Below are 55,869 nucleotides of genomic sequence, written 5' to 3'. Positions count from 1 at the left end.
GAAGACGCCCCGGGCCGGTTGGGCTACGGTCATCGGGTGGCCAGCACGAAGAAGCTCTTTGCCGCGTTGACTCGCCGTGGACCGCACCGGGTTTTGCGCGGTGACCTGGCCTTTGCCGGCCAACCGGGCGTCGTGTACACCCCGGCGGAGGGCAAGAATCTGCCCGGCGTGGCGTTCGCCCACGATTGGATCACATCGGCCGACCGCTACCACGGAACCTTGGAGCACCTGGCTTCCTGGGGAATCGTGGCCGCGGCCCCCAACACCGAGACCGGCCTGGCGCCGTCGGTGCTCAATCTCGCCTACGACCTCGGCACGACGCTCGACATCATCACCGGCGTGCGCCTCGGTCCGGGTGAGATCAGCGTGCACCCGAACAAGCTGGGCGTCGTCGGGCACGGGTTCGGGGCGTCGGCGGCGGTGTTCGCGGCGGCGGGTCTTCCGGTCAAGCCGCAGGGAGTGGTCGCGGCGTATCCGACGGTGTCCAGCCCTCCGGCCGAAGCGCCGGCCGCGGGGTTGACGGTTCCCGGCCTGATCCTGACCGATCCCGGCGACCCGATGACGCTGCGGTCCAACGCGGTGGAGATGGCCAGGGCGTGGAAGAGCGCGACGCTGCGAGCCACCTCCAACACCAAGTCCGGCGGTCTGGTCGAGGGCCGGCGACTGGCCACCGTGGTGGGACTACCGGGCGCCAACCGGGGCACACAGAAGATCGTGCGTGCGCTGATGACCGGTTTCCTGCTGCACACGCTGGCCGGCGACAAGACCTACCGCGATTTCGCCGACGCGCACGCCGAGCTGCCGAAGGCAACGGTGATGGATCCGTTCGCCGACGACCCGGTCGACTTGGAGAACAAGGTCGTCGCCCTCCTCAAACCCTGACCCCGGGCCGGAATTTCCCAACCAACCGGTTGGGTGCTATACCTGGTCCATGTCTCCTGCGATGCGGACCGGGATCTTCCTCAGCTATGCCGGCGGGTTTCTTGAAGCCGTCGACGAGGTCGTCGAATGCGAGAAGATCGGGGTCGACATCGCGCTGGTGGCCGAGGCGTACTCCTATGACGCGGTCAGCCAGCTGGGCTTCCTGGCCGCCAGGACCTCGCGGATCGAGCTCGGCACCGGCGTCGTGCCGATCTACACCCGTACCCCCGCGCTGATGGCGATGACGGCCGCGGGCATCGACTACGTCTCCGACGGCCGGTTCCGGCTCGGTCTCGGCACGTCGGGCCCGCAGGTGGTCGAGGGCTTCCACGGGGTGCCGTTCGACGCACCGCTGGGCCGCACCCGCGAGGTCGTCGAGATCTGCCGACAGGTGTGGCGGCGCGAGCGGCTGAGTTATGACGGCAAGCACTACCAGCTGCCACTGCCGGCAGACCGCGGCACCGGCCTCGGCAAACCGCTGAAGCTGATCAATCACCCTGTGCGCGAACGCATCCCGATCACCATCGCCGCCCTCGGGCCGAAGAACGTGGAGCTGACCGCCGAGATCGCCGAGGGCTGGCAGCCGGTGTTCTTCTACCCGGAGAAGGCCGACGAGGTGTGGGGCGACGCGCTGCGCGCGGGCGCGGCCCGCCGTGACCAAAAGCTGGGTCCGCTGGATGTGATGGTCAGCGCCAGCCTGGCGATCGGCGACGATGTCGATGACCGATTGGCTTGGGCCAAGCCACAATTGGCGCTCTATATCGGCGGCATGGGCGCCCGGGGTAAGAACTTCTATCACAACCTCGCGACCCGGTACGGCTTCGGCGAGGTAGCCGACCACATCCAGGACCTCTACCTGGCGGGCAAGAAGGCCGAGGCCATCGACGCGGTGCCCGACGAGCTGGTGCGCCAGGTGTCGCTGGTCGGCCCGGCCGGGTTCGTCAAGGAGCGGCTGGCCGCCTACGCCGAAGCCGGTGTCACGACGATGCTGGTCCACCCGCTCTCCGGCGACCGGCGCGAGACCATGAAGTTCGTCGAGGAACTGCAGAACCTGCTGCCCTGACTCACGCCTGGATGCCGCCGGTCAGAATGGCGGCAAGCTCACGGTAGGCGTCGGCGTCGTCGAGTCCGGTGTTGTCCCGCACCACGCGCTGCTGGATGCGCACCATCACCGTGGCCACCAGATCGGCCGCGAACGCCGCATGGACGTCCCGGAACTCCCCGGCGGCGACACCGTCGGCGATCAACTCCTGGACCCGGCGCGCGGCGATGCGAGTGTTCTTCTCGTAGATGGTGCGGGCGGGCGGGAACGCATCCAGATCCGACATGAACTGATCTGATGCCGGGTCGAGGGCTGCCCCCACCGCGCTCAGATAGGCCGCGATGCGATCCCGGGCCCCGGCGACGGCGACCACCGTGGCTTCGACCGATTCGGTCGCCGTCCGGAAGAAATGCACCGTGGCCGCCTGGACGAGCTGTTCCTTGCTGCCGGCCAGCGTGTACAGCGTGGACTTCGAGCACCGCAGGCGCGCGGCGATCTCGTCCAGCGTCAGATGCGCGAAGCCCTCGGCCAGAAACAGCGCAGTGAGCGCGTCGAACAACTCGGTGCGGCGCGGGGTGGCGAACGCGGGCCTGGTCACCGAGCCGATAGTACTAGAAGCTGTCCTGTAGTACTGTCCTGCGTATGGCTGTCGAGCGTCTCCTGCCCACCGACGAAGCGCGAGAGCTCATCGACCTCGCCCGGCAGATCGCCGACAAGGTGCTCGACCCGATCGTCGATCAGCACGAGAAAGACGAGACCTACCCCGAAGGGGTGTTCGCGACGCTGGGTGAAGCGGGGCTACTGAGCTTGCCCTACCCCGAACAGTGGGGCGGTGGCGGCCAGCCCTACGAGGTGTATCTGCAGGTGCTCGAAGAGCTCGCCGCCAGATGGGCGGCGGTGGCCGTCGCGGTCAGCGTGCACAGTCTTTCCTGCCACCCGCTGATGAGCTTCGGCACCGACGAGCAGCGTCAGCGCTGGCTTCCCGAGATGCTGGGCGGATCGACGATCGGCGCCTACAGCCTGTCCGAACCGCAGGCCGGATCCGATGCCGCCGCGCTGGCCTGCAAGGCCGTCGCCGCCGACGGCGGTTACCGCATCAACGGCGCGAAGGCGTGGATCACCCACGGCGGTATCGCCGACTTCTACAATCTGTTCGCCCGCACCGGCGAAGGCCCGCAAGGCATCTCGTGCTTTCTGGTTCCCAGGGACACCGAAGGGCTGACCTTCGGGAGACCGGAGGAGAAGATGGGGTTGCACGCGGTGCCGACAACCGCCGCGCACTACGACAACGCGTTCATCGACGCACAGCGCCGTATCGGGGCCGAGGGCCAGGGTCTGCAGATCGCTTTCAGCGCGCTGGATTCCGGGCGGCTCGGCATCGCCGCGGTCGCGGTCGGGCTGGCCCAGGCCGCGCTCGACGAAGCGGTTGACTACAGCCAGCAGCGAACGACATTCGGCCGCAAGATCATCGATCATCAGGGTTTGGCGTTCCTGCTGGCCGACATGGCCGCCGCGGTCGATGCCGCACGGGCCACCTACTTGGACGCCGCGCGGCGTCGCGACGCGGGGCTGCCGTACTCACGGCACGCGTCGGTCGCCAAGCTCACCGCCACCGACGCGGCGATGAAGGTGACCACCGACGCCGTCCAGGTGCTCGGCGGCGCCGGCTACACCCGTGACTACCGGGTGGAGCGGTTCATGCGCGAAGCGAAGATCACGCAGATCTTCGAGGGCACCAACCAGATTCAGCGGTTGGTGATCAGTCGCCACCTGGCGCGCGGCTGACGGTGTCGCACACCGGCGGGCCCGCCTGTGGCCGCCGAGCGACTGCAAGTTCGCCGATCAGCGCGGCGACCACACCGAAGGCGAAATACAGCGGCACCAGGAAGGGCGCGGCGCCGAACAGACCGTCCGACGCCGGGTGGTAGGCGAACACGTCCAGATGCACGAGCGCGATCTCCACGGCGGGGCCGATCACGGCGATGACGGTCCCGCAGGCCGCGCCCGGTCCGTCACCGAGTACACACCAGATGATGACCGCCGCCGCGCCGATCAGTGCGGTGACCGGGACGGTCGGGGCGGTGTGCACGAGCGCGGTGGTGACGTAGGCGCCCACGACCGCGGCGATGCCGGCGAGCGCCCGGCGGGCGGTGACGTCGGACCGGGGCGCGGGCAGGCGCAGCCGCAACTCGGCCAGCGACACCGTCGCCGCCCCGACCAGAACCGGAAACCACAGGGGACTGCTCCAGATGAACGGCACCGCGTCGGTGTAGTAGACGGTCGTCCCGGTCACGACATGGCTGTGATCGCCGATCAGCGCCGCCGTGGCGCCGAGCAGGAACAGCGCCACGGCCTCCGCGATACGCAATCTCACGCCGGGTGACGCTACCCCGCCGGCTCTCCGACTTGAGGCACTTCGCCGGCGGCGATCTCACACGGTGTCTGCTCCCCGGCGACCGGGGCGGCCGGGGGTAACGGTTCGGCCGGCGGTGGTGGTTCGGCGGGCGGGGGTGCCGGCACCGCGGTGGGCACCGCAGGCTCGCAGGGCTCATCCGGTTCCTCGGCGGGTTCAGGCGCGACGTCCGTGGCGCGCTGGGCGTCCGCCGCGACACCGTCCTGTGCGGCCTCCTCCTCTTTGTCCTCTTTCTCCTCTTTGTCCTCTTTCTCTTCGTCTTCCGCGGCCTGTTCGGGCTCGTCGAGCTCCGGTTCGTCGAGGTCGGGCGCGTCGAGGCCCGGTGGTTCGGGAGGGTCGGGGAGGTCCGGGAGGCCGCTCCCACCCAGCAGACCGCTCAGCGTGTCGGCGAACTGTCGGCCCACCCCGGACAATCCCCCGCCGACGTCGGGGAAGGCTCCAGCCCCCAACCCCGGCCCCGCGCCTGCCGGCGGCGTGACCGGCGGTGCCACGGGAGGAGTGAACGACGTTGCGGGCATTGGGGTTTCGGGCGCGGTCCATGCCGACGGCACGGTGGCCGGGCCGGGAGCCGGGACACCAGCGGGAGACCCGACGGCAGCGGCAGGTGCGGCAGGTGCGGCAGCAGCGGGAGCCGAGGAAGCGGGGACGGCGGCGGCGACCGGTGCGGCGGTCGGCTGCGGGCACCGAGCGTCCTCGTCGCAGCTCTCGGTGACCGACGAGGTCCACACCGGCCCCAGGTCGCCGGGGATGCCGAACACAGGCGGCATCCCAGCGCCGATCTCGGCCACCGAACGCTCGAAGGCGGCCGACACCGCCGCGACGGACTGTCGCATCGCCGACAGCCAGTCGGTCGCGACCGTGCCGGCGACGAAGGGCCTCACCGCCTGATCCACCAGCTCGCTGGCCGCGGCGCGGTCCCCGACACCGGTGGTCACCGTCGCAGCCGCCGCGAGCCACTCGGCGCGCGAGGCGGCGGCGCGTCCTTCGACGCCGGTGGCGGCGTCGGCCTTGTCCCCCACCGCCTGCCAGAGGTTCTCCCCCAACGCGGCCAACGTGTGCGCCGCGCTGCGCAGCGCCGCCACAGCGGCGGTCGACGCCTCGTCGTGGCGGCGCAGAAAATCGCCGGCGGCCTGGGCACCCGGACCGTGCCACGCCGCCGACAACTGTGTGAGCTGCCGTCCCTGGACGTCGGCGGCATCCTGGGCTGCGCGCGCCGAGTCCTCCAGCGCGGCGCAGTCGCGCCGCAGCACCATCAGATCCATTCCGTCTTCAGTGCTGTACCAGTCGGGCACCTGCGCCGGGTGCATCGTCAGGTCGGGGTGTTGATAACCGAGCTGGCGGCATGCCCACACGTAGTGCGCCACGGTGTCCACCGCGGCCCGCCCCTGGTCCAAACGCGTTGCGACATCCGGGTTCCCGGTCATAGCCGCTAGCCCAACCGCTCGGCGGCCCGCAGGTCGGCGGCCTGGTAGCGGTCCGCTGACGCACGCAGTGCCGCGGCGATCTCCTGCGCTGCTCGCGACCACTCGCGTAGCGTGGTCACGACGTCGGACAGCTTGTCGCGCAACGCATCACCGTGGGCGACGTGAGCGCGACCCGCCGTCGCTCCGTCGAACGCAAGACCGCTCAGGTGGTGGCGCACCGTTGAGTCGAGGATCGACGCCGCCGTCTCGTATTCGCGCGCGATCGCACGCACCGCCGCCGTGTCGACACGGGCCGCGCCTGAAGTTCCCATATGAGATTGGACGCCGGCGGGGCCCAGCCGGTTCCCGCGGGTTTCAGCTCTGCGCGCTGACCGACTCCGCCACCCGCGCCGCCATCTGTCGAGCGGTGTCCTCGTCGGCGGCCTCCACCATGACGCGGACCACCTGTTCGGTTCCGGAGGGACGCAACAGGATTCGGCCGGTGTCCCCGAGCTCGGCCTCGACGCTGGCGACCGCGTCGCGCACCGACGGCGCGTCGGCGACGGTCGCCTTGTCGGCGACCGCGACGTTGATGAGCACCTGCGGCAACGTCTGCATCGGTTCGGCGAGGTCGGCGAGGCCGCGGCCGGTCTGAGCCATCCTGGCCATCAGACGCAGACCCGTCACGATGCCGTCTCCGGTGGTCCCGAAGCTCGGCAGCACGATGTGCCCGGACTGTTCGCCGCCGAGGGCGAATCTACCCGCGCGCAGTTCCTCCAGCACGTAGCGATCGCCGACGCCGGTGGTGCGCACCTCGATGCCGGCCGACCGCATCGCCAGGTGCAGCCCCATGTTGCTCATCACGGTCGCGACGAGGGTGTCGGAGGTCAGCTCGCCGGTTTCCTGCATCGCCAGGGCGAGCACCACCATGATCGCGTCACCGTCGATGACGCGTCCGTGCGCGTCGACGGCCAGGCACCGGTCGGCGTCGCCGTCATGGGCCAGGCCGAGGTCGGCGCCGTAGGAGACCACCGCCGAGCGCAGTGCCTGCATATGGGTTGATCCGCAGCCGTCGTTGATGTTCAGGCCGTCCGGTTCGGCGTGGATCGGGATGACGTTGGCGCCCGCGGCGCGGTAGGCGCGGGGGGCCGCATCCGAGGCGGCTCCGTGTGCGCAGTCGACGACCACGGTCAGCGCGTCGAGCCGCGTGGTCGCCGCCTTGCCGACGTGGCGCAGGTAGCGCTCCAGGGCGTCGTCGGCATCGACGACCCGGCCGACGCCCGCGCCGGTCGGGCGCGCGCCGGGGCCCTGCCGCACCAGCTCCTCGATGCGGTCTTCGGTGGCGTCGTCGAGTTTGTGGCCGCCGGGACCGAAAATCTTGATGCCGTTGTCGGGCATGGGGTTGTGCGACGCCGAGATCATGACCCCGAAGTCGGCGTCGTAGGCGCTGGTCAGGTACGCGACCGCCGGTGTCGGCAACACCCCGACCCGCAGGGTGTCCACACCTTCGCTGGCGATCCCGGCGATGACGGCCGCTTCCAGCATCTCACCGCTGGCCCGCGGGTCACGTCCGACGACAGCGACTCGCCTGCGGGTCTCACCGGATCTGCCGAGTCGCCGCGCCGCCGCCGCCCCCAGTGCCATCGCCAGCTCGGCGGTCAGGTCCTGGTTGGCGACGCCGCGCACCCCATCAGTGCCGAACAGTCGAGCCATCGTGACAACCTCTCACAGGTCTGGGCTCCCGAGCCAATTCCGCCTCGGCGTGATTATCCACGCCACAGTTGCGTTTCCGGCCCCAAAACGGCTCACCGCCCGCACCCTGTCGCGGATGCGGGCGGTGAGAAGAGGGTCAATTACCCTTCGTCGTTCTCACTGGGCAGCGGCGAATTGCCGTCCTCGCCGGCCCCGGTGCCCTCGGGGGCGCCCAGGCCCTCGCCGGTACCGGAGGTACCCTCAGGCGCAGTCTCCTCAGCCGGCGCCTCCCCGGCCGGCGCCTGCGGGGCAGGGGACTCTGCCGGAGCCGCCGGGGCGGCCACATTCTGGGTGACCAGGAGGTCACCACCCGGCAGTCCGGAGCACACCGTCTGCTGGACACCATCTGCGTCGACCCGCGTCGCCGTCGTGGTCACATCAGCGGGCACCGCGCCACAGATCGCGGCGGCCGCGGCGGCGGCCCTGTCGACGGTCACGCCTTCAGCCAGCGTGACGTCCCCAATGGTCAGGTTCACCAGGCCGTCGGCGGCCGGGGCGGGCTGTGCGGGGTCGGCCGGCTGGGCATGCGCCAATCCGAGGCCGGCGGAGAAAAGCAGCGATCCACCGAGGACAGCACCCGCTGCGGCGTTCTTGACGAAGTTCATCAATCACTCCTTTGCTTTCGCGGAGCCGGGGACGAGAAGGTCTCGCCGACGCAGTGACGCGCCCTGGCTCCAGATTTCGAGGGTTACGTACCCCGACGACCGAATTCAAACCGCGCCGCTGCGCGAAAGCGGGTACCGGTGCGTGCCTAATTAACTATTTGCGTGACATTCCTGCACATAGGACCGCTGTGCTTTCCTGAAATAGTTATGTGTGACAGGACACATTTCGGCGCACGCACAAAAGACCGACGCCCGGCCGCTCGCATCGCGAGCAGACCGGGCGCCGGGACGTGAAACTGTCAGCGCTTGCTGTACTGAGGCGCCTTGCGGGCCTTCTTCAGTCCGTACTTCTTGCGTTCGGTGGCACGCGGGTCACGGGTGAGGAAGCCGGCCTTCTTCAGCGCCGGACGATCCTCGGGCTGGACCAGGATCAACGCGCGCGCGATGGCCAGGCGCAGCGCGCCGGCCTGGCCGGACGGGCCGCCGCCGTCGAGGTGGGCGTAGATGTCGAACTGATCGACGCGGTCGACCGTCACCAGCGGCGCCTTGATGAGCTGCTGGTGCACCTTGTTCGGGAAGTAGTTCTCCAAGGTGCGGCCGTCGAGGTTGAACTGTCCGGTGCCGGGGACCAGGCGGACCCGGACGACAGCCTCCTTGCGGCGGCCGACGGTCTGGATCGGACGGTCGATCAGCACGGGCTCGCGGGCGGCCACGTCGGCGTCGGCCTCGACGCTGTAGTCAGCGGTCTCGACGGCCTCGGGGGCGTCGGTGTACTCGGTCTCGGTTCCGATTTCGGATGTCACTGAGCCACCTGCTTGATCTCGTACACGGCCGGCTGCTGAGCGGCGTGCGGATGGTCCGGGCCGGCGTACACCTTCAACTTCTTCTGGACCTGACGGCCGAGCTTGTTGTGCGGCAGCATGCCGGTGATCGCGTTCTCGACGACGCGGGTCGGGTGCTTCTGCAGCAGCTCGCCGATGGAGCGCTTGCGCAGACCGCCGGGATACCCCGAGTGCCGGTAGGCGAACTTGTTGTTGAGCTTGTCGCCACTGATGGCGACCTTATCGGCGTTGATCACGATGACGAAGTCACCGCCGTCGACATTGGGCGTGAATGTCGGCTTGTGCTTGCCGCGCAGCAGCTTGGCTGCTTCGACGGCGAGCCGGCCGAGCACCACGTCGGTGGCGTCGATGACGTACCACGAGCGCGTGGTGTCACCCGCCTTCGGCGTGTACGTAGACACAGCGTTACCTACTCTTTTCGCGGATGGATCCCGGGATCGACTCCCAGGTGCCGGTCAGGCGTGTGCATACCATCCGCCTCGGCGACCGGCAGGGACCCGAGGCGACCGACGACCGAAGGCCGGCGCACGCCAACGATGGAGCTTACCTGCGGGCGTCGCCGCAGGTCAAAACGCGCTGGGATACCATCGCCGGCCGTCGACGGTGCCTCCCCCGAAACACACATTCGCACGGACCGAGGGGGGTCCGTGCGAATGTGCGTCCGGTCAGCGGATCAGAAGAACCCGAGGGCCTTGTCGCTGTAGCTCACCAGCAGGTTCTTGGTCTGCTGGTAGTGGTCGAGCATCATCTTGTGGTTCTCGCGGCCGATGCCGGACTGCTTGTAGCCACCGAACGCGGCGTGCGCCGGGTACTGGTGGTAGCAGTTCGTCCACACCCGACCGGCCTTGATGTCGCGGCCCGCGCGGTAGGCCGTGTTGCCGTCACGGCTCCACACGCCGGCGCCCAATCCGTAGAGGGTGTCGTTGGCGATCGAGATCGCGTCGTCGTAGTCGGTGAAGGACGTGACGGCCACGACGGGCCCGAAGATCTCCTCCTGGAAGATGCGCATCTTGTTGTTGCCGGTGAAGATCGTCGGCGCGACGAAGTAGCCCCCGTTGAGGTCACCGCCCAGCTCGGCGCGCTCGCCGCCGGTGATCACCTTGGCGCCCTCGCTCTTGCCGATCTCGATGTAGGACAGGATCTTCTCCAGCTGGTCGTTGGAGGCCTGCGCCCCGATCATCGTCTCGGTGTCGAGCGGATCACCCTGCCGCACCGCCTTGGTGCGGATCGCGGCCAGCGCGAGGAACTCGTCGTAGATGTCGGCCTGGATCAGCGAGCGCGACGGGCAGGTGCACACCTCGCCCTGGTTGAGGGCGAACATCGTGAAACCCTCGAGTGCCTTGTCCTGGTAGTTGTCCGCGGCGTTCATCACGTCGTTGAAGAAGATGTTGGGGCTCTTGCCGCCGAGCTCCAGGGTGACCGGGATCAGGTTCTGCGAGGCGTACTGCATGATCAGCCGGCCGGTGGTGGTCTCACCGGTGAACGCGATCTTGGCGATCCGGTTGCTCGACGCCAGCGGCTTGCCCGCCTCCACGCCGAAGCCGTTGACCACGTTGACCACGCCGGCGGGCAGCAGGTCGCCGATGACTTCCATCAGGTACAGGATCGAGGCCGGGGTCTGCTCGGCGGGCTTGAGCACGATCGCGTTGCCGGCCGCCAGCGCGGGGGCCAACTTCCAGACCGCCATCAGGATCGGGAAGTTCCACGGGATGATCTGGCCGACCACGCCGAGCGGCTCGTGGAAGTGGTAGGCGACGGTGTCGTCGTCGATTTCCGACAGCGAGCCCTCCTGGGCGCGGATCGCGCCGGCGAAGTACCGGAAGTGGTCCACGGCCAGCGGGATGTCGGCGTTGAGGGTTTCCCGGATCGGCTTGCCGTTGTCCCACGACTCGGCCAGCGCGATCGACTCGAGGTTCTCCTCGATGCGGTCGGCGATCTTGTTCAGGATCACGGCTCGTTCGGCGGCCGAGGTCTTGCCCCAGGCCGGCGCCGCGGCATGGGCGGCGTCGAGCGCCTTCTCGATGTCGGACTCGTCGGAGCGGGCCACCTCGGTGAAGGGCTGGCCGGTGATCGGCGTCGGGTTTTCGAAGTAGCGTCCGGCATTCGGCGCCACCCACTGGCCGCCGATGAAGTTGTCGTAGCGGGGCTTGAACGACATCAGGGAGCCGTCGGCCCCGGGGCGGGCGTACACAGTCATGGTGAAGTCTCCTGCTCGTGTGGTCTGCGTCACCGAAGCTACGCCTGCAACCGTTGCAGCACGGTTGCATCGTCGGACAGACTTGGCGACATCGACGCACCTCGCCGCACACCCCGCCAGCACCGTTCCCGCGAGACGGTGAACACGCTGGTGGAGGCCGCCGCGCAGGTGTTCTCCCGCGAGGGGCTGAACGCGACGACGAACCGGATCGCCGAGCGCGCGGGTCTGTCCATCGGCACGCTGTATCAGTACTTCCCGGACAAGTACGCGCTGTTGGAGGCGATCGCCGAGCGGCACGTGCGCGACGCCGACGGGCAGCTGACCGAGGTGTTTGCCCGGCTCCGGGCCGAGGCACCGCCTTTCGAGGCGACGATGCGCGTGGTGCTGGAGGCCGTGGTCGGCGCGCATGACGAGCGGCCACGGTTGCACGCCCTGCTGCACCGGCTGGTGCGGCCGACCGCCGATCAGCTCGCTGCGCTGACCGACCTCGAAGACCGCATCTGCGCCGAGGTGGCGTTCCACCTCAAGCGCTGCGGCCGCGGAGGTGACGACGTCGAGACGACGGCCCGGACCGTGGTCCATGCGATCGACGCACAACTACACCGGGTAATGCCGCGCGGCGAGTTCGACATCGGGGACGCGAGGGACGCGCTGATGATCACTGTGTGCCGGCTCGCTCCGCCACCCGGGTGACCGCGTCACGCAGCTGCGCCAGGCCGGGTTCCTCGATCGGGTAGTGCCCGCAGTTCTCCAGCAGCACCACCTCGGTGGGCGCCGAGATGCGCTGCAGGAAGCGGACACTCAATCCCGGCGGGGTCCAGGTGTCGGCAGCGGGCGCGACGAGCGTGACGGGTGCGGCATCGAACGACTCCGGTGCGGTGTGGCCGAAGTTCATCCAACTCGCCAGGAACCCGAGCGGGACGCTGACGCCGCCGCCGCGCGGGTCCGACGCGCACAGCTGTGACAGCCGCCGGTCGGTGCTCATCGCGGCCATGTCAGCGAGCCATCGGATCGGCACCCGTACCCGGCCCAGAACAGGATCGACCGCGCGCAGCAGCGCCGGCGCGGGCCTGCCCATCCAGGCGAAGCGGGTCGCCGCGGCGCGGGCCGCGGGGTCGGACAGGTCCAGCAGGCAGGTCGCGACGACGGCGGCGACCTGCCGGGTGCGGGCCGCGACCTCATAGGCCACCATGCCGCCCATGCTGGCGCCGAACAGGATCAGCGGGCGTGGGTCGGCGGCCCGTTCCGCGGTCACCAGGTCACACAGCAGGTCGATCCAGTCGTCGTAGCGCACGCCGGCCGGGTCGGGTACGACGGTGTCGCCGTAGATCGGAAGGTCGGGGGCGAGGACGTCGGCCCCGTCTCCGGCCGCGACCGCGGTGGCGGGCCACAGCGCGCCGCTGTATCCGCCGCCTCCGTGAACGAGCATGACGCGCACCGCAGCCTCGGCGACGACCGCGCGCGCGATGTGCACTGTGGCGCCGCGCCACGGCCACCACGTGCTGACCGGCGGGGTCATTGCGGCGGTGTAGGTGTCGGGGACGAACGCGGCGTAGCTGTGGATGTCCATCCCGATATCGTCGAATCACCTTGCCCACGTTGGCAACTCGCATCTGCACCGGCGTTGCGCTGGGCTTTTCGCGCGTTGCTCGGGTTTTCAGCCGAGTTCGAAGTCCAGACCGGCGAGGTGACCCCGGGCCCGGGCGCGGGCCACCGCGGTGAGTCCGGCGCTGTCGCGCAGCGCCTGCCACCCCTCGCGGTCGTCGCGCCCTTCGGGCAGCTCGAGCCACCGCCGCAGCAGATCGGTGCGGCCCTGCCGGCTCTCGGCGAGCATCGCATCACGCAGGGTCGTCGACAGCTGGGTGCGCAGCCGGGCGATGGCCGGGGACACCGACTGGGCGAGCAGCGGACCGGCGTAGCGGTTGAGCGCCGACTCGACATCGCCGGCGTCGAGGGCCTCGAACACCTCGCCGATATCGCTGGTGATCGGCGTCGACAGCCGGTACGGCCGGGACCCGAGGTTCTCGGCGCCGATGACTTTGCGCAGTCGCGACATCTCGGCGCGGACCGTGACGACGTCAAGGTCCTTGTCGTCGAGCAGCACCGCCAGATGGTCGGCCGACAGCCCCTCCGGATGACGGCTGAGCAGCACCAGGATGTCGGCATGGCGACCCGTCAGGTGGGTGGCCTGCAGGTGTCCGTACCGGTCGGTGGTCACCCAGCGCGGCCGGTCGCCCCCGAGCACCACCAGGTGAGGTCGGCGAGCGGCGGGCTCGGCCGCGGCTCCTGCCACCCGCAGCAGGGCCAGGTGATTCTCGACGGCCACCGCCGTGGCGCGCACCAGCGCCAGCGTCTGAGCCGACGCGACCTCCGAGCCCCCGGTCAGGTCGATGGCACCGAGCAGCGCGCCGGTGCTGGGATCGTGCACCGGCGCGGCGGTGCAACTCCACGGCTGGACAATGCGGGTGAAGTGTTCCGATCCGCGGATCTGCAGTTCACGGTCCAGTGCCAGCGCGGTGCCGGGCGCGTTGGTGCCGGCGCTGCGCTCACTCCAGTCGGCGCCGGGGACGAAGTTCATCGCCTCAGCCCGGCGGCACGCCTTCGGGTCGCCTTCAACCCACAGCAGTGTGCCGTCGGCGGCGCTCACCGCGACCACCACGCCGGAGTCGACGGCGTCGTCGACGAGGAGCCGCCGGATCACCGGCAGCGCGGGCGCCAGCGGATGGGTCTCACGCAGGCGCTCGATCGCGGTGACCGCCGCCCGCGCGCCGCCGAGGTTCGGATCCACCCCGACCGCGAGGCTGCGCTGCCAACTCTGCGCGACGACGGGGCGCACCGGAATAGAGCTCAGATAGGACGCGTCGACCTCGCCGGCAACGAACAATTCGTGGACAGCACGCAGCCCTTTCGACGGACGGGCGGATCCCCGTCCGGTCGATGTCTCTGAAGCTGCCACGTGGCGTTCCTTTGTGTCCGCCCTCACATGTGCTGCCACCCTAACGCAGCAACGCCGGTCAGAGTACTGCGCGACCCTCGATCGGCTCCCCTCCTTTCGAGGGCCGCGCAGTCCCGGGGTGAGGCGCGTCAGGCGCCCCAGGCGTTGGCGGCTCGGCGGTCGGTGTCGGCGACGTCGTCCGCGCCGTCCCGGACCGCGTTGCCGAGGCTGACCAGGATCTCGTTGAGCGCCGCCGCGGACTGTTCCCAGCGGGTCTGCTCGGCGCGGTACGCCTCGGCGGACTCCCGCGTCCACGTCGCCTGCAGCGGGGCGATCTGGGCGCGCAGGTCGTCGAGGGCGCCGTTGAGGCGGGCGGAGGTGCGGTGGATCTCCTGACGGACGGTGTACTCGATCTCACCGAAGTTGTAGGACAGCGTGTGGGTCATCGCCGCCGCCTACAGGTGCGCCGCGACGGAGGCGATCCGCTGCGAATGACCGTCGGCCACCTCGCGCAGGATTCGCTCGTTGTCCCGGATCGTCTCGGCGATGCGCGCCAGTGCGGCGTGCAACTTCATCGACTCCGCGTTCCAGCGCTCGACCACGTCGCGGAACCGGACCGCGGCCACGCCGCCCCACACCGACGGCGGCACACTGCTCATCGCGCCGATGAACGAGTGCAGCATGGCCCGGATCTCCTCGTTGCGCGCATCGGTCTTGCCTGCCACCGACAGCATGAGGTCGAGATCGGTGGTCAGCGCCGCCCCGGCGGCCCCTGACGGTGTCGGCATGTGAAGTCCTCTCGTAGCCTTGAAAAAGCGATATACAGATTGGACGCAGCGCAGCCGAGTTCGGTTCCCCTGTTTCGGTTTTCATCGCAGCGCGTGGGCGGAGCGCACGGCTTCGTCGCACACGTCCTCGACGAGCCGCCGCTGCTCCGGGGCGCTCTGACACCCGATCGCGATGCGCAGCGTGCCGTCGACCAGCACGGTCCACCATGTCTGGCTGTCGGTCCGCCGCTCCAGGTAGGTCACGGCCGCCCGGCCGGCGCGCTCCCCGTCGGGATCGAAGTCGACGAACACCCCGGGTGGCGCGGATCCCATTGCCCGACGGAGAGATTCGGCGACCTCCTCGACGGAGGCCGCGTCGCCGTCGGCCTGGGTGAGGTGCAGGGCGGGCAGGCCGCCGGCGGCGGCGACGCGGACCCGCGGCGAACCCGGCCCCGCGGTGACTCGCTCGACGGTCCACGAGGCGGGCACCGAGACACCGACCCGGCCCTCCCTCAGCAGCCGGCTGCCTGCCGGCGACGGCGGTGCGTCCGACACCGCCTGCGCCGCCCAGCCTCCTCCGGCGGCGGCCGCGGTCAGTGCCACGCCGGCCAGGACGGCGCCGGATCGCCGGTTCGGAGGCTTCCGCCGGCGCGGTTGCGCAACGGCGTTCCGCACGGCGGCGTGCAGGCCGATGCGATCGCCGTAGGTGAGCACCGCTGCGAGCCGGCCGAGGCGGGCAGCCGCGGTGGGCGACAGCGGCGCCACTGCGGCCGGGGTGTCGATCAGCACCGACGTCCCGGGGTGGAGGTGCGCGATGAGCGCGTCGTCGTCGCGGGACACCACCGCGGGCCCGGCGCCGGGCCTCGTCACCACGGCAACCTCCGCGGCCAGTTCCACCACCGCGCGTCCGCCGTCGCCGAGCACAGAGCCCCGTCGCAGCACGGTGACCTGTGGCGCGAGGCCGCGTGCGGCCTCGCCGACGACGCCGGCCCGACCGGCCGGCCACCACGTCGGCACCACCAGCACCAGGTGGCTCGCGGCCCCGCCGGCAGCCGCGCGCAGTACGTCCCGCCACAGCACCGCGACGTCGACGACCCGGTCCTGCACCAGAGCCAGCGGGTCGTCGATGCAGGCCAACGCCGCCGAAACCCATTCGCGCGGAGCGTCGTCGGGGCCACGGACCGCAGCCGGGCCGACCTCGACGACGACGGTGGTCACGGCGGCTCCACCCAGGCCGTCTGGACGAGTTCGTCCGGTCGGCCGCGCACGCTCAGCGTGGCCCGTCCCGGTGGCAGTGGTGTGGGCCGGGTGGCGCCCAGCAGCACACCCTCGTCCGGAGACGCGCTCATCATCACACCCGCGCACCCCATGTCGCGCATGCGGGCCAGCACGGGATCGAACATCGCCCGCGCCGCGCCCCCGGAGCGCCGGGCGACGATGACGTGCAGCCCGAGATCCTTGGCGTGCGGCAGGAAATCGGCCAGCGGGGCGAGCGGGTTCCCGGTGGCACCCGCCACCAGGTCGTAGTCGTCGACGATCACGTAGATGTCCGGACCGCTCCACCAGGACCTGTCCCGCAGCTGCTGTTGTGTGACGAACTCGTCGGGCATCCTGGCGTTCAGCCGTTCGGTCAACGCGGCCGTCCGTGACGTCGCCGCGACCCCCGACACCGCGTAGCCGACTCGCGGCCCACTCTCGACCACACCGAGCAGCGTGCGCCGGAAGTCGACGATCTCCAGATGTGGTTCGTCGGCGGCCGCGGCCAATTCGGTGCAGAGCAGTCGCAGCAGTGCGGTCTTGCCGCACTCGCCGTCACCGAGCACCAGCAGGTGCGGGTGTTCTCCGAGATCCATGGTGACCGGGTTGAGGTCACGCTCCCCGAGACCGAGCAGCACCTGCCCCCGGCGGCGGCCGGGGACATCGATCGCGGATCGGTCGACCCGCGCCGGCAGCAGCTCGACCGGCGGCGCGGCGCCCCCGTCCCGCATCGGCTCGACATCCGGTGTGGCGATCACCATCTCGCAGCCATCGGCGGTGATTCCGCGACCAGGCGGTCGGGCGGCGAGCTCCTTGGCACGTCTGCGGTCCAGCTCCGAGTCCGCCGGATCCCCGAGCCGCAGCTCGATCCGGGTGCCGATCTGGTCCTTCAGGGCGGGCCGCAGATCCGCCCACCGGGACGCCGTGACCATCACGTGTACGCCGTAGGCCAGGCCCTGCGCGGCCATGGCGGTGATCGCGCTGTCCATCCCGTCGAAGTCCTGCCGCAGGGTGACCCACCCGTCGACCACCAGGACGACTTCGCCGTAGGGATCCTCGCGGACTCCGCCCGCCGCCTCGCGCGACCGCAGCACCGCCTCCAGCTGGGCGACGATTCGGCGGCACAGATCGCTGTCGGAGCGCCCGGCCACGGCGCCGACGTGGGGCAGGTCGCGCACCGCCGCCAGGTCGCCACCTCCGAAGTCCAGGCAGTAGAACTGCACCGCGCCGGCGTCGTGTGTGGCGGCGAGCGCACCGATGATCGTCCGCAGCGCCGTCGACTTGCCCGAGCGGGGCGCCCCGACGACCGCGACATGACCTGCTCCGGAGGACAGGTCGACGATCAGCGGGTCCCTCCGCTGCTCGAAGGTGCGGTCCACCACGCCGATCGGCACCCGCAGCCGCCCCGCGGTTGCGGCCGACAACACCGCGTCCAGACGCGGCGAGCGGCCCAGCGGCGGCAGCCACACCCGGTGTGCCACAGCGCCGCGGCCGGCCAGCTGCCCCAGCACCGTCTCGAGCAGCGGGAGTCGCGACATCGACGGCGCGGGTGCGGCGCCGCCGGCACGGTCGATGAGTGTGAAGCGCCGGACCTCGGGTGCGCTGTCGCGCCTCTGCCGGCGGACGGGGAAACAGCCGGAGACGAACGCCGTCTGGAACCGCGTCAGGGTGCCCGCGGCAGTGCTGAGATAGGCCGCACCGGGCCGGGCCGGCAGCTGGTGGGCGTCGGGAACACCGAGCACAGACCGGGATTCGGCGGCGGAGAAGGTCTTCAGGCAGATCCGGTACGACAGGTGGGTTTCCAGGCCGCGCAGCCTGCCCTCGTCGAGTCGCTGGCTGGCCAGCAGCAGGTGCATGCCCAGCGACCGCCCCAGTCGGCCTATCGCGACGAACAGCTCGGCGAAATCGGGATGCCGGCTCAGCAGTTCGGAGAACTCGTCGACGATGATCAGCAGCGCGGGCAGCGGGGGCAGCGTCCGGTCCAGGACCCTGGCCCTGCCGTATTCGGTCAGGTTGGTGAGATTGCCTGCCGCACGGAGGATCTCCTGTCTGCGGTTGATCTCCCCGGACAGCGCGTCCCGCATCCGTGCGACCAGCGGCGCCTCGTCGGCCAGATTCGTGATCACCGCCGACACGTGACGCACGCCGTCCAAACCCAGGAACGTCGCACCGCCCTTGAAGTCGACCAGCACCAGGTTCAACGCTTCCGGCGGATGCGCGGTGACCATCCCCAGCACCAGCGTGCGCAGAAACTCGGACTTGCCCGAACCTGTTGCGCCGACGCACAATCCGTGCGGACCCAACCCGCCGGCGGCTGCCTCGTTGATGTCCAGGTCGACGACCGTTCCGTCGTCGGCCACCCCGACCGGCACCGGCAGCAGCCCGGCCGGGGACCGCCTCGACCACCGGGCTTCGGCGTCGACCGCCTGCGGGTCGGCAATGCCCATCAGCGCCGCCCAGTCAGGAACGCCGTCCGCGCGGGCGGACTCATGCGGACGGTGACGCGACAGTCGGCGCGCGCACGCTAACGCGGCGGGCAACGCGAGCTCGTCGAAGCGCGCATCCACCCGCTGCCCGTCGACGTGCACGGCGACACCTGTGCCAGGGCCGGGCCGCAGCGCGACGACCGTGACGCCGTCGGCGGGTTGCGGTGCCGCCCCACCGTCGACGATCAGCAGGTGGCGCCGCCCGCGTCGGCGCTCACCCGCATGCGGCAGCCATTTCATCCAGTCCCAGTGCAGTTGTGGGCCCGCCGCCGCGACCGTCATGAGGCCTGGGTCGTGGTGAACGGCCAGCTGACACACCATCGCCCTGACGACGGCGCGGACGTCGGCGGGGTCGCCGTCGACGGTGATCAGCCCGGCGGAGGCGAGCCGCACCACGACGGGCAAGTCAGCGACCATCGCGTGGTGCCGCACCAGACGGCGCACCGCGCCGGCGGTGACGGGGTCGGCCTCGTCGTCCGGTCCCAGGTCCGGGGCGACCACCGAGACGGCCGCCGGCTGCTCCCCCACGCCGATCCGGACCACACCGAAGTCCGGACCGTCCGCGGCGCGGCGGAACATCCGTTCTCCGCCCGCGATCGTCCACAGCGCTGCGGGTTCAGGATGCAGGTCGTGCTGGGACCGATACTGGGTGTCGCCGGCGGCCACCAGTGCGTCGTCGACGGTGCCCAGGTAGCGCAGATAGCCGGCGCGCCCAGTATCGAGGTCGCCGGTGCGGTCGCGCCCGGTGTGGGCCAGTGTGCCGATCAGCGAGACCAGCATCATCACCGGGAAGAACAGGAACATCGGGTTACGCGTCGAACCCGCCGAGGTCAGGTACAGCACGGTCATGCCGGCCATCGCGACGATCATCGCCACCGGCATCAGCCGGGCCAGCGGGCTCATCGGTGTCTGCGCCGGCGGCTCGGGTGGCTTGTCGAGGACGATCCGGCCGAGGTCCATGTGGAGTAGACGCACCAGTGCCGCGGCCCGTTCCATCCACAGCCCACCGATTTGGTGCGCTGCATCCTCATCAAGCCGAGTTACGTTCGAGCCCGTGCCGGATACGTTGCGCAGGATCGCCGTTCACGCCCTCGCGGCGCGCGGTCCGGAGGCCGTGGATCTCGTCGTGCCCGCCGGTCTGGCACTGGGTGAGTTGATGCCGTCGATCGTCGATGTCGTGCTCGGCGCGTCACCCGGACCGACGCACTGGCAGTTGACCCGCGCGGCCGGCGATCCCTTGGACCCGTCGATGTCATTGAGGGACAACGGCGTCGATGACGGTGAGGTACTGGTGCTCACACATGTGCGGATCCCGCCCCCGCGCCGGCTACCGGCCGACCCGTGCGCCGCCCTCGCCGCTTCCATGACGGCCGAGGTTGACGAGGAATCCGGAGGGATCGCCGGCGCGGCCGCCGTCCTGGTGGCTGCCGGGGCGCTGGCATGGGCCGGCGTGGCGGCGCCGACGCCCTGGCACTTCTGGTCGGCGGCCGGGTTGTCGGTCGCCGCCGCGTCCGGCGCGGTGGCCGCCTCACGCATCGACCGGCGCTCGGCCCTGGTGCTCGGCACCGCCGCGGTGTTGTTCGCCGGTGTGGCAGGACTTCTCGCGCTGCCCGGTACGCCGTGGGTGGCGGCGCTGCTACTGTCCGCGTCCTCGGGGTTCGCGATGGCCGTGCTGCTGGTGAGGGTGCTGCCGGACCCGGCGCCGCCGGCGGCGCTCACGGCCGCGGCGGGCGCGCTCACCGCCGCGGCAGCCGTGGGCAACCTTGTGCCCGGGCCCTCGGTGGTCGGCGCGGCGCTGTCGGTGGTGTCGTTGGCCGGACTGGCGCTGGCCCCACGCCTGGCCGCGCATACCAACGCACCGCATCGCGCGCTGACCGCTCTCGTGGTCGGCTGGGCCGGCGCAGCGGCGGCCGGCGCTCTCACCGTGGCGGCCACCGCGATCGCCACGGGTTCGGCGCGGGCGTCGGGCGCGGCGTTCGCGGCCGATATCGGGGTGCTGCTCGTACTGCGCCGGCGCGTGCACGCCGACCCGCAGAGACGGTCCGCGCTGGGCGCCGCCGGGCTGGTGTCACTGCTGGTGTCGGCGCTCGTCGTGACGGCGGCGGTGCCTGCGCAAGCGGGCTCGATCAGCGCAGGCGTCGCGGTCGCCGCCGCGCTCGCGGTGTACGGCGCAGCCCGGTCCTACTCACCGAACGCGCTGTCGCGGAGGTGGATTCAGTATGTCGAGTACCTCGCACTGGCCGCGGTGGCGCCGCTGGCGTTCTGGATCGCCGGGATATACGGCCTGGCACAGCAATTGAGCCTGACGTGACCGGCGCGGCCCGATGGTGGCGGGCGCCGGCCGTGGCGGTGCTGGCGCTGTTTCCGACGGCCCCGTATGCGGCCGCGGTCGGGCCGCCCGCGGTGGACGAGTCGCTGCTGCCCGCGCCGGGCCCGGCTGCGCCGCTGCGCCCCACCACCCAGCACGACGCCTGCGTCACCGCCCCACCGGCCGCCGCGGCGGCCACGGGCCCCGGGCAGGTGCGCGGGCTCGACCTTCCCGCCCTGTGGGCGCTGACCCGTGGAGCAGGCCAGACTGTCGCGGTGATCGACACCGGGGTGGCGCGGCACCGCAGACTGCCGCACCTGGTCCCCGGCGGCGACTATGTGTCCCGTCAGGACGGCACCGCCGACTGTGACGGGCACGGCACGATCGTCGCCGGGATCATCGGGGCCGCACCGGACACCGCCGATCCGGACGCGTTCGCCGGCCTCGCTCCTGAGGTGTCACTGCTGTCGATCAGGCAGTCCAGCAACAAGTTTCGCGCCGTCGACGAACCGGGAGGCTCAGGTGTCGGGGATGTCGACACCCTGGCCTCTGCCGTGCGCACCGCGGCCGACCAGGGGGCCACGGTGATCAACATCTCGACAGTGGCGTGCGTCCCGGTCGAGGGGAGCCTCGACGACCGGGCACTCGGCGCGGCACTGGCCTATGCCGTCGACGTGAAGAACGTCGTCGTGGTGACCGCGGCAGGCAACGTCGGCGGTGCCGGGCAGTGCCTGGAACACAATCCGCGCGACCCCACGCTCGCCACGGCGGTCACCACAGTGGCGAGTCCGGCCTGGTACGACGACTACGTGCTGACCGTCGGCGCGGTGAACGCCGACGGAATCGCCTCGGAGTTCAGCCTGGCCGGTCCCTGGGTGGACGTCGCAGCCCCGGGCGAGGGGGTGATCTCCCTGGCGCCCGCCGGGGACGGATTGGTGGACACGTCGCCGGCCGGCCGGCCGATCTCCGGAACCAGCTACGCCGTGCCCGTGGTCGCCGCGATCGCGGCGCTGGTCCGGGCCCGGTTCCCGGAACTGACCGCACGGCAGGTGATGCGCGTCATCGAGGACACCGCGCACGACCCGCCCGGCGGCTGGGATCCGGTCGTCGGACACGGCGTGGTGGATGCGCTCGCGGCGGTGTCGGCGACCGGGGCAGGAACGGGCGAGACGGTCACCCCGGCGGCAACGCCGATCGCCGCCCCGTCGCCGCCGCGGACCACCTCACGCAGGACCGCGGTACAAGCCGCCGTGCTGTGCCTGGCGTTGGCCGGATGCGGGGTGGCGGTCTCGGCGGTCGTGCACCGGTCACGACACCCCGTCTCGCATGACTGACGCGGCGGACCCGCTGAGTTCGGGACCGCGCGGCAACGTCGCGAGCACGGGCCACGGCGCGGGCACCGCGGCGGCGGTGATCCCGAGTGCCCGCGCGCTGTCGGGGTCGCGGACCCCGAACAGCACCCCGGTGTCGGTCACCAGGAACAGCGAGCCGGTGCTGTGCCCCTCGCCGGTGAGCGCCACGGAACGGACGAAGACCGCGCGACCGGCGGGCACCGACACCGTGTCGACCGCCGGTCCTGCGCCGTCGGCCTGTGCGAGCCCGACCGGATGCGCGGCCGGCGGTGCGGCGTCCCCCACCAGAACGGCGGTGCGTGAACCGGTTTCACCGGCGTCGGGATACCAGGCGGCACACACCACCGGATCGTCGGTCACCCCACCGGTGTGCGGAAATGTCGACACGGCAAGAGTGTCCACCACCGGCAGCGCACCGACGACGTCAGCCGACACCGTCGGCATCTGTTCATCGATCCGGCTGTCGGTGTAACGGATCAGGTCGGCCGCGACCTCCCCGACGCGCTGCAGGCCGTCCGACAGCACCACGAAGTAGTCGACCGCCGCCCCTGCGCCGGGCACCTGTACCACGGTGCCCACCGGATGGCCGCGGAGCACCGCCGGCCCGGCGGTGCCCAGAGCGGGGATGCGTGGCGGTTCGATGGCGGGCGCCTCCGGCACCGCCGCCAACAGAGCGGGCGAAACCGACTGCGGCGTAACGCCGTCGAGCCGAAGCGCACGCACCACAGCGGGATGGCGCAGATCCACCCGGGACCGGCGGCCGTCGTGCAGCAGGTAGGTCGACGCGGCACTCTCCCCGCGGGGTGTCACCAGCACGCGGGCATCGGTCGTCATGGCCGACGTGTCGACCGGCCCCGCCGCGACGGAGGTACCGGACTCCCCGGCATCGCAGACTGTCCAGGCGGACTCCGGGGTGTCCAGTGGCGGCGAGATCTGGGCGGGCGCACCGGGAATGCCGACCTGCGGGCCCAGCGCCGACTCGCCGACGGACCGCTGCGAGACCAGCCGCGGCTCGACGGGGCCGCCCAGGATCAGCCGCGCCGAGGCCAGGTTGAACACCGGATGCATGACGTCGTCGATCCTGACGTACATCGCCCCGGATTCGCGGACCACGACCAGCCGCGCATCACCGACGGAACCGCCGGGGCGCACCACGGTCAGCACCGCGCACACCGCGACGGCGACAGTGGCCAGCACCGCACCGGCGATCAGCGAGACAGACTGTGCGCGAAGCGGATCGTCGAGCATCCGGGCGTCGCCGCGGATCAGCGCATGTTCCATCCGCCGCGCCTGGAAGCGGTGCCCACTGACGTGCAGGCGTGTCGTCGGTTGCGCCATCACACCCCCTCGGCCAGCGTAACGGCGCCACCTCGGGGGTCAGATCACTTGTTGGAGCGCCGTTCCCGGTAGGCCGCAACGTGCTGGCGGTTCCCGCAGTTGCCGGTGTCGCAGAACTTGCCCGACCTGTTGCGGGACAGATCGACGAGCACCGCGCCGCAATCCGGGGCGGCGCAGACCTTGAGCCGGCGCAATTCCCCGGCCCGGATCAGATCGGCCAGCGCCATCGCCATCTCGGCGCCCATCCGCTGCCACAGCGGGTCGTGGATCGACGCAAGATGCAGATGCCACTCGGGCATCTCGGGGTGCCGGGTCAGCCACGGCGACGCCTTGGTGTCGGCCAGCAGAGCGTTGACCTGATCGACGGCGCGCACCTCGTCGTCGGCGACCTCCCAGATGCGGCCCAGCCGGGCACGCAGCGTGTGCACCGCGTCGAGTTCGGCAGCGTCGTGATCGCGTCGGCCCGTCCAGCCGAAGTCGTGCAGGTACCGGTCGAGGGCGGCGAGGTCGGGCAGCTGCTCACCATCCACCCGGTCGCTGTTGATCAGGACACTCGCTGCGCGAAGGGTGAGCTCAGTGTCATGAGTGAAAAGCATTTGACCCATGACTCCTCTCGGCGGTAGTGTCACGACCAAAGTTGATTTTACTCATGTCACCCCTGTCACCTCCACGGAGGCGTCACGTCCACGGAGGCGGTTGCCCATGGCTGCGCTCGATACGAACCCGCGCGTTCGCGTCGACCATTTTCGTACAGGTCTGCTGTTCGCTGTCGGCTCCGCGTTCGCGTTCGGGTGCTCCGGGCCGTTTGCGAAGGCGTTGATGGAGGCCGGCTGGACGCCGACCGCGGCGGTCACCGCCCGGCTGGCCGGCGGCGCGCTCGCGATGGCGGTCTTCGCCTCCGTCGTCCGTCCCGGCTGGTGGCGGGAGGCGCGCTCGCACGCCAGGACGGTGGCGCTGTACGGCCTGGTGCCGATCGCCGGCGCACAGCTCTTCTACTACAACGCGGTGTCGCACCTGTCGGTCGGCGTCGCACTCCTGCTCGAATACACCGCACCGATCCTGGTGGTCGGCTGGCTGTGGGCCACCACCCGGAAGCGGCCCACATCGATGACGCTCTCCGGGGTAGCGCTCGCGGTCACGGGGATCATGCTGGTGCTCGGCATCGTCGGGCCCGGCGGGTTCACCGGCGCCTCCATCAATCTCGCCGGTGTCGGCTGGGGCCTGGCCGCGGCCGTGTGCGCCGCCTGTTACTTCCTGATGTCCGACAAGGTCGGCGCCGACGCCTCCGACGGCCGGCCGGCGCTGCACCCGATCACGCTGGCGGCGGGCGGTCTGCTCGTCGGCGCCGTCACGGTCGCGATACTCGGGGCCGCCGGCGTGATGCCGATGCGCTTCACCTCCGACGACACGGTGATCGCGGGCTGGACCACCCCCTGGATCGTGCCGGTGATCGCGCTCGGCCTGATCCCGACGGCGATCGCCTACACCCTGGGCATCGTCGGGATCGCCCGGCTGCGGCCCCGATTCGCGTCCCTGGTCGGCCTGTCCGAGGTGATGTTCGCGGTGCTGGCGGCCTGGGTGCTGCTCGGTGAGGCGATGACCCCCACCCAAGCCATCGGGGGCGCCGTCGTGCTGGTCGGGCTCGCGCTGGCCCGGCAGGGCGACCGCAGCGAACTCGATGAGGCCGAGACGGTGACCTGGCCGGATGCACCGGCGACGGGGACGTCGAGCGGCTAACATCGCCACGTGATGATCGATCTTGATCTCCGGCGGCGCCGGCTGACGTCGGTGCTCGCGGCCGTGCTGCTGGCCGTAGCAGCCCTGGCCGGGACGCCCGGCCGCTTGCCGGTGGCCCATGCGCAGGGATGTCCCGACATCGAGGTCGTCTTCGCCCGCGGCACCGACGAGCCCGCCGGCCTAGGCCGGGTGGGTGCGGCGTTCGTCGACGCGCTGCGTGACCGCGTCGGGGGCCGCTCGGTGGGCGCCTACGCCGTCAACTACCCGGCGAGCTTCGACTTCCTTGCCGCGGCGGCGGGCGCCAACGACGCCAGCCTGCACATCCAGTACATGATGGCCAACTGCCCGCAGACCCGACTGGTGCTCGGCGGCTATTCGCAGGGCGCCGCGGTGGTCGACGTGATCGCCGCAGTCCCGATCCCGGCGGTCGGGTTCACCGCACCGCTGCCGCCAAACGCGCCGGATTTCGTCGCCGCCATCGCCGTCTTCGGCAACCCGTCGGCCAAGGTGGGTCTGCCGATCACCGCGAGCCCGGTGTGGGGCTCGCGGTCCATCGACCTGTGCAACGTCGGGGATCCGGTGTGTTCGAACGGAAACGTGATCGCCGCGCACAGCAACTACGGGCCCGTCGGGCTCACGGACCGGGCCGCGGCGTTCGTAGCCGGACTTGTTTAACACAGCTATGCGTTACCGTGTCTTGTGCTTTCCGATCGACTGAGCCGCCCGATGCTGGCGGCCGCCGCTGCCGTGATGGCCTTCTTGGCCGCCGTGGTCCTTCCCGCCGGAACGGCTTCTGCTCAGCCGTGCCCCGACGTCGAGGTGGTCTTCGCCCGCGGTACCAGTGAGCCGCCCGGCGTGGGGCGGGTCGGCCAGGCGCTCGCCGACACCCTGCGCAACCAGCTAGGCGGTAGGACCGTGGGCACCTACGGCGTGAACTATCCCGCCAGCTACGACTTCCTGAACACGGCCAGTGGCGCCACCGACGCCACCGGACGTATCGCCTTCATGGCGGCCCAGTGCCCGAACACCCGCATCGTGCTCGGCGGCTACTCGCAGGGCGCGGCGGTCGTCGCGATGCTTGCCGGGGTGCCGCCGCTCGGCGACCGGATCGGCACCATCGGCTCGGCGCCTCCGCTGCCGGCGGGACTGGGCGGCAACGTCGCGGCCGTCGCGGTATTCGGCAACCCGTCTGCCAAGTTCGGAAGTCCGGTTTCGGGCCGCGGAGTGTTCGCCGGTAAGGCAATCGACCTGTGCGCCGACGGTGATCCGATCTGTTCCGGGGGCCGCAACCCGTTTGCCCACACCAGCTACGAGCGTTCCCCGCTCATCGGCCAGGCCGCCGGTTTCGCCGCTGGCCGGGTCTGAACGGCCGCGGCCGATTAAGATCAACACGGTGATTCGTCAGCTGCGAAAATTACGGGTCCTGTCGGCCACGGCTGCGCTCCTCTTCACCGCAGCCTCGTTCGTTGCGCCCCCGCTCGCGTCGGCACAGTCCTGCCCCGAGGCCGAGCTGATCTTCGCCCGCGGCCGCATCGAGTCGCCCGGCGCCGGCCAGATCGGCAACGCGCTGGTCAGCGCGCTGCGCAACAAGACCGGCAAGGACATCGACCTTTACGCGGTGAAGTATCCCGCCGACACCGAGGTCGACATCGGCGCCAATGACATGAGCCAACGCATCCAGTACATGGCCGGCAACTGCCCCGACACCCGACTGGTGCTGGGCGGCTATTCACTGGGCGCGGCAGTCACCGACGTGGTGGTCGCGGTCCCGATCGCCGCGTTCGGCTTCAAGAGCCCGCTGCCCGACGGTGTCGATCGGCACATCGCCGCCGTCGCGCTGTTCGGTAACGGCAGTCAGTGGGTCGGGCCGATCGCGAACTTCACCAACCCGGCGCTGCGCGACCGGATCATCGAGCTGTGCCACGGCGACGATCCGATCTGCAATCCGACCGCTCCGGAGAACTGGCAGGACTACTGGCCCGCGCATCTGGCCCCCGCCTACATCGGCGCGGGCATGGTGAACCAGGCCGCCGACTTCATCGTGGGCCGACTGTAGCTACAGCTCGTCGGCGGTACGCAGGTCCCGGGTCACCAGGTTGCGGGCCGCAAGCTCGGCGTCGGGCGGATAGTCGACACCGACGAGCGTCAGGCCCCGCGCCGGCGCCGCGGCGAAATCGCTGGAGCGTCGCGCCGAATCCAACAGTGCCGCGCACCACGCCGGGTCGCGGCGGTGCTCCCCGACAGCCAGCAGCGCGCCCACCAGTGAACGCACCATGTTCCAACAGAACGCGTCGGCGCTGACATGCACGGCGATCCGGTCGCCGTCGCGTTCGCAGTCCAGCCGCTGCAGTTCCCGGATTGTCGTCGCCCCTTCCCGGTGGCGGCAGAACGCGGCGAAGTCGTGCAGCCCCAACAACTCCCGGGCGGCGGCGGACATCGCCGCCACATCGAGCGGCCGCGGCCACGCGGTGACGAACCGGGTCTCGTGCGGCTCGGCGCCGTACGGCGCCGTCGTCAACCGATAGACGTAGTGGCGACGCAGCGCCGAGAACCGAGCGTCGAATCCAGGTGCGGCGCGGGTTATCTCGCGCACGCGTACATCCTCGGGCAGCATCCGTCCCAATCGGCGGACCAGTGGCCCGAACTCGGGTTCCCCTGGACGGCGGGTGCGCGGGGAGGCGTGCGGCAGCGCGTCGGCGGGCACGTCGACGTGGGCGACCTGCCCGGTGGCGTGCACCCCGGAATCGGTGCGCCCCGCGGCACGGGTGACCACCGGTGCCCGGAACACCGTGGACAGCGCGTCGTCGATCGCGCCCGCGACGGTGCGCTGTCCGGTTTGTGTCGCCCAGCCGGCGAACTCGGTGCCGTCGTAGGCGATGTCGAGGCGTAAACGAACATGCCCGCCACCGAAATCGATGGCGGGCATGCTCACGACGTTGTCGTCAGGACTTGTTGTCATCCTCGGCTTCGGCTTCGGCGACCTCTTCGGCGGCTTCAGCTTCCTGAGCCTCCTCGATCGCGGCGTCTTCTGGCTTGACCTCTTCGACGGTCTCCTCCTCGGCGGCCGGGCCTTCGGCTGCCTCGGGCTCGACCGCGGCCTGCGGCGCGGCAGCCGCGGCCACCTTTTGCGCCGCGTCCGCGCGACGCGCACGGTTCGCCTCGGAGGTGACGGTCTTCTCCCGCACCAGCTCGATGACCGCCATGGGGGCGTTGTCGCCCTTGCGGTTCTCGACCTTGATGATGCGGGTGTAGCCGCCGTTGCGGTCGGCGAAGAACGGCCCGATCTCGGCGAACAGGACATGCACGATGTCCTTGTCGCGGATCTTCTTCATCACCTCACGCCGGTTGTGCAGCGTGCCCTTCTTGGCGTGGGTGATGAGCTTCTCCGCGTACGGACGCAGCGCCCGTGCCTTCGGCTCGGTCGTCTTGATGCGGCCGTGCTCGAACAGCGAGGTGGCCAGATTGGCCAGCAGCGCCTTCTGGTGCGAGGACGACCCGCCGAGGCGAGGACCCTTGGTGGGCTTGGGCATTGCGCTATCTCCTAAATGGGGCCGGTCCCCGTATCAGGTAGGACCGGGACGGACTTCTTAGAGCTGTTCGGTTTCGGCAAAGTCCTGGTTGTCGTCCAGGTCGTAGCCGGCATCGCTGTTCCAGGTGCCGGTGGCGACGTCGTAGCCGGCGACCTCGGACGGATCGAAGCTGGCCGGGCTGTCCTTGAGCGACAGACCGAGCTGGTGCAGCTTGATCTTCACCTCGTCGATGGACTTCTGGCCGAAGTTACGGATGTCCAGCAGATCGGACTCCGTGCGGGCCACGAGCTCACCCACCGTGTGCACACCCTCGCGCTTGAGGCAGTTGTACGACCGCACCGTCAGGTCCAGGTCGTCGATCGGCAGCGCGAAGTGCGCGGCCTGATCGGCCTCGGCCGGCGAGGGACCGATCTCGATGCCCTCGGCCTCGACGTTGAGTTCTCGTGCCAGACCGAACAATTCCACCAGCGTTTTGCCGGCCGAGGCCAGTGCGTCGCGCGGGGTGATCGAGTTCTTGGTCTCGACATCGAGGATCAGCTTGTCGAAGTCGGTGCGCTGCTCGACGCGGGTGGCCTCCACCTTGTAGGTGACCTTGAGCACCGGCGAGTAGATGGAATCGACCGGGATCCGGCCGATCTCGGCGCCGGAGGCCTTGTTCTGCACGGCAGGCACGTAGCCGCGGCCGCGCTCGACGACGAGCTCGACCTCCAGCTTGCCCTTGTCGTTCAGGGTGGCGATGTGCATCTCGGGGTTGTGCACCGTGACGCCGGCGGGCGGCACGATGTCGCCGGCGGTGACCTCACCCGGGCCCTGCTTGCGCAGGTACATGGTGACCGGCTCGTCCTCCTCGGAGGACACGACCAGACCCTTGAGGTTCAGGATGATGTCGGTGACGTCTTCCTTGACTCCGGGGACGGTGGTGAACTCGTGCAGCACACCGTCGATGCGGATGCTGGTGACGGCCGCGCCCGGGATGGACGACAGCAGCGTGCGGCGCAGCGAGTTTCCGAGGGTGTAACCGAATCCGGGCTCCAGCGGTTCGATCACGAACTGGGAGCGGTTCTCGGCGAGAACCTCTTCGCTCAGGGTGGGGCGCTGAGAAATCAGCATGGTGTTTCTTTTCTCCTTCTCGGCACCCGCTATTTGATGCCGTTAAGTGGCCTGAGCCCCGGTGGATTCCGGGGTCAGGGTGACTACTTCGAGTACAGCTCGACGATGAGCTGCTCGGTGAGCGGCACGTCGATCTGCGCGCGCTCGGGCAGCTGGTGCACGAGGATGCGCTGACGCTCGCCGACGACCTGCAGCCAGCCCGGGATCGGACGCTCGCCGGCGGTCTGCCGCGCCACCTCGAACGGCAGCGTGTTCAGCGACTTGTCCTTGACGTCGATGATGTCGTACTGCGACACCCGGTAGCTGGGCACGTCGACCTTCACGCCGTTGACGGTGAAGTGACCGTGGCTGACCAGCTGACGCGCCATGCGGCGGGTGCGGGCCAGGCCGGCGCGGTACACGACGTTGTCCAGACGGCTCTCCAGGATGCGGAGCAGGTTGTCACCGGTCTTGCCGGGGAGGCGGTTGGCCTCCTCGTAGTAGCGACGGAACTGCTTCTCCATGACGCCGTAGGTGAAGCGGGCCTTCTGCTTCTCCTGCAGCTGGGTGCGGTACTCGCTCTCCTTGATCCGCGCGCGGCCGTGCTGGCCGGGCGGGTAGGGGCGCTTCTCGAAGGACTGATCTCCGCCGACGAGGTCGACGCCGAGGCGGCGCGACTTGCGGGTGACGGGTCCGGTGTAACGAGCCATGAGTCTCTAACTCCCTTTCCTAGACCCGGCGCCGCTTGGGCGGACGGCAACCGTTGTGCGGCTGCGGGGTGACATCGGAGATCGCACCGACCTCGAGGCCGGCCGCCTGCAGCGAGCGGATGGCGGTCTCACGGCCCGAGCCCGGGCCCTTGACGAAGACGTCGACCTTCTTGACGCCGTGCTCCTGCGCCTTGCGGGCCGCGTTCTCGGCGGCCAGCTGCGCGGCGAACGGGGTGGACTTACGCGACCCCTTGAAGCCGACGTGCCCGGAGGACGCCCAGGCGATGACGTTGCCCTGGGGGTCGGTGATGGACACGATGGTGTTGTTGAACGTGCTCTTGATGTGGGCGGCGCCGTGCGGGACGTTCTTCTTTTCCCTGCGACGGGTCTTCTGCCCCTTCTTGGGGGCGCCCTTCTTTGCCTGTGCCATCCGGGGTTACCTGGCCTTCTTCTTGCCGGCGATGGTGCGCTTGGGGCCCTTGCGGGTACGCGCGTTGGTCTTGGTGCGCTGGCCGCGCACCGGCAGGCCACGGCGGTGCCGCAGGCCCTGGTAGCAGCCGATCTCGATCTTGCGGCGGATGTCGGCCTGCACCTCGCGGCGCAGATCGCCCTCCACCTTGAGGTTGCCCTCGATGTAGTCGCGCAGCTGCGTCACCTGATCGTCGGTCAGGTCCTTGGTGCGCATGTCCCGGCTGATGCCGGTGGCTTCCAGGATCTCCTGGGACCGCGTGCGGCCGATGCCGTAGATATATGTCAAAGCGATCTCCATGCGCTTGTCGCGCGGGAGGTCGACGCCCATAAGACGGGCCATATGTGCCATTCCTCGTGTTCTGCGGAGGTCTGATCCCAGTCCGTTCCCGGGTTGACCCGGGGTCCGGCCTCCGTTCCGGACGTTATCGATGCTCTTCGCGCAAGCGCTCATCGATATCGAGCGACCGTATGCCGCTCAGTGGTGCTGGGAGGTCATCATTCAGTTGTGGGTACTGCTACTGCTCGGCTGCGTGACTAGCCTTGCCGCTGCTTGTGACGGGGATCGGAGCAGATCACCATGACCCGCCCATGCCGGCGGATCACCCTGCACTTGTCGCAGATCGGCTTGACGCTCGGGTTCACCTTCACGGCTGTGTCGATCCTTCTTCTCGTGGTTCTTCGGTGGTCTTCGGGGCTTACTTGTAGCGGTACACGATGCGGCCACGGGACAGGTCGTAGGGAGACAACTCCACCACCACACGGTCCTCGGGGAGGATACGGATGTAGTGCTGCCGCATCTTTCCGCTGATGTGGGCGAGGACCTTGTGTCCGTTCTCCAGCTCAATGCGGAACATCGCATTGGGCAGGGGTTCGACGACACGACCCTCAACCTCTATGGCACCGTCTTTTTTGGCCATACTTTGTAACGATCCTTGCTTTCGTTTCGTACCGGCTTTGCTGGCCTCTTCGGCGCAGCCTTCGGTCCGACTTGACAACGTGGGCCGGATCCGGGGAATTCCCGCTCGAAGGCGAAGGTTCCCGATGGGGCACGCAAAAAGTCGGCGCGGAAGCCGCACCGTTGATCCATGGTACTCGCCAAGAGCGCTCGCCCAAAATCTGCGCCGCCGGTCGGCGACCGGGGCCGCGGCGCCGGGCTAGAAACCCCGCTCGGCGCGGTCGAGGCGGGATACGAACGCCGCGGCCTGGGTGCGGCGCTCCATGCCCAGTTTGGTGAGAAGCCGCGACACGTAGTTCTTCACCGTCTTCTCCGCCAGGAACATCCGGTCCGCGATCTGCTTGTTGGTCAGCCCCTCCCCCAGCAGGTTCAGCAGCACCCTCTCCTGCGAGCTCAGCCCCGACAACGGGTCCGCGTGCTCGGCCGCGCTGCGCAGCTTCGACATCAGCGCCGCGGCCGCGCGATTGTCGAGCAGCGACCGGCCCGCACCCACTTCCCGGATCGCTGTCGCCAGATCCATGCCCTTGATGTCCTTGACCACGTATCCGCTGGCCCCGGCCAGGATCGCGTCGAGCATCGCTTCGTCGGAGGTGAACGACGTCAGCATCAGGCAGCGTAGCCCCGGCATCCGTGACAGCAGCTCCCGGCACAGTTCGATGCCGTTGCCGTCTGGTAGCCGGACGTCGAGCACCGCCACGTCCGGTGAGACGGCGGGTATCCGGGCCAGCGCCTCGGAGACGGAGCCCGCCTCGCCGACCACCTCCAACGCCGGGTCGGCGCTGAGCAGATCGATCAGGCCCCGCCTGACCACCTCGTGGTCGTCGACCAAGAAGACCCGGACCATCAGAGAACCTTTCCGCCGCCCTCGGTGTGGATCTTCGGCGCTGTCCCGGGCGGTGACTAGGGCCGCAGGTCCCCGACCGGCAGGGACCTCGGACTCTGCCACCGGCGTTCCGTTCCGGCCGATAGTTGTTTTGTGGACCGGTTGACCGCCTTCGATGCCGGCTTCCTCGACGCCGAGGACGCCGATCGGCACGTCAGCCTCGCGGTGGGGGCCGCGTCCGTCCTCGAGGGTCCGGTGCCTGATTTCCACGAGATCGTCGCGGCCATCAGCGAGCGGATCCTGATGGTGCCCCGGCTGCGGCAGGTGGTGCGCCGGCAGCGGTTCGACCTGTCGGCACCGGAATGGGTGAACGATCCCGCGCTCGATCTCGAGCACCACATCCGCCACGCCGCTCTCCCACACCCCGGCGACGACGCGGCACTGTTCCGGTTCACCGCGGAGGCGATGGAGCCGCGCCTGGACCGGGAGCGTCCGCTGTGGCAGGCCTGGATCATCGAAGGTCTGGCCGACGCCCGGTGGGCCATCCTGATGAAGGTCCACCACTGCCTGGCGGACGGCATCGCCGCCATGCACCTGATCGCCGGCCTCAGCGACGGTGGCGAAGGGGAAACCTACGCCGGAGCGATCCGCGCCGCGCACGAGGCCGCTGATCGCGGCCCGGCGCTGCCGACCCCGACGCTGAACCCGGTGCGGTGGGCGCGTGCCGGGTGGGACGCCGTCTCGGCAGTGGCCGCCACCGCCGCGGTGACCGCGCGGGGAGCCGTCGGGATCGTCGGCGGCCTGCTCCGGGATTCGGCATCCTCGCTCAACGGCCCGGTCACCACGTTGCGCCGGTACAGCGCGGTGCAAGTGCCTCTGGCTCAGGTGGCCTCTGTGTGTCAGGCCTTCGACGTGACGATCAACGACGTCGCACTGGCCGCGATCACCGACAGTTTCCGGTCCGCCCTGCTGCGGCGCGGCGAGCAGCCGCGCCCGGATTCGTTGCGCACCCTGGTTCCGGTGTCGGTGCGCTCCGGTCATGCGGCAGGCCGGCTCGACAACCGGGTGTCGATGATGCTTCCGTACCTGCCCGTGGACGAGCCGGACCGCGTGCGGCAACTGCGGACCGTGCACCGTCGGCTCGCCCGGGTCAAGGCCGGCGGTCAGCGCCAGGCCGGCAGCGCGGCGGTGGCCGCGATCAAGCTCGTGCCGTTCGCGCTGGCCACCCGCGCGATCCGGGTGCTGACGTCGTTACCGCAACGCGGTGTGGTCACGCTGGCGACCAATGTGCCGGGGCCGCAACACCGGTTGCAGGTGATGGGCCGTGACGTGGTGCGCATGCTTCCCGTGCCACCGATGGCGCTGCGGCTGCGGACGGCGGTGGCGATCCTGAGCTACGGGGACGAGCTGGTCTTCGGGATCACCACCGACTTCGACACCTTCCCGGACGTGGATGAACTCGCTTCGGGCATCGGCGCGGCGGTGGCCGCGCTGTCGGCCGCTTCGCGACGACCGAGCCAGGTCCACGCGTGACACCGACGAAGGCCGTCATCCCTGCTCAGATCGATCTGCTCGGCCCGGCCGACCGGGCGCTGCACCTCGCCACCCGCGAGGTCCCGACCTTCGCGCCGGACACCACGGCCGGCGAAGCGCTGACCGCCATGCGGGGGATGCGATTCGACAGTGCCGCCGCCATCGCGGTGCTCGACGCCGACGGGCGGCTGATCGGGATCGCGACTCTGGAGGCGGTGCTGGCCGCCTCGGCCGGGCAACGTCTGCGTGATGTGATGGACGCGGCGCCGCCGACCGTTGCTCCGGAGACCGATCAGGAGCATGCGGCGTGGCAGGCCGTGCACCGAGCGGAGCCATACCTCGCCGTCGTCGACGGCGGCGCCCGCTTCCTCGGGCTGATCACGCCGCACCGGTTTCTCGCGGTCCTGCTGCAGGAACACGACGAGGACCTCGCCAGGCTCGGCGGCTTCCTGCGCAGCGTGGAATCGGCGCGCTCGACGAGCATAGAGTCGGTGCGAAAACGGTTGTGGCACAGGGTCCCGTGGCTGGTGGTCGGACTGATCGGCGCGATGGCTTCGGCGATCCTGATGAGCGCGTTCGACGAACATCTCAACGCCGACCTGGCTATCGCGTACTTCGTTCCGGGCATCGTGTATCTGGCCGACGCGGTCGGCACCCAGACCGAGACGCTGGCGATCCGCGGTTTGAGTGTGGGTGTCGGCATCCGCCGGATCGCGGCCCGGGAAGCGCTCACCGGCCTGGCGGTGGGTGTCCTGCTGGGCACCGTGATGTGGCCGGTGGTGGCAGTGATGACGGCCAATCCTGCGCTGGCACTGGCTGTCTCGTTGACGGTCGTCGGCGCCGGCACGGTGTCCACCGTGGTGGCGCTGTGCCTGCCGTGGCTGTTGCACCGACTCGGCCGGGATCCCGCGTTCGGAGCCGGACCGCTGGCCACGGTGGCCCAGGACCTGCTGTCGATCCTGCTCTATTTCGGCGCCGTCAGCGTGCTGCTCACCTGAGCGCCCGCAATGACGGGCGGCCGAGGCCGAAGGTCTCTAGAAGCGGGCCCGCGCGGCCCATAACGTGGGGGTGCGGCGCGGCATCGGATCCACGCCGCCGACACGAGAACAGGAGACACGATGTCCGCTGCGGTTGAGATCGGCAAGGTAGTTGTCGGAGTCGATGATTCACCCTCGTCGCAGCCGGCCCTCGAATGGGCCGCCAAGGAGGCCGCGCTGCGCGAGGTCCCGCTTGTGATCCTGTACGCGACCACGCTGCCGATCGGGGCATGGCCGGTGGCGCCGGTGCCGACCGGTTTCCTGGACTGGCAGCGGGAGATCGGCCAGGACATCCTCACCGACGCCCGGCAGATCGCCGAGAAGCTCTCCGCGGGAACGGTGCCGGTCACCGCCGAGTTCGCCGTGGCGACACCGACCGCGGCTCTGGTGGAGCAGTCCCGCACCGCGGGCATGGTGGTGGTCGGCTCCCGGGGCCGGGGCGGGCTGGCCCGGAAAGTGCTCGGCAGCACCAGCATGGGCCTGGTTCACCGCGCCCACGGCCCGGTCGTGGTGGTGCGCGACGAAGCGCCGGCCGCCGGCGAGGGGGCGCCGGTGCTGTTGGGCTTCGACGGCTCGCCGGCAGCCGAACCCGCCGTCGACATCGCTTTCCAGGAGGCATCCCGGCGGAAGGTGGGGCTCGTCGTGCTGCATGCGTGGTGGTCGCCGGGAGCCTTCGAGATGCCGGGCTTCGACTGGAACGAGCTACGTCCCGAGGTCGAAGCGGAGGCGTCCCGTCAGCTCGCCGACTGGCAGCGGCGCTACCCCGAGGTGACGGTCGAACTCGTGGTTGTGCCCGACGAACCGGCCCGCCGCCTCGTCGAGCGGTCCGACTCGGCCCAGCTCCTCGTCGTCGGCAGCCATGGATACGGCGCGGTGACGGGCTCACTGCTCGGGTCGGTCAGCGCGGTCGCGGTGCAGGCAGCCAGGATCCCCGTGATGGTGGTGCGGCCCCGGTGAACGCCGCGGTGGTGACCCCCCTGGCCGAGACCAGTTCGTGATGCACCTTCACCCTTTCGCCACCATCGCCGTCGTCCTGGCGCTCGCCACCGTCGCAGGATTGATCGCCACCAGGCTGCGGCAGCCGCTGATCGTGGCCTTCATCCTGGTCGGTGTCGCGGCCGGCCCGGTCGGCGCGGGCTGGGTGACCGTCGACAGCACCCTGGCCAGATGGGGCTGGCGATCCTGCTGTTCCTGGTCGGGCTCCGGCTGGATCTGCACATGATCCGCAACACCGGTCCTGTCGCGGTGGTCGCTGGACTCGGCCAGGTATTCGTCACCTTCGCGCTCGGATTCCTGATCTCCCTCGGTCTCGGGATGGACACCGTCACCGCGGTCTATGTCGGCGTCGCGCTCACATTCTCGTCCACGATCATCATCGTGAAATTGTTGTCGGACAAGCGCGAGCTCGACACGCTGCACGGCCGGATCGCACTCGGCATACTCATCGTCCAGGACATCGTCGTCGTGGTGGTGATGATCGCCCTCACGGCGTACGGCACAGGCGGTGACGGCGGCGTCGCCGCGGGTATCGCGGCGGTGGCGCTCAAGGGCGTCGGTCTGCTCGCCGCCGTCTGGGTGCTGATGCGGTTCGTCCTGCCCTGGGTCATGCCGCAGATCGCGCGGTCGCAGGAGCTCCTGGTGCTGTTCGGCGTCGCCTATGCGATGTCGATCGCCTCGTTCAGTGAGTGGCTGGGGTTCAGCTCCGAGGTCGGGGCGTTCCTGGCCGGAGTGTCGTTGGCAGGCACCCAGTTCCGTGACGCACTCGGTGCCCGCCTGGTCAGCCTGCGGGACTTCCTGCTGTTCTTCTTCTTCCTGAACCTGGGCGCCGGCCTGGACTTGCGCGAAGCCGAGGGCCAGATCACCGAGGCGGTGTTGCTCTCTCTGTTCGTGTTGGTGGCCAAGCCGGTGATCGTCATCGCGATCATGTCGGTGATGCGGTATCCCGCGCGTGTCGGATTCCTGGTCGGTCTGCCGCTCGCCCAGGTCTCTGAATTCTCGTTGATCCTGGCCGCTTTGGGGCTGACGCTCGGGCACATCGACAACGCCACGGTCAGCCTGATCACGGTCGTCGGTCTCCTCACCATCGCCGTGTCGGCCTACATGACGACGTATTCGGACAGCATCTACGAACGGTCGAAGCGGTGGTTGTCCCACTTCGAGAGACAACGTCAGCGCGAGCACGTGGCCGCCGGCGCCGACGGTGACTTCGACGTCATCCTGTTCGGACTGGGTCGCTTCGGCAGTCATCTCGCCGAGCGTCTGACCGGCGCCGGCCACCGGGTCCTCGGTGTCGACTTCGACCCGCACGGCGTCAGCACGCACCGCCGCCGCGGGGTGTCGACCGCTTTCGGCAGTGCGGAGGACCTCGACCTCCTCGAGGCGCTGCCGCTGGACCGGGCCAGATACGTCATCAGCGCGATACCGAGCCTGCAAACGAATCTCGCTCTGCTGCACGGCCTTCGGCAACACCACTTCACCGGAGCCGTGGCGTTGACCGCACACACGCGCCATGACGCCGAACGACTTCGCGCCGCCGAGGTGGACATCGTCCTCGAGCCGTTCTCGGCCGCCGCGCACAGTACCTCGAACACGCTGCACGACCTGCTCACCGCCGGCGACTCGGGGAACGACGACGAGCAGAATCCTCAGCCGGGAGCTTCGAGGTAGCGCTTCTGCACCGCGTGCGAGATCCGGGTGCGGATCCGCTCGGCTTCGGCAGCGTGATGCGCGGCCAGTTCGTCCTCCCACGACGCCACCTCGGCCGCCAGCTCGGCGTCGGCGATGGTGTGCCGCAACCAGCGGGAGAAGTCGCCGCGCTCGAGGTGGAAGCGCAACGTCTCAGGCGCCAGCCGGATCATGGCCTCGCCGAACTCCCGCATCGTCGCCGCCGGTGCCGGTGCCTGCCCGTCGGTGGGTTGAAAGTAGAACCGGCGCTCCTGAGGAAGGGCGACGTCGGCGTACTTGTGCCGATGACGGATGTGGCTCGTGCGGCGGCCCGCGACGGTGAAGCAGCGCGGCCGGCCGCCGCCGTGCCTGATGACCGCGCGTGCGACCGGCCACGGTGCCGCTTCAGCGCCTTCCGGACTGAGGGTCTCCACGACGACGTCGCTGGCGTCGACCTCGTCGGCGGGCAGCGTCGCCGGCGCGAAGGACGACAACACGTAGCCGCCGCGGCGCACCCAGCGGACTTCCTGCTGGGGGCCCAGCAGGTGGGCCTCGTCCCAGATGACCCAGTGCGGGAAGCCGTACTGTTCGCGGTGCGCCTCGACGACGGCCCGGAGACGGTGGATGTACCCGCTCTTGGCGGCGGCATTCAGAGCCGACAGGTCCACCACGAGACTGGTTCGGGGGTGCAGCATCTCGACCAGATCGGGAGGTTCGAGCAGGTGCCGTCGGCTGTCGACGAGGACGACGCTGTCGAGATCCCTGAGTTCGGTGTGGTCGCCTTCGGGATCGACCACGAGCACGCCGTAGCCGGCGAGGATCCACTGCTCGGCCATCAGCCCGATCAGGTGGCTCTTGCCTGAGCCCGGAGGGCCGGTGACCACGATGCGGCCCTGGCTGCCCGGCAACCGCGCCGGTGTCTGATCCTCGAACACGCCGATGTCGATCCACCGCCGCATCGGGCACCATCGCCGGGCCCCGCTGACGATCGGCCCGTCCAGCAGCCGGGCGACCCCTTTTCCGTCCCGACCGTCGATGACGACGTCGGCGTGCGCCTTGACCGATGCGACGGCGTTGACCACCGCCACTCCCATCTCGGCGGCCGCCATCATCGACAGGTCGTTCTCGGCGTCACCGATCGCAATCGTGTTGCGCAGCGAGCGGTTCATCCGGGTGAGCAGGTTGTGCAACCCGCTGCCTTTGGTCACCCCCGCGGGCAACACCATCAACGCTTCACGGTTGCGGACGATCTGGCAGTCCAGACCGAGCATCCCGATCGCCTCGACGACCTCGGCGGCGTGCTTGCCGTCGCCGGCGATCAACGCCGCACCCCGCCGAAAAGGGATGCACCGCCGCGTCAACTCCGTGTCCAGGGCAGACTCCACCGGCGCCGACAGCGCGACCTCGCGACCGTCGATCACCGCCATGGCGCCGTTCTCCAGCACCAGCGCGTCGGCATGCTCGGCGATGCCGGGGAACTCGGCGTAGAGGTCGGCTCCGATGCGTCCGGTGACGAACACGATCGACAGTCCGCGGTCCCGGGCCCGCCGGATGGCACGCAGCGCATCGGAGGACAGTTCACCGGCCGATGTCAGCGTGCCGTCGATATCGGTCGCGACGACTTTATAAAACGCCATGGCACCCCGACCCTGAGCCGGCCGCGATCACTGCAAGTTCCTGCTGTGTCATCTGATTCCGAAGATGAACTTGACCGGCCCGCCGGTCAGCCGCGGGGTGACGAGCGCGACGGCTGAGTCAGGCTGCGGTTGACGATGGCCACCGCCGCCTTCAGATGCCGGTCGGCCTGGTCGATGTGCGTGCTGAACTCGGCATCGTAGTTGTTGAGGGTCTGCTTGAGCACGGCCAGGCACATGTGCGCGGCGTCGTGCGCATCCGTTGCGGCGGCGTCGAGTTCGGCGGTGAGGTCCGCATCGGGGGCAGGCAGGTGAGCGACAAGCCCGACGCTCTCGGACTGCCCGAAGATCCTTCGCGACTCCACCCGGCCGAACAGCACGACCGCGATGACGCCGGAGGCCATGACCACCGCGGCGAGGACCGCGAATCCGGCGATCGCCGGGAATGTCCGGTACCACGGTCGACACCCCGGCGCGGGCCCGGTCATCTCGGGCGCACCACCGTCACGGGGACGTCGACCGACTGGACGACCGCGGAACCCACTGAGCCGAGCAACATCCCGGCGAATCCGCCGCGGCCGTGACTGCCGACGACGAGCAACTGGGCTGTGCGCGAGGCGTCGATCAGGCGGCGGGCCGGGTCGTCGAACTCCACCCGACGATGCACCCGCACGTCGGGGTAGCGCTCCTGCCAACCGGCGAGACGCTCGGCGAGAACCTCTTCGGCTTGACGGCTCTGGTTGTCCCAGACCTGACCGTGCAGCGGTGGGCCGGCGATGTCCTTCCATACGTGGACCGCCACCAGGTCGACCTTGCGGGCCGCGGCTTCGTCGAAGGCGACCGCGGTGGCCTGCTCGGAGACCGGTGACCCGTCGATGCCCAGCACCACCGGTGCCGCCGGGTCCGGAAGCCGTCCGTCGCGGGTGTGCACGACGGTCACCGGCCCGTGCGCGTGGTGAACCAATCCGCCGCTGACAGAACCCAATACGAGCTTGGCCAGTCTTCCGATCCCCCGACTGCCCACCACGACCATGTGCGCCTTCTTCGACGCATCGACGAGGGCGGGCACCGGAGGCGAATACTGCACCTCGGTGGTCACCGCGATCTCCCGGCCGGCTTCGACAGCGATCGAGCGCACTGCCTCACGGGCGTGGACGAGCGCATCTTCAGCGTTCTGCCGCTGACATTCGGCGACGGTCTCCTGCAGCGGCGCCATCGGCCAGCTGACGACCGTCGGCGCCACGACGCAGAGCAGAGTCAGCGGGATCCCGGACAACAGCGCTTCCTGCGCGGCCCACTGCACGGCCGCCGCGGAATCCGGCGAGCCGTCGACTCCGACGACGATGCCGTACCCGTCCGTGTCACCGGATTTGGCGGCGGTCGGCCAGTCCATGGCACTCCTTCCCTGGGTGGTCGCCTTTACTGGTCCCGTCCTCAATGCAGCGAGACCACGTGTTCGTGCGTGACGTCCTCGATGTCCCTGGCCGTCAGCGCCAACAGCCGCTGCGCCAGATCCGAGAGTGCCCGTGCCACCGCGAGTTCGTCTCCGATGACCGGCACGTCGCGGTCGTTCGGATTGCGGCGGGCCAGGCCCACTCCCGTCACCTCCCTCTCGTCCCACACCAGCCGCGCGGTGGCGCGGGTTTCCCCGTCCTGCTCGTCGACCGACACTCCGACGGTCCACTTCTTTGGCTCTGGGATTGCTGTGGTCACAGTGCGCTCCTCTCCTCGGTGCCGGCCGGTGACCACGACGCTATCCACGGTGGTTCCGATCAGGTAGGGCCGAAATGCCCGAATCAGGCGCTGGACAGCGGTGCGCTCCAGGTCAGCCGGGTACCGCCCGAAGGGGGGAGGTCGACGGCGAAGTCACCGCCCGCCGCTCGGGCGCTGGCGGCCAGGTTGGCCAACCCGCTGCGGCGCTGATCACCGGGCGCCAGACCTCGGCCGTTGTCGCAGATCCCGATGATCAGGTCGTCGCCGACAGTGATCTCCACGCTGATCGCCGACGCGCCCAAATGCCGAACCGCGTTGCTGAGTCCTTCCAGCACAACGGCTTCGGCATCGTCGGCGAGCGGCGGGTCCACCGCTCCCATCGGGCCGGACAGTGACAGCGTCGCCGCCACGTCGCGATCTTCGGTCAAGCGGTGGAAGGCATGCCTGATCCGCTTGGCGAAAGCGCCGTGCACCGGCTTCTGCAGATTGAAGATCGTCGACCGGATCTCGCTGATCACCGCCTGTAGTTCGTCGATGCACGACGACAGCCGCTCCGAGGCCTCCGGGGGCCGCACGCGGGCGCTGAGCCCCTGCAGGTCCATGCCCACGGCAAAGACGCGCTGGATGACCTGGTCGTGCAGATCATGGGCGATGCGCTCCCGGTCGGTGAGCATCGCGAGCTCGGTCGCCGAACAGCGGGCCCTGGCCATGGTGAGCGCGATCGCCGTATGGTCGGCGAAGTCGCGTACCAGGTCGAGATAGGCCGTGTCGAAGCGGGGCCCGAAGTCGTTGCGGGCCACCGCCAGAACCCCCAGACACTGCTGTTCCGAGCGTAGCGGCACCACGATCGCCGGCCGCTCCCCGACGTCGGTGAAGGCCCGGATCGGACGGCGGAACGCCTCGGTGATCACCGGTTCCCCCGACCGGAACACCGCGCCGGTGGTCGAGCCTTCGATCGGAACCCGTTGATCGAGAACATCATCGACGTGGCAACCATAGGCGGCGGATACCACGAGAGTGTCCACCTCAGACTGCGGTTGCTCGGGATCCGCGGGAACGAGCACGATCCCCTGTTCGGCGTCGGTGAGCTCGCAGACGCGCCGGACGATCAGCTGCAACGGCCGCAGATACGGATCGTCGTCGCACAGCACCGCGGCGGTGATCTCGCGGCTGGCGTCCGTCCAACGCGCCGCAGCGCGCGCCTGACCGAACAATCGCGCGTTGTCGATGGCGACGGCCGCGACGGACGCCAGGGCTCTGGCCGACGTCTCGTCGGCTTCGGCGAAGGCGAAATCGCCCCGGTCGTCGGCCAAATAGAGGCTTCCGAACGGCTTCCCGCGAACCTGGATCGGCATTCCGAGGAAGGCGCGCAGCGGTGGGTGCCCGTCGGGAAGGCCTGCCGAAGCGGGATGCTCGGCGAGGTCCGACAGGCGCACCGGAGCGGTGCCGTCCCGCAGGAAACCCAACAGTCCCTTGCCCACCGGCAGGCCCCCGATGGCGGCCGCGGTTTTCTCGTCCATCCCGTCGTAGATGAATGAGGCCAGCGCGCCGTCCTCACCCCACACCCCGATGGCGCCGTAACGCGCTGCGGTCATCGTCTTGGCGGCGCGCACGATGCGGTGCAGCGTGGCGTCGAGTTCCAGACCGGAGTTGATCTCGATCGCGACCTGCAGAAGTTCCCCCAGCTGGTCACGATCAGCGGCCAGTTCGTCGAGTTGCTCGTGGATCCGCCGCAGGTCTTCTGGGCACCACCGTCCGAACGCGACGGAGTGTCGGTCACTCACATTCATCCCCTGTGCAGATGCCTCCGATTGTCCCAGTCCGCGCCGCCGCCGTACATGCTTGGCCGCTGTGAATTTCTGAGAAAAAGCGCAGATCAGAGGCTTGATCGTTACGGGTAGCGGTAACATCGGGCCATGGCCGCGGTGCGGTTGCAGTGCTGGGAATGCGGGCTCGCCTTCTACGGTCGCGCCGACGCCCTGTACTGCAGCGCCGGGTGCAAACAGCGCGCCTATCGCCGCCGGGAACGCCAGCGCGCGGCCGTGCTGCGCTCCAACGCCACCGTCGAGGAGGCACGCAGGATCCGGCAGGAGGCTGCCGACATCCGACGGCGTGCGCGCGCAGCCAGGGAGGCGGCGCACACCGCCCACCACCGTGACGCTTAGCCGACGACCCGGCCGGTGTGGCTCTCGACGTACCCCACCACATCGGCCAGCGTGCGCAGCTTCTGATAGTCGGCTTCGGGTATCTCGACCTGAAGCCGTTTGTGGATGCCGACGAGGAAGTTCAGCCAGTCCATCGAGTCGAGATCGACCTGGTCGCGCAGCAGGGTGTGGTCGTCGAGGTCGTCGGGTTCCACCTCCGGAGCTATCGAGGTGAGCACCGACAGGATGTCGGCGCGGATGTCCTGTTGTGTTCTCATGGCGTCACTTCTCGAGTTGTTCGGGTTGTTGGAGGAGTTGGTCGATCGCGGCGAGGAATAGTGCACCGCGGTGACCGTCGCTGGCGCGGTGGTCCGCGGAGAGTGTCGCGTGGACCGCTGTGGCGATGCGGATTCCGCCGTCCACGGCACACACCCGCTGCGCCGGCTTCCCGAATCCGACGAGCACCACCTGGGGCGGGTAGATGATCCCGAAGACCTCGTCGACACCCTGATCCCCGAGGTTGGTGACGGTGATCGTGGGGGCCGACATCTCGGAGCTGCGCAGCGAGCCGGCCCGGGCCCGGGCCACCAGGTCGATGAGGTCGGACATCACCTCGTCGAGCTTCTTGCCGGCCACGTCGTGGATCGCGGGCGCGACCAGACCGCCGCCGCGCAGCGAGATGGCGACGCCGACGTGCACACTGTCCGCCGGGGCGTAGCCGTCGTCGTGCCAGAATCCGTTCGGTTCCGGGAACCGTTGTGCGGCAAGAGCTACCGCCTTGATCTGCAGCACCGCCGGCAGCACCCGGTCGGCGATGGAACGTTGGGCGTTGCGGTCGGCCAGCCACTGCAGGGCCGGGTCCATCAGGATCTGATGGGAGAGGTAGTAATGAGGGATCTCGCGCTTGGAGCGGCCCATCGCCGCCGCGATCGACTTCCGCATCGCGCTCGCGCGGCTCTCGGCGGCGGAAGCCGGTTTGACCGGCTGGGCGGAGACGACCGGCTGCGCGGAGACGACCGTTACCTGCTCGGCCGAGGCGGCGGCGTGTTCGACGTCGGCGATGGTCACCGCACCCTGCGGCCCGGTCCCGGTGACAGCGTCGAGATCGACGTGCATCGAGGCGGCCAGCCGGCGCGCGGCGGGTGAAACCCAGCGGCGGTGCGCGGCCGGGACGGCGGCGGGCCGCCCATCAGGCACGGCGGCGGGCCGCCCATCAGGCACGGCGGCGGGTTCGGCGACGGGCTGGGTCGCGGGTGGGGCTGGAGGACCGGCGATTTCGCCGGGGGCGAGCAGGGTGGCCATCGGGGTGCCCACCGACACCGTCTGCCCGATGGGCACCAGCAGTTCGTGCACGATGCCGTCGTGCCAGCACTCCACCTCCACCGCGGCCTTCGTGGTCTCGACCACCGCGACGACCTGCCCGCGACTGACGGTGTCGCCGGGCTTGACCAGCCATTCGTTGAGTGTGCCCTCGTCCATGTCGGCGCCGAGTGCCGGCATCGCGAACTCGATTACCGTTGGCCTCCGAACATCTCGCGCACCTGTGCGACGATCGCGTCCCGCTGCGGCAACACCGCCTCTTCCAGATGGCGCGCGTAGGGCACCGGCACCTCGACGCTGCACACCCGGACGACGGGCGCGTCGAGATCGTAGAAAGCGTTCTCGGTGATCTGGGCGCTGATCTCGCCGGCCAGGCTGCCTGTGGCCAGGCTTCGCCGACGACCACGGCGCGATGTGTCTTGCGCACCGAGGCGATGAAGGTCTCCGTGTCCAGTGGGCGCAGCACCCGCAGATCGACGACCTCGCAGTCGATTCCGGCCAGCGACAGCTCGTCGGCAGCGTCGAGCACCTTAGGCAGTGATCCGCCGTAGGTGATCAGCGAGACGTCCGAGCCTTCCCGGCGCACCGCGGCGCGGGCGATGTCCGTCGGGCCTAGGGATTCCACGTCCGCCGAGGTGTTGTACAGCTGGACATGCTCGAACATGATCACCGGGTCGGGGTCCTGCAGGGCCGCCGACAGCATGCCGTAGGCGTCCTCGACGGTGGCAGGGGCGACCACGGTGATACCCGGGATGTGGGCATACCAGCCCTCCAGGCTGTGCGAGTGCTGGGCGGCGAGCTGGCGGCCCGCGCCGGTCGCCATCCTGACCACCAGCGGCACCGAGAACTGCCCGCCGGACATGTGGCGCAGCGCGGCGGCGGTGTTGACGATCTGGTCCAGCGCGAGCAGGCTGCAATTGACTGTCATGACTTCGACGATCGGGCGCAATCCCCCCAGCGCGGCGCCGATTCCGATGCCGACGAAGCCCAGTTCCGACAGCGGCGTGTCACGCACCCGGTCGGATCCGAATTCCTCGAGCAGACCCTTGGACGCGGCGTATGTTCCGCCGTAGCGGCCGACGTCCTCTCCCATCACAAGGACCCGCGGGTCGTCACGCAGTGCGTCGCGCAGCGCGTCGTGCACGGCGGTGCGGTAGCTGGTCTTCATCGCTGGCCTCCCGGCGTCGGCGTCATCAGATCGCGCTCGAGATCCGCGACCGTCCTCCCAGGTTCCGGCCTCGGCGAACGCCACCGCGTCGCGGATCTCCAGGTCGACGTCGTCTTCGATCGCGGCGACGTCGTCGGGGCTCAGCAGCCCTTCGTCGGCGCAGCGGTCGGTGAACATCTGGATCGGGTCGCGCTGCCGCCATTGCTCCACCTCGGCCTTGTCCCGGTACAGTTCCCGGTCGAACATCGAGTGGGGCCGGAACCGGTAGGTGCGAAACTCCACGAAGAACGGCCCACCGCTGCGGCGGATGTGCTCGACGCCCTCCTGCGCGGCGGAGCGGCAGGCGGTGACGTCCATCCCGTCGGCGGCCAGAGTGGGCACGTTGTAGGCGGCCGCCTTCACGGTCAGGTCGGTCTGCGACAGTTCGCGGCGCAGCGCGGTCCCCATCGCGTAGAGGTTGTTCTCACAGCAGAACAACACGGGCAGATGCCACAGCACCGCCATGTTCAGGGACTCGTGGAAGGCGCCCTCAGCGATCGCGCCCTCACCGAAATAGCATGCCGTGACCCGGTTTCGGCCTTGGTAGGCGTCGGCCAGGGCGAGACCGACCGCCAGCGGTAGCCCGCCCGCGACGATGGCGTTGCCGCCGTAGAACCGCCTGCCGGCGTCGAAGAGGTGCATCGACCCGCCACGACCTCGCGAGCAGCCCTGCTCTTTGCCGAACATCTCGGCCATGATCGACGTCATCGGAACGCCGCGCAGCAGCGCGTGGGCATGTTCGCGATACGTGGCTACCACGGCGTCGTCGGCGTCCAACGCCCGCAGTGAGCCCGCCGCCACCGCCTCCTCACCGACGTAGAGGTGCAGGAAGCCACGAATCTTGCTCGCGCTGTACAGTTCTGCGCAATTCTCCTCCATCCGCCGGACCCGCACCATGTCCGACAGAAGGGAGCGCGCGTCGTCGCGGTCCATCACCGCGTCACCGTGGTCGCGCCCACCCCGGCGGTGGCCTCGATGGTGGAGGTGTCGCCTTCGGGGAGTCCGAGTTCGCGCGCTTTCAGGAGGCGGCGCATGATCTTTCCGCTGCGGGTATGCGGCAGCGAGTCGGCGAACTCGATCGTCTTGGGCGCCACGGCGGCGCCCAGTTTCTTCCTGGCGTGCGCCAGTAACTCGCGGCGTAGGTCCTCGTCGGCGTGAAATCCGTCCCAGCGTGACGAAAGCCTTCACCACCTCGCCGACGGTGGGGTCCGGCAGTCCGATGACGGCCGCTTCGGCGATGGCGGGGTGGTCGGTGAGCGCGTTCTCGACCTCGAAGGGGCCGATCAGGTGTCCTGCGGATTTGATGACGTCGTCGGCGCGCCCCACGAACCAGAAGTAGCCGTCACTGTCACGCTTGGCCATGTCCCCGGTCAGGTACAGTCCGCCGGCGAACGTGTTGCGGTACCGCTCATCCTGGTGCAGGTAGCTTCGGAACATCGACGGCCAGCCGGGCTTCAGTGCGAGTTCGCCTTCCACTCCGGGTTCCTCGACCACCTCGATGGACCCGTCGTCGCGTCGATGGACGATCGAGGCCTCCACCCCGGGCAGGGGCCGCCCCATCGAACCCGGTTTGATGTCGAACGCGGGCGTGTTGGCGATCATGATGCCGCCGGTCTCGGTCTGCCACCAGTTGTCGTGAATCGGCAGTCCCAGTACGCGTTTCCCCCACCAGACGGCTTCGGCGTTGAGTGGTTCGCCGACGCTGGCGACGAACCGCAGCTGTGGGAACCGGTAGTCCGCTGCGAGCTCCGCCCCGGCTTTGATGAGCATCCGGATGGCGGTCGGGGCGGTGTACCACACCGAGACACCCTGGCTCTCCAGGATGCGGTACCACCGCTGTGCGTCGAAGTCGCCCTCGTCGACGATCGACGTGACCCCGTGCAGCAACGGCGCGATCACACCGTAGGACATTCCGGTCACCCATCCGGGATCTGCAGTGCACCAGTAGATGTCGCCGTCATGAAGGTCCAGCGCGTAGAGCCCGGTGAGGTAGTGCATCCTGACCGCGCCGTGGACGTGCAGCGCCCCCTTCGGCGTTCCGGTGGTGCCGCTGGTGAAGTGCAGCAGCGCAGGGTCGTCAGGCGTCGTCGGCTCGATCGGCGCGTCGTCGGAGGCCGCGTCCATCCACCGCCAGAATCCCATCGTCTGGGGCCCCGCGTCCTCGCTGCCGTGGTCATCGATGACGAAGACGTGCTTCAGTGAGGGCAACGTGTCCCGGATACCGGCGATCTTCTTGCGGTACAGCGCCTTGGTGGTGACCAGCACCTCCGCCTCGCCGATACTGAGCCGGGTCGCGACCGGCTCGGGACCGAACGCGGAGAACAGCGGCGACACCACGCTGCCGTTACGCAGCGCGCCGAGGATCGTGACGTACAGTTCCGGGCACCGGCCCAGCAGGGTGAACACCCGCCCGCCCTTAGTGACACCGAGCGACCGCAGCACGTTGGTGAATTTGCCGGTGAGGGTTCCCAGTTCGGCGTAGCTGAGGTCGCGAACACTCAGGCCGCCGTCCCAGCCGGCCTCCGACACGAACCGCAGCGCGGTCCGTGCTTGCGCCGGAGCGCCGGTGTGGCGGTCCACCGCGGCGTAGGCGATGTTGCACAGACCGGCGCCCATACCCTCACACACATCGGGGGCAGCGTCCCAGCCGAAGTCCGCGCAGGTGCTTTCGTAATCAACGAAATTCGGGATGACGCGCCAGTCTTCGGGCGATTTGTGGATGACGGTCATGACGCTGCACCGGCGCTCGGCGGTCGCAGCACACCGATTCGCACCGCGGTGCCGAGGTTGGCCATCACACGTTCCAGCAGCGCGTCGCAGGCCGAGCCGTTGTCGTGCAGCTTCCGAAATCCGCGGTGCAGCAAAAAGACGTCGAGTCTGCGGTCGATGGGCCAGTGCGCATAGATGTCGCCGGTGAACTCGGAGCGGAGAAACTGCCATGCGACATCGTCGAGTTGACGCTGCGTCAGGGCGAGTTGGTCGGTCGACGTCGCGGGCATGGGCGCTCCCTTCGCAAGGTGGATCGCCCTCATCGTTTTCCGAGCACACCGCGCCGCAATAGAGACGAAAAGTCACCATTGCCGAACAGGTGCCTTTGGTCCCTCAAAGCGGGTCCGCCTTACCCTGCCCGGCCGGCATCCCCCTCGGTGAGCATCAAGTATGCGCATGCAATCCACCCGCTCCGCCAGGGACGCGGTGCGGACGTTCAACAAGCACGTCCTCAACCCGGTGATGCTCCTGTTGGCCGGCCGAAAGCACTGGTACGCCGCGACGATCCAGCACACCGGGCGCACCACAGGGCGGGTCCGTACTACGCCCGTAGTCGCCTACCGCGTGACAGATGGATTCATCACACCGCTGCCCTATGGCACCGACGTCGACTGGCTGCGCAATGCCCAGGCCGCGGGGAAGGCGACGATCACCGTCGGCGGCCGCTCGTATCCGGTAGTCGCCCCGCGGATCATCGACGCGTCGACCGCAGCTGCCGAGCTGTCGGCCGGACGCCGGCGCACCTTCGACCGGTTCGGAATCGAGCGCTTCGTCAAGTTCACCTTGGCGCCCGACGGAGAGGCAGATCATGACATGTGACCGACTCCGCACACTCTCCGATGCGGCGCCGCCGTCGACCACGTCGGCGCTGTGATCGACGATACGTGGGGTGAGCTGCTCCGGGCTGCTCGAACGCCCTAGCGCCACATGGGCAGGAGGACAGTCCGATGAAGCGAGTGCGACCGCGGATGGCGCGACCCCGTAGCACGGCGACTGCGGAGGCTACGTCCGCCGAACGACGATCACCGGGACGCGCGAACCTGCGGCCACCGCGGCGCTGACCGAGCCCAGCAACGTGCCGGCGACGGCGCCCCGGCCGTGACTGCCCACCACGACGAGCTGCGACCGCTCGGACTGGACCAGCAGCTGTTGGGCGGGATTCTCGAAGCGCACCAGCGGATGCATGGCCACCTCCGGGTACTTCTGCTGCAAGTCGGCCAGGGTCTCACGCAGGAAATCCTCGGCTTCCTGTTCGGCCATCGTGATCTGCCGGCGGTGGGCACCCGGGGCGTCGGAGTCCTTGCACACGTGCAGCGCCAGCAGATCTGCCGACCGCCGGGAAGCTTCGTCGAAGGCGAACGCCGCCGCCGACAGCGATGTGTTCGAACCGTCGATCCCAACCAGGATCGGCCTGCGCCCCGGCCCCTGCCGGGGTGCGACGTCGTCGTGGACGATCGCGACGGGGTTCCTGGCGTGGTGCAGCAGACCGAGTCCCACCGAGCCTGCCAGCCGTCCGGAGCGGCCGCGGCTGCCGACCACCGTCAGCTGGGCCTCCCGCGACGCTTCGACGAGCTCGGGCACCGGCTTGCCCGTCAATCGCCGGCTCTCGACACCGGGACTCTCGCCATCGGAGGCTTCACGTCCGACAGCCGTCGCCTCGGCCAGAACCGTGTCCCCGTCGGCTGTCTCGGCGACCTCATCGACGTGGATGACGGTCAGCGGCACGTGGCGTAGCCGCGCTTCGCCGGCCGCCCATCGGACCGCCGACAGCGATGACGGCGACCCGTCCACCCCGACGACGACGCCGTGCGACCCCCCTGGTTCAGACATGTCGGCTCCCTCCGGACGTGCTGATGTCGTGACCGTAGATCCGCGGTGGGGCCCCCAATGGGGTCATTGGTCGCGAATCTGGTGCCAAAAGACCTCTGGGTCGGGCCCCCTGTCGGTCTCAAACTCAGTACAGGGCCCACGCGAATGCCCGGTCGTCCGACAGGGAGGAGAACACCATGACCACCGCCCGAGAGATCATGCACGCCGGGGTGACATGCGCGGGTGAACACGACACCCTGGCCGCTGCCGCGCGCCGCATGGCCGAGATGGGGGTCGGAGCGCTACCCGTATGCGGTGACGACGACCGTCTGCACGGCATCATCACCGACCGCGACATCGTCATCAAATGTGTCGCCGAAGGCCACGACCCCGCCGCCGTCACCGTCGGTGAGCTCGCCCAGGGCACGGTCTATCACGTCGGGGCCGACGCCGGTGTCCAGGAGATGCTCGCCCTCATGGAGGAGCACCAGATTCGCAGGCTGCCCGTGATCGACGATCACCGCCTTGTGGGTATCGTCTCCGAAGCCGACATCGCCCGCCATCTGCCCGAATATGCTGTCGCGCAGTTCGTCAAGGCGATCTGTGCGCAACAGGCGATCCCCAGCCATTGAGCGTGACCATGCCCGCGTCCGCACGCCGGCGCCACGTCCGGGACGGGTAGCGGTGGACGGCGACCGGGCCGCCCGCATCTGGACCGCCGTCGTGCTCCGGGCGATGCGGGAGAAGACACCACTGTCCCCGGCGCACGCATGTGTGGAATGCGTGGAAGCGCTGACCGTCGACGGCGCCGGCCTGATGCTCGCCGCCGGGCCGGACACGCTGGAGCCCTTCTACTGCATCGGTGACCATGCCGGGCAGGCCGACGACGTGCAGGCGACGGTCGGCGAAGGACCGGGCATCGACGCGTCGGCCACCGGGCAGCCGGTTCTGATCGACGACCTGACCTCGTCGGTCGTCCAGCGCCGTTGGCCCGCTTTCACCGGCCAGGTCGCGCCGCTGGGTGTGCGGGCGGTACACAGCTTTCCCCTCGCCCTCGGCGCAATCCACGTCGGCGCGCTGAACCTCTACAGCGACGCTCCACGTGACCTCGGTCGGGACGACCTCGTCGACGCTCTGATCTACGCTGACACCGCGCTATTGCTGGTGCTCGACCAGCGCGTCGGGGTCGACACCACCACCGGGGCGACGACGAACGGCCAGACACCGGCACTATGGCGCGCCGAGGTGCACCAGGCGGCCGGCATGGTGTCGGTGCAACTGGGCGTCTCGGTCCTCGACGCGCTGGTACGGCTGCGGGCACACGCCTACCGGCACGATTTGCAACTGGCGAGCGTGGCCCGTTCGGTGGTGGAACGCAAGCTTCGCCTTCAACCCGACCTGGCCGGATCGGAGGGGTCGTCATGACTGACGGTGCACACTCATCCATCACCCACACGTCGGTCGAGCCGGCCAACAACCACGGCGGCCTGGACACTCCGGTCCGGGTGTCGACCGAGGAAGCGGAACTGGACGGTCAGCTCACCGTCCCGGACAACGCGTGGGGTGTGGTGGTTTTCGCGCACGGCAGCGGCAGCAGCCGACACAGCGTCCGCAACCGATACGTGGCGAAGGTGCTCAACGACGCGGGGTTGGCGACCTTGTTGTTCGACCTGCTCACGCCGGTTGAGGAAGCCAACCGCGCCAACGTGTTCGACATCGGGTTGCTGGCCGGCCGGCTCGTGGACGTCACTGACTGGGTGAAGAGCCGGCCGGACCTGGCCTCGCTGCCGGTCGGCTACTTCGGAGCGAGCACCGGTGCGGGTGCCGCGTTGACCGCCGCGGCCGACGAGCGGGTCGACGTCGCCGCTGTGGTCTCCCGCGGCGGCCGGCCTGATTTGGCCGGAGCCCGCCTGGCCGACGTCACCGCACCGACCCTGTTGATCGTCGGCGGGCGTGACGAGACCGTGCTGGAGCTCAACCGCCAGGCCCAGCAATCGATGTCGGCTCCGTGCACGATCGCGGTGGTGCCCGGCGCGACGCATCTGTTCGAAGAGCCGGGAACCCTCGATCAGGCGGCCGAGCTGGCACGCGACTGGTTCGTCCGGCATCTCGGCCACCGGTGAGCGGCCGGATCACATCTCGCAGGACCGGCCGACGCACCCTCCGCTGAACTCTAGGTCGGCCTGCGCCAGGGCCGGTTGCGGCGCGGCATAGGAGAGCACCTGGCCCCGTCGACTTCCGTAGCGGTACACGGTGATTCCCTTGACCTTGGCCTGCCACGCTGCCAGATAGGTCGCGCGGACATCGGCGACCGAGGCGTCCGCGGGCAGGTTCACCGTCTTGGAGACGGCGGCGTCGACATGCCGCCGCACCGCGGCCTGCATCCGCAGATGCCAGACCGGGGCGATCTCGCCGGCGACCGGAAACGCGGCGCGCACATCTGCGGGCAGCTGCCGGTAACCGCGGACGCCTCCGCGCTGGGCGATCTCGGCGGCCAGCTGCTCGGTGTAGAAGCCCCCGCGGCGTGCCAGGCGGTCGAAACACGGGTTGACCTCCAGCAGGTGCCTGCCTACGACGGCGCGGGTGTAGGCGATCGCGAACATCGGTTCGATGCCGGCGGTGGTACCTGCGATCAACGAGATGGTCCCGGTGGGCGCCACCGAGGTCAGCTGGGCGTTGCGGCGGGGCCGGTGACGGGCGAGCCTGCTTTCCGCGAAGGCGGGGAATGGTCCGCGCTCTTGTGCGAGCCGTCGTGAGGACTCGTGCGCGGTCCGCTGGATACGGCCCATGACCTGGCCGGCGAGTTGCACCGCTTCCTCACTGTCGTAGGGAACTCCGAGGGTGGCAAGCATTTCGGCGAGCCCCATCACGCCCAGGCCGATCTTGCGGGTAGCCCGGGTGGCCACGCCGAGCTCCTCGAACGGGTAGCGGCTGACGTCGATGACGTCATCGAGGAACCGCACCGCCAGCGCGGTGACCTCACGCAGCCGCTCCCAGTCGACCCCGTCGTCGAGGACCATGCGCGCCAGGTTGATCGAGCCGAGATTGCACGACTCGTTCGGCAGCAGCGGCACCTCCCCGCACGGATTCGTCGCCTCGATACGGCCCAGGCGGGGAACCGTATTGGCGCGGTTGATCGCATCGAGGAAAAGCAGCCCGGGGTCGCCGCAGGCGTGCGCGGCCTCGCAGATGGCGTCGAACAGCTCGGCCGCGGAGACCGTGGCGGCTGTGCGTCCCGTGCCGGGATGCACGAGCCGATGCGCGCCACCGCGTTGCACCTCCCGCATGAACGCGTCGCTGACCCCCACCGACAGGTTGAACTGCGACAACTTCTGCGGCGACTCGGCTTTCGCGGTGACGAAGGCACGGATGTCGGGATGGGACACGTCGAGCACGGCCATGCAGGCCCCTCGCCGCCGGCCGCCCATCGCGACGACCTTTGCGGCGGTGTCGAACAACCCCAGAAACGACATCGGACCGCTGGCACATCCGCCGGTGCTGGCGATCCGGTCGCCGGCCGGCCGCACCCGACTGAACGCGAACCCGGTGCCGCCGCCGCACCGCTGAATCTCCGCAGCGTGTCCCAGTGCGGTGAAGATCGACCGCAGCGAATCCTCGACTGGCAGGACCACACAACCCGACAGCAGACCGAGCTCGGTGCCGGCGTTCATCAGCGTGGGCGAGTTCGGCAGGAACTCCAGCCGTCGCATCGAGAGTGCGAACCGCTCGGCCCACCGCGCCGACGACCGGGGCCGGTACTCGTCCTCGGCCGCCGCGACGGCGCGGGCGGCACGATCCATCATCTCGCCGGTCGACTCGGTCGGGCAGCCGTGCTCGTCACGTCGCAGGTACCGTTCGCGTAGCACGGTCACCGCGGCCAGACTGAGTTTGAGTTCGTCGCGTACCCCCAGAAGCGCCTTGGCGGAGCGGAGTTCGGCGTGACGCTGCCGGTAGATGATGTAGGCGCGCGCCACGTCGTCCAGCCCCGCTTCCCCGAGCCGCGCCTCCACGTGGTCCTGGATCGTCTCGACCGCCGCAATCCCAGGGCCGAGCGCATCGGCCACGGCCGCCGCCACGGTGGCCGGCAGGTCCGGGTCCTCACAGCCCACCTCACGGGCGGCGCGGGACACCGCGGTCTCGATGCGCCCGATGTCGAACGGTACGAGGGTCCCGTCACGCCGCCGCACCTGCTCGGGCCGGCGCCGCCGCGACCGTGCCGCCATGGCACGCACCCGGCTAATGCGGCCCGGTGCGGTGAATCTCGGACTGGACCGTCCCGAACCGGCGCTGCGCTCTCTCGTCGGCCTCATGCTGTTGGTCGTCGGTGACGACGACGGCGTCTGGCCCCGGGAACACCAGGCATTCGTGCTCGGAGTCCAGCCATCGCACGACGTAGGGCGGTGAGCCGTCACCCGAGCGCACGTCGGTGATCAGGCCTCGGTGTTCGGGCCGGTCGACCGTCAGACCCTTGATCACCAGCCAGTCGCCTGCTTTCGCCTTCATGCGGCCTCCCTTCCGATGCGCCGATGATCGCGGACGGAGGTGCCGGTGGCTAGGGCACCCGGCCCTCATTGCGGGGGCCGAAAGTCCCGGCAAGGGCGCCGGCTGACCCGGTGAACGGTGCCACTCAGAACGGCGGCGGTTCGTAGGTGGCGGCGAGCCACGCCTGATGCTGGCGTTCACGTTCGGCGTTGATCTCGATACGCCGTCGGCGTTCACGGGCGATGCGGGCCTGCCGTTCCTGCTCGCGGGTTCTGGCCCGTCGCGGCATCATCGCCGCCTTGTCCGGCGCCTCCGCGGGCACGTCAACATCGGGCAGGGCCGCCGACGGTGTCGCCAAGGTCGGAAACAACAGTCCGCCAAGCGGTTCGGTGACATAGACATGCCCGGTCGGGGCGGTCAGCACGACCGTGCCGTCACGGCGCTGCTCGTCACGCCAGCCGTACACCCCGGTGAGGAACGTCTTGATCACATGATGAGTACGGCAGTAATGCTTGAGCCCTGAAGCATGCGTGACCCCGAACGGCCACCGCGTCGTATGGTCGACATCGCAGCGCTCCACCGGGGCGTCGCAACCCGGGAACCGGCAGGTCAAATCCCGCCACT

General features: G+C 69.6%; 57 protein-coding genes and 4 pseudogenes. 20 read left to right on the top strand and 41 right to left on the bottom strand.

Annotation, left to right across the window (positions count from 1 at the left end):
* Positions 1–36: 36 nt before the first annotated feature.
* On the top strand, positions 37–882 hold the full coding sequence (locus ACTWP6_RS21425) for a dienelactone hydrolase family protein (protein WP_443188705.1): 846 nt from the start codon (positions 37–39) through the stop codon (positions 880–882).
* Positions 883–943: 61 nt separating this feature from the next.
* Entirely contained in the window at positions 944–1,984 is a 1,041-nt protein-coding gene (locus tag ACTWP6_RS21420) for an LLM class F420-dependent oxidoreductase (RefSeq protein ID WP_260757964.1), read from the top strand.
* Between the two features lies 1 nt (position 1,985).
* Here the strand turns inward: ACTWP6_RS21420 and ACTWP6_RS21415 are convergent, their stop codons facing one another.
* The gene (locus ACTWP6_RS21415; RefSeq protein ID WP_260757963.1) at positions 1,986–2,570 is read right to left on the bottom strand and encodes a TetR/AcrR family transcriptional regulator; all 585 of its coding nucleotides are present in this window, start codon (positions 2,568–2,570) and stop codon (positions 1,986–1,988) included.
* A gap of 35 nt (positions 2,571–2,605) precedes the next feature.
* Here ACTWP6_RS21415 and ACTWP6_RS21410 point away from each other — a divergent pair, with 35 nt between their 5' ends.
* Positions 2,606–3,748 (top strand): acyl-CoA dehydrogenase family protein, encoded by a 1,143-nt coding sequence (locus tag ACTWP6_RS21410; protein WP_260757459.1) that lies wholly within the window; start codon positions 2,606–2,608, stop codon positions 3,746–3,748.
* Here ACTWP6_RS21410 and ACTWP6_RS21405 read toward each other — a convergent pair.
* From ACTWP6_RS21405 to adh, 8 genes are all read right to left on the bottom strand, one after another.
* The gene (locus ACTWP6_RS21405) at positions 3,723–4,337 is read right to left on the bottom strand and encodes a diacylglycerol-binding protein (protein ID WP_443188704.1); all 615 of its coding nucleotides are present in this window, start codon (positions 4,335–4,337) and stop codon (positions 3,723–3,725) included. The two genes, ACTWP6_RS21410 and ACTWP6_RS21405, sit on opposite strands and share 26 nt — an antisense overlap.
* Positions 4,338–4,348: 11 nt before the next feature.
* Positions 4,349–5,800, bottom strand: a complete 1,452-nt coding sequence (locus tag ACTWP6_RS21400) for a hypothetical protein (protein ID WP_260757457.1) — start codon at positions 5,798–5,800, stop codon at positions 4,349–4,351.
* 5 nt (positions 5,801–5,805) lie between these two features.
* Positions 5,806–6,111 carry an ESX-1 secretion-associated protein gene (locus ACTWP6_RS21395; RefSeq protein WP_260757455.1) on the bottom strand — a complete coding sequence of 102 codons (306 nt, stop codon included), beginning with the start codon at positions 6,109–6,111 and terminating at the stop codon, positions 5,806–5,808.
* Positions 6,112–6,154: 43 nt separating this feature from the next.
* Complete coding sequence (glmM, locus tag ACTWP6_RS21390; RefSeq protein ID WP_260757454.1) at positions 6,155–7,492, bottom strand: phosphoglucosamine mutase; 1,338 nt, start codon at positions 7,490–7,492, stop codon at positions 6,155–6,157.
* A gap of 140 nt (positions 7,493–7,632) precedes the next feature.
* A complete protein-coding gene (locus ACTWP6_RS21385) occupies positions 7,633–8,136 on the bottom strand; it encodes a hypothetical protein (protein ID WP_443188703.1) in 504 nt (167 codons plus the stop codon).
* A 299-nt stretch (positions 8,137–8,435) separates the two neighbouring features.
* Positions 8,436–8,849: a 30S ribosomal protein S9 gene (gene rpsI / locus ACTWP6_RS21380; protein ID WP_260757962.1), complete on the bottom strand. Its 414-nt coding sequence runs from the start codon at positions 8,847–8,849 to the stop codon at positions 8,436–8,438.
* 86 nt (positions 8,850–8,935) lie between these two features.
* A complete protein-coding gene (gene rplM, locus ACTWP6_RS21375) occupies positions 8,936–9,379 on the bottom strand; it encodes a 50S ribosomal protein L13 (protein WP_260757452.1) in 444 nt (147 codons plus the stop codon).
* 272 nt (positions 9,380–9,651) lie between these two features.
* The gene (gene adh, locus ACTWP6_RS21370) at positions 9,652–11,175 is read right to left on the bottom strand and encodes an aldehyde dehydrogenase (RefSeq protein ID WP_260757451.1); all 1,524 of its coding nucleotides are present in this window, start codon (positions 11,173–11,175) and stop codon (positions 9,652–9,654) included.
* Between the two features lie 138 nt (positions 11,176–11,313).
* On the opposite strand from adh, the gene ACTWP6_RS21365 reads away from it, so the two are divergent.
* The gene (locus ACTWP6_RS21365; protein ID WP_443188702.1) at positions 11,314–11,868 is read left to right on the top strand and encodes a TetR/AcrR family transcriptional regulator; all 555 of its coding nucleotides are present in this window, start codon (positions 11,314–11,316) and stop codon (positions 11,866–11,868) included.
* Here ACTWP6_RS21365 and ACTWP6_RS21360 read toward each other — a convergent pair.
* The 6 genes from ACTWP6_RS21360 to eccCb form a co-directional block, all read right to left on the bottom strand.
* Entirely contained in the window at positions 11,834–12,745 is a 912-nt protein-coding gene (locus tag ACTWP6_RS21360; protein WP_260757449.1) for an alpha/beta hydrolase, read from the bottom strand. The genes ACTWP6_RS21365 and ACTWP6_RS21360 overlap by 35 nt on opposite strands.
* An 87-nt stretch (positions 12,746–12,832) precedes the next feature.
* Positions 12,833–14,131, bottom strand: a complete 1,299-nt coding sequence (locus tag ACTWP6_RS21355; protein ID WP_260757448.1) for a helix-turn-helix domain-containing protein — start codon at positions 14,129–14,131, stop codon at positions 12,833–12,835.
* 128 nt (positions 14,132–14,259) lie between these two features.
* A complete protein-coding gene (locus ACTWP6_RS21350) occupies positions 14,260–14,556 on the bottom strand; it encodes a WXG100 family type VII secretion target (RefSeq protein WP_260757447.1) in 297 nt (98 codons plus the stop codon).
* Positions 14,557–14,565: 9 nt separating this feature from the next.
* On the bottom strand, positions 14,566–14,898 hold the full coding sequence (locus tag ACTWP6_RS21345; RefSeq protein ID WP_260757445.1) for a WXG100 family type VII secretion target: 333 nt from the start codon (positions 14,896–14,898) through the stop codon (positions 14,566–14,568).
* 81 nt (positions 14,899–14,979) lie between these two features.
* On the bottom strand, positions 14,980–16,095 hold the full coding sequence (locus tag ACTWP6_RS21340; RefSeq protein WP_260757443.1) for a type VII secretion-associated protein: 1,116 nt from the start codon (positions 16,093–16,095) through the stop codon (positions 14,980–14,982).
* A complete protein-coding gene (gene eccCb / locus ACTWP6_RS21335; protein WP_443188701.1) occupies positions 16,092–19,616 on the bottom strand; it encodes a type VII secretion protein EccCb in 3,525 nt (1,174 codons plus the stop codon). Before eccCb ends, ACTWP6_RS21340 begins: the two co-directional genes overlap by 4 nt.
* Before the next feature lie 58 nt (positions 19,617–19,674).
* On the opposite strand from eccCb, the gene eccD reads away from it, so the two are divergent.
* Entirely contained in the window at positions 19,675–20,931 is a 1,257-nt protein-coding gene (eccD, locus tag ACTWP6_RS21330) for a type VII secretion integral membrane protein EccD (protein WP_443188700.1), read from the top strand.
* Positions 20,928–22,262, top strand: coding sequence for a type VII secretion-associated serine protease mycosin (mycP, locus tag ACTWP6_RS21325; protein WP_443188699.1), 1,335 nt, complete (start codon positions 20,928–20,930; stop codon positions 22,260–22,262). Before eccD ends, mycP begins: the two co-directional genes overlap by 4 nt.
* Here the strand turns inward: mycP and eccB are convergent.
* Positions 22,236–23,618, bottom strand: a complete 1,383-nt coding sequence (eccB, locus tag ACTWP6_RS21320; protein ID WP_443188698.1) for a type VII secretion protein EccB — start codon at positions 23,616–23,618, stop codon at positions 22,236–22,238. The genes mycP and eccB overlap by 27 nt on opposite strands.
* A gap of 44 nt (positions 23,619–23,662) precedes the next feature.
* Positions 23,663–24,214 carry a CGNR zinc finger domain-containing protein gene (locus tag ACTWP6_RS21315; RefSeq protein ID WP_260757438.1) on the bottom strand — a complete coding sequence of 184 codons (552 nt, stop codon included), beginning with the start codon at positions 24,212–24,214 and terminating at the stop codon, positions 23,663–23,665.
* Between the two features lie 106 nt (positions 24,215–24,320).
* Here ACTWP6_RS21315 and ACTWP6_RS21310 point away from each other — a divergent pair, with 106 nt between their 5' ends.
* The 4 genes from ACTWP6_RS21310 to ACTWP6_RS21295 are packed head-to-tail and all read left to right on the top strand — an operon-like array spanning position 24,321 to position 27,411.
* Complete coding sequence (locus ACTWP6_RS21310; protein ID WP_260757437.1) at positions 24,321–25,355, top strand: EamA family transporter; 1,035 nt, start codon at positions 24,321–24,323, stop codon at positions 25,353–25,355.
* Between the two features lie 12 nt (positions 25,356–25,367).
* Entirely contained in the window at positions 25,368–26,030 is a 663-nt protein-coding gene (locus ACTWP6_RS21305; RefSeq protein ID WP_260757960.1) for a cutinase family protein, read from the top strand.
* Positions 26,031–26,081: 51 nt separating this feature from the next.
* Positions 26,082–26,720 (top strand): cutinase family protein, encoded by a 639-nt coding sequence (locus tag ACTWP6_RS21300; RefSeq protein WP_260757959.1) that lies wholly within the window; start codon positions 26,082–26,084, stop codon positions 26,718–26,720.
* Positions 26,721–26,748: 28 nt separating this feature from the next.
* A complete protein-coding gene (locus ACTWP6_RS21295; protein ID WP_260757435.1) occupies positions 26,749–27,411 on the top strand; it encodes a cutinase family protein in 663 nt (220 codons plus the stop codon).
* Here ACTWP6_RS21295 and truA read toward each other — a convergent pair whose 3' ends face one another.
* From truA to dosR, 9 genes are all read right to left on the bottom strand, one after another.
* A complete protein-coding gene (gene truA / locus ACTWP6_RS21290; RefSeq protein WP_260757429.1) occupies positions 27,412–28,314 on the bottom strand; it encodes a tRNA pseudouridine(38-40) synthase TruA in 903 nt (300 codons plus the stop codon).
* On the bottom strand, positions 28,298–28,885 hold the full coding sequence (gene rplQ, locus ACTWP6_RS21285; protein WP_260757428.1) for a 50S ribosomal protein L17: 588 nt from the start codon (positions 28,883–28,885) through the stop codon (positions 28,298–28,300). The genes truA and rplQ overlap by 17 nt, the downstream gene beginning before the upstream one ends.
* 57 nt (positions 28,886–28,942) lie before the next feature.
* The gene (locus tag ACTWP6_RS21280; protein ID WP_260757427.1) at positions 28,943–29,995 is read right to left on the bottom strand and encodes a DNA-directed RNA polymerase subunit alpha; all 1,053 of its coding nucleotides are present in this window, start codon (positions 29,993–29,995) and stop codon (positions 28,943–28,945) included.
* Between the two features lie 83 nt (positions 29,996–30,078).
* Positions 30,079–30,684 (bottom strand): 30S ribosomal protein S4, encoded by a 606-nt coding sequence (rpsD, locus tag ACTWP6_RS21275; protein ID WP_067963613.1) that lies wholly within the window; start codon positions 30,682–30,684, stop codon positions 30,079–30,081.
* A gap of 19 nt (positions 30,685–30,703) precedes the next feature.
* Positions 30,704–31,114, bottom strand: a complete 411-nt coding sequence (gene rpsK, locus ACTWP6_RS21270; protein ID WP_260757419.1) for a 30S ribosomal protein S11 — start codon at positions 31,112–31,114, stop codon at positions 30,704–30,706.
* Positions 31,115–31,120: 6 nt separating this feature from the next.
* Positions 31,121–31,495 carry a 30S ribosomal protein S13 gene (rpsM, locus tag ACTWP6_RS21265; protein WP_003929501.1) on the bottom strand — a complete coding sequence of 125 codons (375 nt, stop codon included), beginning with the start codon at positions 31,493–31,495 and terminating at the stop codon, positions 31,121–31,123.
* Between the two features lie 194 nt (positions 31,496–31,689).
* Positions 31,690–31,803 (bottom strand): 50S ribosomal protein L36, encoded by a 114-nt coding sequence (gene rpmJ / locus ACTWP6_RS21260; protein ID WP_003879483.1) that lies wholly within the window; start codon positions 31,801–31,803, stop codon positions 31,690–31,692.
* A gap of 47 nt (positions 31,804–31,850) precedes the next feature.
* Entirely contained in the window at positions 31,851–32,072 is a 222-nt protein-coding gene (gene infA / locus ACTWP6_RS21255; protein WP_003418601.1) for a translation initiation factor IF-1, read from the bottom strand.
* A 237-nt stretch (positions 32,073–32,309) separates the two neighbouring features.
* Complete coding sequence (gene dosR, locus ACTWP6_RS21250; RefSeq protein WP_260757417.1) at positions 32,310–32,954, bottom strand: hypoxia response regulator transcription factor DosR/DevR; 645 nt, start codon at positions 32,952–32,954, stop codon at positions 32,310–32,312.
* Between the two features lie 132 nt (positions 32,955–33,086).
* Here dosR and ACTWP6_RS21245 point away from each other — a divergent pair, with 132 nt between their 5' ends.
* The 5 genes from ACTWP6_RS21245 (at position 33,087) to ACTWP6_RS21225 (ending at position 38,170) form a co-directional block, all read left to right on the top strand.
* Positions 33,087–34,466 carry a wax ester/triacylglycerol synthase family O-acyltransferase gene (locus ACTWP6_RS21245; RefSeq protein WP_260757416.1) on the top strand — a complete coding sequence of 460 codons (1,380 nt, stop codon included), beginning with the start codon at positions 33,087–33,089 and terminating at the stop codon, positions 34,464–34,466.
* Positions 34,463–35,464, top strand: a complete 1,002-nt coding sequence (locus ACTWP6_RS21240; RefSeq protein WP_260757415.1) for a magnesium transporter — start codon at positions 34,463–34,465, stop codon at positions 35,462–35,464. Before ACTWP6_RS21245 ends, ACTWP6_RS21240 begins: the two co-directional genes overlap by 4 nt.
* Positions 35,465–35,584: 120 nt before the next feature.
* On the top strand, positions 35,585–36,460 hold the full coding sequence (locus ACTWP6_RS21235) for a universal stress protein (RefSeq protein ID WP_260757414.1): 876 nt from the start codon (positions 35,585–35,587) through the stop codon (positions 36,458–36,460).
* A 40-nt stretch (positions 36,461–36,500) separates the two neighbouring features.
* A complete protein-coding gene (locus ACTWP6_RS21230; protein WP_260757412.1) occupies positions 36,501–36,725 on the top strand; it encodes a cation:proton antiporter in 225 nt (74 codons plus the stop codon).
* Positions 36,671–38,170 carry a cation:proton antiporter family protein gene (locus tag ACTWP6_RS21225; RefSeq protein ID WP_260757410.1) on the top strand — a complete coding sequence of 500 codons (1,500 nt, stop codon included), beginning with the start codon at positions 36,671–36,673 and terminating at the stop codon, positions 38,168–38,170. The genes ACTWP6_RS21230 and ACTWP6_RS21225 overlap by 55 nt, the downstream gene beginning before the upstream one ends.
* Here ACTWP6_RS21225 and ACTWP6_RS21220 read toward each other — a convergent pair.
* From ACTWP6_RS21220 to ACTWP6_RS21200, 5 genes are all read right to left on the bottom strand, one after another.
* Positions 38,149–39,804 carry an HAD hydrolase family protein gene (locus tag ACTWP6_RS21220; protein WP_260757406.1) on the bottom strand — a complete coding sequence of 552 codons (1,656 nt, stop codon included), beginning with the start codon at positions 39,802–39,804 and terminating at the stop codon, positions 38,149–38,151. The two genes, ACTWP6_RS21225 and ACTWP6_RS21220, sit on opposite strands and share 22 nt — an antisense overlap.
* An 86-nt stretch (positions 39,805–39,890) precedes the next feature.
* Positions 39,891–40,289 carry a hypothetical protein gene (locus tag ACTWP6_RS21215; protein ID WP_260757403.1) on the bottom strand — a complete coding sequence of 133 codons (399 nt, stop codon included), beginning with the start codon at positions 40,287–40,289 and terminating at the stop codon, positions 39,891–39,893.
* Positions 40,286–41,194 (bottom strand): universal stress protein, encoded by a 909-nt coding sequence (locus tag ACTWP6_RS21210; protein ID WP_260757402.1) that lies wholly within the window; start codon positions 41,192–41,194, stop codon positions 40,286–40,288. The genes ACTWP6_RS21215 and ACTWP6_RS21210 overlap by 4 nt, the downstream gene beginning before the upstream one ends.
* Positions 41,195–41,235: 41 nt before the next feature.
* Positions 41,236–41,514 carry a DUF1876 domain-containing protein gene (locus ACTWP6_RS21205; protein ID WP_260757401.1) on the bottom strand — a complete coding sequence of 93 codons (279 nt, stop codon included), beginning with the start codon at positions 41,512–41,514 and terminating at the stop codon, positions 41,236–41,238.
* 83 nt (positions 41,515–41,597) lie between these two features.
* Positions 41,598–43,304, bottom strand: coding sequence for a GAF domain-containing protein (locus ACTWP6_RS21200; protein WP_443188697.1), 1,707 nt, complete (start codon positions 43,302–43,304; stop codon positions 41,598–41,600).
* A gap of 135 nt (positions 43,305–43,439) precedes the next feature.
* Here ACTWP6_RS21200 and ACTWP6_RS21195 point away from each other — a divergent pair, with 135 nt between their 5' ends.
* Positions 43,440–43,679: a hypothetical protein gene (locus ACTWP6_RS21195; RefSeq protein ID WP_443188696.1), complete on the top strand. Its 240-nt coding sequence runs from the start codon at positions 43,440–43,442 to the stop codon at positions 43,677–43,679.
* Here the strand turns inward: ACTWP6_RS21195 and ACTWP6_RS21190 are convergent.
* The 6 genes and pseudogenes from ACTWP6_RS21190 to ACTWP6_RS21165 all read right to left on the bottom strand — a co-directional run bounded on the left by ACTWP6_RS21190 (position 43,676) and on the right by ACTWP6_RS21165 (position 49,184).
* Entirely contained in the window at positions 43,676–43,936 is a 261-nt protein-coding gene (locus ACTWP6_RS21190; protein WP_260757397.1) for an acyl carrier protein, read from the bottom strand. The genes ACTWP6_RS21195 and ACTWP6_RS21190 overlap by 4 nt on opposite strands.
* Positions 43,937–43,940: 4 nt before the next feature.
* Positions 43,941–45,158: a dihydrolipoamide acetyltransferase family protein gene (locus ACTWP6_RS21185; protein WP_443188695.1), complete on the bottom strand. Its 1,218-nt coding sequence runs from the start codon at positions 45,156–45,158 to the stop codon at positions 43,941–43,943.
* 11 nt (positions 45,159–45,169) lie between these two features.
* A pseudogene (locus ACTWP6_RS21180) lies at positions 45,170–46,146 on the bottom strand (alpha-ketoacid dehydrogenase subunit beta).
* A pseudogene (pdhA, locus tag ACTWP6_RS21175) lies at positions 46,143–47,118 on the bottom strand (pyruvate dehydrogenase (acetyl-transferring) E1 component subunit alpha). The pseudogenes ACTWP6_RS21180 and pdhA overlap by 4 nt, the downstream one beginning before the upstream one ends.
* Positions 47,118–48,915: pseudogene (gene acsA / locus ACTWP6_RS21170) on the bottom strand (acetate--CoA ligase). The pseudogenes pdhA and acsA overlap by 1 nt, the downstream one beginning before the upstream one ends.
* Positions 48,912–49,184, bottom strand: coding sequence for a hypothetical protein (locus ACTWP6_RS21165; protein ID WP_260757390.1), 273 nt, complete (start codon positions 49,182–49,184; stop codon positions 48,912–48,914). Before ACTWP6_RS21165 ends, acsA begins: the two are co-directional and overlap by 4 nt.
* 160 nt (positions 49,185–49,344) lie before the next feature.
* Between ACTWP6_RS21165 and ACTWP6_RS21160 the strand changes: the two genes are divergently transcribed.
* Positions 49,345–49,773, top strand: a complete 429-nt coding sequence (locus ACTWP6_RS21160; RefSeq protein ID WP_443188694.1) for a nitroreductase/quinone reductase family protein — start codon at positions 49,345–49,347, stop codon at positions 49,771–49,773.
* A 183-nt stretch (positions 49,774–49,956) separates the two neighbouring features.
* On the opposite strand, the gene ACTWP6_RS21155 is transcribed toward ACTWP6_RS21160, so the two are convergent.
* Complete coding sequence (locus tag ACTWP6_RS21155) at positions 49,957–50,784, bottom strand: universal stress protein (protein ID WP_443188693.1); 828 nt, start codon at positions 50,782–50,784, stop codon at positions 49,957–49,959.
* 176 nt (positions 50,785–50,960) lie between these two features.
* Here ACTWP6_RS21155 and ACTWP6_RS21150 point away from each other — a divergent pair, with 176 nt between their 5' ends.
* From ACTWP6_RS21150 to ACTWP6_RS21140, 3 genes and pseudogenes are all read left to right on the top strand, one after another.
* Positions 50,961–51,395 carry a CBS domain-containing protein gene (locus ACTWP6_RS21150; protein WP_260757385.1) on the top strand — a complete coding sequence of 145 codons (435 nt, stop codon included), beginning with the start codon at positions 50,961–50,963 and terminating at the stop codon, positions 51,393–51,395.
* A 52-nt stretch (positions 51,396–51,447) separates the two neighbouring features.
* Positions 51,448–52,188 carry a GAF and ANTAR domain-containing protein gene (locus tag ACTWP6_RS21145; RefSeq protein WP_443188692.1) on the top strand — a complete coding sequence of 247 codons (741 nt, stop codon included), beginning with the start codon at positions 51,448–51,450 and terminating at the stop codon, positions 52,186–52,188.
* Between the two features lie 107 nt (positions 52,189–52,295).
* Positions 52,296–52,886, top strand: a pseudogene (locus tag ACTWP6_RS21140) (dienelactone hydrolase family protein); the annotation flags it as partial.
* Between the two features lie 9 nt (positions 52,887–52,895).
* Here the strand turns inward: ACTWP6_RS21140 and ACTWP6_RS21135 are convergent.
* The 3 genes from ACTWP6_RS21135 to ACTWP6_RS21125 form a co-directional block, all read right to left on the bottom strand.
* Complete coding sequence (locus ACTWP6_RS21135) at positions 52,896–54,986, bottom strand: adenosylcobalamin-dependent ribonucleoside-diphosphate reductase (protein WP_443188691.1); 2,091 nt, start codon at positions 54,984–54,986, stop codon at positions 52,896–52,898.
* A gap of 13 nt (positions 54,987–54,999) precedes the next feature.
* Positions 55,000–55,266: a DUF1918 domain-containing protein gene (locus tag ACTWP6_RS21130; protein WP_443188690.1), complete on the bottom strand. Its 267-nt coding sequence runs from the start codon at positions 55,264–55,266 to the stop codon at positions 55,000–55,002.
* A 124-nt stretch (positions 55,267–55,390) separates the two neighbouring features.
* A partial coding sequence (locus ACTWP6_RS21125) for an HNH endonuclease signature motif containing protein (protein WP_443188689.1) occupies positions 55,391–55,869 on the bottom strand: 479 nt, incomplete at its 5' end.

The sequence above is a fragment of the Mycobacterium sp. 4D054 genome (assembly GCF_052245755.1).
GTDB lineage: Bacteria > Actinomycetota > Actinomycetes > Mycobacteriales > Mycobacteriaceae > Mycobacterium.
Note: the sequence above shows the minus strand (reverse complement) of the source record. Positions and strands in the feature narration are given on the sequence as shown.

Coding starts and splice junctions, on each gene's coding strand:
- ACTWP6_RS21420 (WP_260757964.1), top strand. CDS start 944: ATGCGGACCGGGATCTTCCTCAGCTATGCCGGCGGGTTTCTTGAAGCC.
- ACTWP6_RS21410 (WP_260757459.1), top strand. CDS start 2,606: ATGGCTGTCGAGCGTCTCCTGCCCACCGACGAAGCGCGAGAGCTCATC.
- ACTWP6_RS21400 (WP_260757457.1), bottom strand. CDS start 5,800: ATGACCGGGAACCCGGATGTCGCAACGCGTTTGGACCAGGGGCGGGCC.
- ACTWP6_RS21395 (WP_260757455.1), bottom strand. CDS start 6,111: ATGGGAACTTCAGGCGCGGCCCGTGTCGACACGGCGGCGGTGCGTGCG.
- glmM (WP_260757454.1), bottom strand. CDS start 7,492: ATGGCTCGACTGTTCGGCACTGATGGGGTGCGCGGCGTCGCCAACCAG.
- ACTWP6_RS21385 (WP_443188703.1), bottom strand. CDS start 8,136: ATGAACTTCGTCAAGAACGCCGCAGCGGGTGCTGTCCTCGGTGGATCG.
- adh (WP_260757451.1), bottom strand. CDS start 11,175: ATGACTGTGTACGCCCGCCCCGGGGCCGACGGCTCCCTGATGTCGTTC.
- ACTWP6_RS21360 (WP_260757449.1), bottom strand. CDS start 12,745: ATGGACATCCACAGCTACGCCGCGTTCGTCCCCGACACCTACACCGCC.
- ACTWP6_RS21350 (WP_260757447.1), bottom strand. CDS start 14,556: ATGACCCACACGCTGTCCTACAACTTCGGTGAGATCGAGTACACCGTC.
- ACTWP6_RS21345 (WP_260757445.1), bottom strand. CDS start 14,898: ATGCCGACACCGTCAGGGGCCGCCGGGGCGGCGCTGACCACCGATCTC.
- eccCb (WP_443188701.1), bottom strand. CDS start 19,616: ATGGAACGGGCCGCGGCACTGGTGCGTCTACTCCACATGGACCTCGGC.
- eccB (WP_443188698.1), bottom strand. CDS start 23,618: ATGGCGCAACCGACGACACGCCTGCACGTCAGTGGGCACCGCTTCCAG.
- ACTWP6_RS21315 (WP_260757438.1), bottom strand. CDS start 24,214: ATGCTTTTCACTCATGACACTGAGCTCACCCTTCGCGCAGCGAGTGTC.
- ACTWP6_RS21310 (WP_260757437.1), top strand. CDS start 24,321: ATGGCTGCGCTCGATACGAACCCGCGCGTTCGCGTCGACCATTTTCGT.
- ACTWP6_RS21305 (WP_260757960.1), top strand. CDS start 25,368: ATGATCGATCTTGATCTCCGGCGGCGCCGGCTGACGTCGGTGCTCGCG.
- ACTWP6_RS21300 (WP_260757959.1), top strand. CDS start 26,082: ATGCTGGCGGCCGCCGCTGCCGTGATGGCCTTCTTGGCCGCCGTGGTC.
- truA (WP_260757429.1), bottom strand. CDS start 28,314: ATGACAACAAGTCCTGACGACAACGTCGTGAGCATGCCCGCCATCGAT.
- rplQ (WP_260757428.1), bottom strand. CDS start 28,885: ATGCCCAAGCCCACCAAGGGTCCTCGCCTCGGCGGGTCGTCCTCGCAC.
- ACTWP6_RS21280 (WP_260757427.1), bottom strand. CDS start 29,995: ATGCTGATTTCTCAGCGCCCCACCCTGAGCGAAGAGGTTCTCGCCGAG.
- rpsD (WP_067963613.1), bottom strand. CDS start 30,684: ATGGCTCGTTACACCGGACCCGTCACCCGCAAGTCGCGCCGCCTCGGC.
- rpsK (WP_260757419.1), bottom strand. CDS start 31,114: ATGGCACAGGCAAAGAAGGGCGCCCCCAAGAAGGGGCAGAAGACCCGT.
- rpsM (WP_003929501.1), bottom strand. CDS start 31,495: ATGGCCCGTCTTATGGGCGTCGACCTCCCGCGCGACAAGCGCATGGAG.
- infA (WP_003418601.1), bottom strand. CDS start 32,072: ATGGCCAAAAAAGACGGTGCCATAGAGGTTGAGGGTCGTGTCGTCGAA.
- dosR (WP_260757417.1), bottom strand. CDS start 32,954: ATGGTCCGGGTCTTCTTGGTCGACGACCACGAGGTGGTCAGGCGGGGC.
- ACTWP6_RS21235 (WP_260757414.1), top strand. CDS start 35,585: ATGTCCGCTGCGGTTGAGATCGGCAAGGTAGTTGTCGGAGTCGATGAT.
- ACTWP6_RS21230 (WP_260757412.1), top strand. CDS start 36,501: ATGCACCTTCACCCTTTCGCCACCATCGCCGTCGTCCTGGCGCTCGCC.
- ACTWP6_RS21225 (WP_260757410.1), top strand. CDS start 36,671: ATGGGGCTGGCGATCCTGCTGTTCCTGGTCGGGCTCCGGCTGGATCTG.
- ACTWP6_RS21220 (WP_260757406.1), bottom strand. CDS start 39,804: ATGGCGTTTTATAAAGTCGTCGCGACCGATATCGACGGCACGCTGACA.
- ACTWP6_RS21215 (WP_260757403.1), bottom strand. CDS start 40,289: ATGACCGGGCCCGCGCCGGGGTGTCGACCGTGGTACCGGACATTCCCG.
- ACTWP6_RS21210 (WP_260757402.1), bottom strand. CDS start 41,194: ATGGACTGGCCGACCGCCGCCAAATCCGGTGACACGGACGGGTACGGC.
- ACTWP6_RS21200 (WP_443188697.1), bottom strand. CDS start 43,304: ATGAATGTGAGTGACCGACACTCCGTCGCGTTCGGACGGTGGTGCCCA.
- ACTWP6_RS21190 (WP_260757397.1), bottom strand. CDS start 43,936: ATGAGAACACAACAGGACATCCGCGCCGACATCCTGTCGGTGCTCACC.
- ACTWP6_RS21185 (WP_443188695.1), bottom strand. CDS start 45,158: ATGCCGGCACTCGGCGCCGACATGGACGAGGGCACACTCAACGAATGG.
- ACTWP6_RS21165 (WP_260757390.1), bottom strand. CDS start 49,184: ATGCCCGCGACGTCGACCGACCAACTCGCCCTGACGCAGCGTCAACTC.
- ACTWP6_RS21160 (WP_443188694.1), top strand. CDS start 49,345: ATGCGCATGCAATCCACCCGCTCCGCCAGGGACGCGGTGCGGACGTTC.
- ACTWP6_RS21155 (WP_443188693.1), bottom strand. CDS start 50,784: ATGTCTGAACCAGGGGGGTCGCACGGCGTCGTCGTCGGGGTGGACGGG.
- ACTWP6_RS21150 (WP_260757385.1), top strand. CDS start 50,961: ATGACCACCGCCCGAGAGATCATGCACGCCGGGGTGACATGCGCGGGT.
- ACTWP6_RS21135 (WP_443188691.1), bottom strand. CDS start 54,986: ATGGCGGCACGGTCGCGGCGGCGCCGGCCCGAGCAGGTGCGGCGGCGT.
- ACTWP6_RS21130 (WP_443188690.1), bottom strand. CDS start 55,266: ATGAAGGCGAAAGCAGGCGACTGGCTGGTGATCAAGGGTCTGACGGTC.